The sequence below is a fragment of the Vibrio cincinnatiensis DSM 19608 genome (genome assembly GCF_900167345.1).
Lineage (GTDB): Bacteria > Pseudomonadota > Gammaproteobacteria > Enterobacterales > Vibrionaceae > Vibrio > Vibrio cincinnatiensis.
On record NZ_FUXB01000006.1, the window covers coordinates 173,014 to 230,684 of the forward strand.

Genomic DNA, 57,671 nt, shown 5'->3' on the forward strand with positions numbered 1-57,671 from the left:
TTAATTTATTCGTCACGCATTTAGAATTTGAAAAAGGAATAGAAGCCTTTACTCATAGCTGGTTACATGCTTTGCAAGAAAATGAACAATTTCTTTCCATTCTTCGTTTGGTTTTCCACCATGTCGTCTCGACAGAGCGAGCGGAAACCTTTTCTCAATTAGCGATTGAACGCCTTTATAAGCTAGCGCAAGAGAAGTTGGGCGCAGATAGCGATAAGCAAGTGGAATGGCTAATTGGTAAATCTTTAGTTGCTATGAGTCAATAACCGTAAGCAAGAGACAAAGCCAACCTGTTATGTTGGCTTTCCCCCTTCACCTTGATTTTCCTATTTCACCAATATGGTGCAGTTTCTCGCTGAGTTGAATTTTTATTGCCCCAACTTGGTGCGTCCTGGGCATGGTGCATATCCCTTCAATAGTCGGATTGACTAGTAAAATATTCAGAAACCAGTGAAGCTGTTTACTCTTGGGGGCAATGTGTAGCATAGCCATCTTTTTTTCCTACCATGGAATAAGGTTTGCATTATTAATCCTGAATAATCAAATACATGGATAGTAATTATTATGCAACTCACAATAGAAGAACAACATTGGCTTCCTTGGTTAGGTAAAACAGGTAAATTGGCCATGCGTAAAGCTTGCTTCTTGAATCGCAGCCGAATCTCAACCCTTGAACAAACGTTTGAGAACATAGCGAATACTCGTGTGAATATATTAACCACCTGGGCGAATAATCAATGGTCTTTTTTACAAGATGCCGCCTTATATCTATCGGCTAAAGGTGAGCTGGAATATCACGAGACTTTGCAACGTTTGCTGAAACGTTCGAGCGATTTTTCGGAGTTATTTGTGGTGTCTCCACAAGGTGTTGTGGTGAACTCGACTTACATACAACAAAATGGACGTTCAGTTCCTTCGCTAGAAGCGTTACAGATGGGGTTGAAGAAGCCGTTTTTACATGGCCCTTATATTGATAAATTAACGCTATCGATTGGCCCTTCTAGCTCCTCGTTTCATGATGAAGTGACACTGATGTTTTACCAGCCCTTGATTCACCATGGAGAAGTTATTGGGTGTCTTTGTGGGCGAGTTCCCAATGACGTGGTGGGGGATTTAATCCAACGAGAAGCTGGGCATATTTACAGCGAATCGGGGGACAACTATCTGTTTATGGTGGAACCGAAGTTTGATCGCTCGATTCGAGCTGGAACGGCGCTGTCTCGCTCGCGCTTTGAAGATAACCGCTTTTCCCATGGAGAGAACCTCAAGGAGGGGATTCATACCCAGTGGGGGACGGTAAAAATTCAGCGTCATACGGAATTTGAGATTATGTTTACGGATCCTGCGACGCAGCAGCTTCATCCGGGTGTGCGAGAAACCATTAAGCGAGGTTCGAATTTATTCGTTGAGTATCCGGGTTATTCTGATTATCGGCACATTCCCGTAATTGGCAAAGGGGTGACCTTTGTCATGCCCGGTTCACTTGACCGTTGGGGGATGATGTGTGAGTCAGATTTGGAAGAAGTTTATCGACACCGCTCTTTATCACTCAAATTAGATCAACAATTCACCTTAAGTATTTTTGCACCGTTATTACTGCCTTTTTTAATTAGTTATGTTTACCCCTTAGCCGAGTGGCAATTGTTATTACTGTCTATGTTAATGGGATCGATCGCGGTGGCTCTGTTTCATGGATTAACTGCGAAACCGATCGCCCAACATTTATCCAGTATGACCCAGGTCATGCAAGTACTGGCAGAAGGGGATGGAAACTTGACTCGACGCCTTAGTACTGAACATTTTAAAGCCGATGAAACGGGAGATTTAGGGCGATGGACAAACAGCTTTATTGATAGTTTAGAAGAGATAGTGAACGATTTGGTTTTTGCGAGTAAGGAAGTGCAAAATGTATCTGAATCGATGTTAAAACGTAGTCAGATACTTCTTTCTACGAGTGACACCACGGCCAATTCAATCACCGAGATGCTCTCTTTAGCACAAATCCAAAGCCAAGAAATCGTCCATGCACACGATACCGCAACCGATATGGATCAACTCATGCAACAAGCGGTAGAAGTGGCACAGCAGGAATATCAAAAAGCCGCAGAGAGTGCGCAAGACATTAAAAATATTGTTCAGTCTTCAGCGCAAACGGTCAATGAAGTAAACAGTGAAATGCAAAAAATCGGTGGCATTGTTGGGCTAATTACCGAAATTACCGCACAAACGAATTTGCTGGCGTTGAATGCTGCCATTGAGGCGGCGCGAGCGGGTGAACATGGGCGTGGTTTTTCTGTGGTCGCGGATGAAGTTCGGGTATTGGCCAATAAAACCTCTCAAGCGGCCAATAATATTGGCGAGTTAATGGAAGCATTGCATCAACAATCGGCACGAGCAGTGAGCTATATGCAAGAGGGAATCACCAATGTAGAAAATAACGCCCAAATGATGGACGATTCTAACCGTAGTGAGCATCTACAAGCCTCCGTCACTGGGTTATTTTCCTTAATTCAGGAACTGGCTCGTAATAGTGAGGAGCATAGGCAAACCGCAGATGCTGCGCAGTCAACGGTGGTTGAATTACAGGAAGCATCAGCCCAGCTATCACGGCGCACTACTTTGATGCAAAATTCATTACATCGGTTAAATCAATTGGTCGGTCGCTTTGAAATTCGTCAATCCGCTTGAAAATTTATGCATAAAATTTGGTCATAATTCAGTAATTTAAGCACTAAATGTGCGATCGAAGTCATTTTTAACAGTATTGCATTTATAAAAACCAAGCAGTTAGGCATTATGAACTTTTCTTTTCAAGGATGAGTTGCTGTATGCCTACCTGTTTGAGTTCGCGTAGAGTCACAATCGGCGTTGTTATGCCCATGCTTAGTGGCTTCTATATGGGAGAAATTAGTGCCACGTTTCGCCTATTGGCGGAACAAAAAGGCGTCAATCTTATTATTATTCGTTCTGGCGATAGTCGGGATTTTTCATTGCCGATTGCATTGCACCAGATGGATGCTTTGGTCGTAGTGCTGCATGCGGCAGCAAACACCTATGTGGAAGCCGCGACTCGGTTGGATATTCCTGTTATCTCGATGGGGGCAAGCTATTCTCCGTTGCCCGTTGAACAGTTTTCCAGTTTACAAAGTAGTGGTGTTGAGCAGTTATATCAGTGGCTGGTTTCATTAGGCCATCAACGCATTGGTTTTTGTGGCGATCTTTCGGTTACAGATATTCGTTCTCGATTCAATGCCTTTAAACAGTGTGTTGAGCGTTATCATCATCGAACCTTTGATACCTCTCAGCTATTTAGTGTAGACAATTGCCAGTTGGCAGGGGGCCGGCAAGCGGCGGAAGAGTGGTTAACACTATCGTCTAACCCTTGTACGGCGGTCATCTGTGCGACGGATCAAAATGCGCTGGGCATGATAGAACAACTTAAGTTACATCATATTGATATTCCTAATGATCTTGCTGTTGTTGGAATTGATAATATTTTCTCTGGTTGTCGAATTTCTCCGCCATTAACCACGGTGGATCAGCAGTTAGAACAGCTAACTCGTGCTGTTTTTCAACGAGCATTAGAGCGTATTGCCGGAGTGGGGCTTAGCCGAGAAGTATTGCATATTGAGCAAAGCTTAGTGGTTCGCCAGTCGTGTGGGTCTTCACCGTTAGATAAACCATTAGAACTTGACCAGCAATCTGTTCGCCACGCTTTACTGTATGAAGCGTTACATTCTCCTTCTGAGCTGTTTGATAACCTTTATTCTTTAGCCAAAGGAGGCTTTCAGTCTATTCTTGATGCACAAACTCTGTATCAGTGCCAACTGAAAAGAGCAGAGCTGCACCGCTATGAGCAGTATCGGTTGATTTCCCAACGCAGTTTAATCAGCAGTGATGAGTTGAAGCGACAAAAGCGCGATCCGCAAGATGTGCGAAACCTACCGTATTTGGAGGTAAAAGAAGCCAGTGTGATCACCCTTTTACCGGTGAACCGAGGGGAGCAAGGGAATTGGGATGTCGTTACCGTGGTTGAAAAGCAGAGTGGCGAGCGGAGTATCGCTCAATCGGCGATGTTCTATAACTATTTAGATATTTTATCGCTATTTATTGAGCGAGACGCCTTGATTGAAACCAGCCAGCAGCGGCATAAAAAATCACAGCAATTGCTGCAACAACTTAAAGTGGTTTCCAGTAGCTCGAATGATGGTATTTGGGAGTGGGATTTGCAACAGCAGCGGCTTTACTGGAATGGCCGGTTAAGTGTCATGTTGCGTTTTACTCAGTCTAATCAGTCCGGTGTGATTGATCCGCAGCTCTTTCTTAATCGTATTCATCCCGAAGATATGCTGGCATTTGAAGATATGATCCAATCGCATTTAACCACGATGAGCCCATTCAAAATGACGCTACGGTTATCACGTGATGATGGGCATTATATTTGGGTTCAGATGAATGGCTCTGCGATCCGCAATCATCATGGTCAGCCCGTACGTATTGTTGGTTCGATGATTGATATTACCGAACAGCAGGAGTCAGCCGATAAAATCCACCAAATGGCCTATTTTGATGGACTGACGGGCATCGCCAACCGGCGTAAAGTTATGGAAGTGATCGAAAAGCACATTAAGGAGCAGCCTGAGCAGCCAAGAGCGGTAATGATGATGGATCTCAACCGCTTTAAGATGATTAACGATACGTTTGGCCATCAAGTGGGGGATGCTTTACTGCGTCATGTGGCAGAAGCCTTGACCAAGTCATTGCGTTCTCAAGATCTGATCGGGCGCTTTGGTGGTGATGAGTTTGTCTTTTTCTGTGATGTTGTTAATGCACACCAAGCTTCTGAGTTGGCTTTGCGGTTATTGCGTGCAGTGGAAAAACCGATGTGTTATCAAAATATTGAATTGGTTAGCCAAGCCAGTATTGGGGTCGCGTTTTATCCAAGCCAAGGCCTTAATGCCGATGAGCTGATTAAACATGCTGATATTGCGATGTACCGCGCAAAGCAAATGGGCGGTGGTAAGGTGATGCATTATGAGGAAAAAATGCATCAACCCTTCGAAAGCCATTTACAAACCGAACATCTATTAAGCCAAGCCATTGAACAAGGTGAAATACAAGTCCACTACCAGCCGCTGTATGATAACCGCAGTAAACAGATCTGTTCTGTCGAAGCACTGGCAAGATGGTCGTCACCAACTTTAGGTGTGGTTCCGCCGAACCAATTTATTGCGGTGGCAGAGAACAGTTTTTTAATGATGAAACTGGGTGATTGCATCATTGATCGGGTATGCCAAGATGTCGTTTCATCCCCATGGTTGCGTAGTTTGCACCATATTTCAGTCAATATTAGTGCTCGTCAGTTGGTACATAGCCACTTTACTCGGCATCTTTTGGATAAAATTAATGCTTATCGATTGCCTCCTTCTCTCTTCTGCTTAGAAATCACTGAAACAGCTGCGATTTCGGATAAAGAAATGAGTTATCGAACATTAAGAGAGTTGCAAAGTGCTGGCTTTAGTTTGTCATTGGATGATTTTGGTACAGGGTTTTCTTCTTTATCTCTTTTGAAAGGGTTGCCTATTAAAGAGGTAAAAATTGATCGATCGTTCATTAATGATATTAGTGAAAAACCGTCAAATTTAGCTTTTATCAAAGGGCTGGTGAGCATGGTGCAAAGCCTTGGTTTTCGAGTGGTGGCTGAAGGGGTTGAAACCCTGTCTCAAATGGAAGTGTTAAGCGAATTGGATATCGACATTATCCAAGGCTTTTATTTTTCTAAGCCTAAAACCCTCGCAGAATTAGAAGCTGAAGTGAACAAAGAGCAAGTGTCGGAAACATAAGAGGAGACGGTGTCTCCTCTTACCGCTTCATTGGATATTAACAAGCCGGTTCGCTATGGTTATCTGCTAAGTTATGGGGGGTGGTTAAATCCCGTAACCAGAGCCGAGTACGATAGCGCCGCCAACAGAGCGTTAATTTGATGATCTCTTCTACCAGCATCATCATATACACTTGTTCAAAAGAGTAATGCATGGCAAATGCGGCAATGGCGGTGAGAGGTAAACCAAAGAGCCACATAGCGATGAAATCCATCTTCAAGCAAAACGTATTTTCGCCCCCAGCTCTCAGTATCCCATTGATGATGACCATATTGAGCATCTTCAAACTGATCGCAATGCTTAAAATTGTCATCGCGGGTTGGGATAATGGGAGAAATAACTCAGAGTCTAGGTTTAATCCCCGTAATAGCCATGGCTGAACGAGCAGTAACAGTAGAGTGGTTACCAGCCCGAGTAAGGTGAACATCTTCGTAAATAGCTGGGATGTTTCCATTGCTGTGGCAAACTCTCTGCGTCCGAGGTTTTGACCTATAATGACGGAGCATGCGACGGATAAGCCAAAAAACAACGCATAACAAAGTGATTCAAATGGCCCCAGAGTGCTATAGACCGCCAGCTCTAATGTTCCCATATGCCCAAAAATGACTTGATAAATCATCGTACCGATCGCCCATAACAGTGCGCTGGCAACCGCGGGAAGAGCTAATTGGTTATAGGTTTGTGATAAATGACAGAGTGGCTTTTTGAGCGGCAATGATGTCGTGGTGAGCCAGTGCTGTTTATAAGAGAAGAAAAACACATAGGTCAGCATTTGTAGTAAACGAGCGATAGTTGTTGCCAACGCCGCTCCAGCGACACCCATAGGGGAAAGCCCCCACTGCCCTGTGATTAAGAGGTAGTTTAAAGCGATATTGCCCACAATGGTTAAGGCGGCGATAGCCAGCGGTGTTAGGCTATCGCCGGTTGAACGCATTGTTGACTCTGTGATGATCACTAAATGCGTTAAAATGAGTACAGGTGAAGCATACAATAAATATTCACTGCCAAGGGCAATCACCACCAAGTCACTGGTTTGTATTTGTAAAATCCAAGGTGCTAACCAAACAAACGCTATGCTGATTGGGAGTAAAATTGCAACGCCCACTTTTGCTGCGTGTAGAGTAATGACTTTACAGGCTATGGTATCGGATTTCCCCCAAAATTGGGCCACAAGAATTCCACTAGCCGTGGCAAGACCCGCCATAATCATAATAGCGACAAAGTGCCATTTAGAGGCTAGACCGACCGCTGCCGTTGCTTCTTTTCCGAAACTACTGACCATTAACACATCTGCCAACGATAAAATGGCGACCAGCGCACTCTGAATGGCAACTGGCACACCAATTTTTAATGTATGGGTCAAAATGTATGAGGTACTGGGTGTTATGCGCATTATTTTCATGCTAAATGAACATCTTAAAAGGCAATGAGATTTAGGCGTACTGTAAAGGGAAAGAAGAGGATGTGAAATGTTCCCAAATGACAAAAATCTGTGCAAACCCGTCATGGAGACCACTTTGCTTAGTGAGAAAAAATGGCGTGATGAGGTTTTTCTTGCTCCGGCCTGTCAGGAACGCTTTCTTGTTCAATCGGATGTACCAGAGATGAAACCGCAGGGAATTTTTATGGCTGGTCTCGCTCATCTTGCTGATCAATATTGGGTGGAAAGGTCGATGCCAGAGGTTCATACCGTATTAATTACTTTAGAGGGAGAAGGGAAGGTCTGCACCGAAAATGGTGGCTGGATGATACCTCCGAATACGATTACGGTGTTACCTGCCCATCAGCCTTTTCGCTTTGAGTTAGCCTGTGATGCCCCCATATGGACAATGGTTTGGCTGTTGTTGTACGACAATGAACGTTGGCAGGATATTCATCACTTTGCTCGTCCGGTGATGCGTTTTGATAACTGCGAAGCCATTTGGTCATTAGCCAGCTTGATTCATCGTGATATTGGTGGCCGGGCGGCCTTTCGCCAGTTGATGATCAGTGAAGTGGTGAAAATTTTGTCTAATCTTGATAATCAACTCTCTGATACACAACTTCGAGTAATGAGTGTACTGAATATGGTCCAATCTCAATTACATCAGGATTGGACCGTATCAAGAATTGCAGCGCAGAGCTATTTAAGTGAAGAGCAGCTTAATCGGGTCGTCAAGCAGATTGTCGGGATGCCTACTCGTGATTATGTGATCACATTGAGAATGCGCAAAGCATTGGATTTACTGCAACACAAAGACTGGTCAATCAAAATGATCGCCTTACGTTTGGGTTACCAAGACCCCAATAATTTTACCCATCGTTTCCGAAAGTATTACGGAATGTCGCCTCGTGAGTATCGTCAGCGTCATCTTTGAATTAGACTTTGTTATGAAATTCGTAACGTTTCGATTTGTGGTTTTTAGAGAGAAATGAGCGTTTGGTCTCATTTAACATCTAGGACATATGTGTGTCTAGATCACAAAGGTAAGCTTCTGCTTATCGTGTTTATTGATCGGTTTCACATTAAATTTATATGACTGTTCTTAAGCATTGCTACACTTAAATCGTAACGTTAAGATTTATTTGAAATGAGATGACTTTATTCAACCGAGGTCGGATTTTAGGAATTAGAGGTTGGATACTTTTTGGGAGCTTATATGTTTGACTTAACGTTAAAACAGCAGCAAAGGTTAATTATCGTGGCATTTTTAGCGATCCCCTTAACCTTGCTGTTTACTTTTTCTTATTACCCCGCTAGCCAGCTATTTTACATGAGCGTGACTGATTGGGATGGTTATGCACCCGTAAAAAACTTTATTGGGTTAGAAAATTATACTTACCTTTGGCAAGAACCCGATCAACTTCAACCTCTTTTGGTTACCTTGTATTACTTTGCTGGAGCAGTTATTCAACTGACTCTCTCACTTTGGTTTGCGGTTCTCGTCAACTCGAAACTCGCGGGAAGAAACCTATTTAAGACATTGTTATTTATTCCTTTTGTTTTAAATGCGGTTGCGGCGTCAATGGTGTTCCAAATTTTTTATCAAGTTGATGGGGCGCTCGATAGTTTTTTAATCTTGATTGGATTAGATGAGTGGATTAAACCTTGGCTCATGGATCGCAAGGTCGTGAACTGGGCATTAGTGGCCGCTTCAATATGGCGCTATCTGGGTTTTAACCTCATTTTATTCTTTGGTGTATTGCAATCGATTCCTCAAGATCAATACGAAGCCGCTCGAATTGAAGGGGCCAGCGAATGGCAACAGTTTCGTTTTATTACCTTACCTTCAATTAAGTTAGTGATTGGCTTACAGGTTCTATTGGCTTTTGTTGGCTCGCTCTCTGTATTTGAAATTCCCATGATCATTACTAAAGGAGCTAATGGTACGAAAACTTTCGTGATGGCAACGCTAGAAACGGCCTTTAACTTTAATGATTTTGGTCTTGCATCGGCGATGGCAATCTTGCTATTGATGATTGTTGTTCTATTTATGATTTTACAAAAAGTGCTGTTTAAAGAGGGGAAATAATATGTCGGAACCATCAACCGCCATGAGTTACGAAGAGCAGCAGATATTAGAAAAGGTAGAGCGCTCTGAGCGGGCAATGAAAAAGGCTCGTTTGAAAAAGAATCTGTCGAAACCCTCTTGGGTATTTTGGAATGCGTTTAAATACCTCACGTTAGCCTTAGCCTCGCTAGCGGTACTGGTGCCTCCTTACTCGGTGCTTATGGCTTCATTTAAAACGCTGGATGAGTATTACAATACCAGTAAAGTGGGCTTTCCTGAGACGTTTGCGAATATTAGCAACTACATAAAAGTCTTTACTGATGGAGACTTAGGGCTGGCTTTTCTCAACACGGGAACAATTTTACTCATCTCTTTATTCTTTACTATCGTGTTTGGAACACAGGTAGCCTATGTGTTATCCCGTTTTGATTTCCGAGGTAAAAAACTGGTTTTATTAGCCTATGTGGTAGCAATGGTGATCCCTGCGGTTACGACCCAAGTGGCAACCTTTGAAGTGATTAAAAGCCTAGGTTTAATTAACCATAAAGCCTCTGTGGTTCTGCTGTATATTGGGGCAGATGTGGTGATGATCTATGTCTTTTTACAATTTATGAAAGGTATTCCGGTTGAACTGGATGAAGCGGCTAAAATGGAAGGTGCCTCTTATTTTCTTATCTATCGGAAAATTATTCTTCCACTGCTCAAGCCTGCGATAGCGACAATCATCATCCTCCGCACCATCTTTATTTATAACGATTTCTATTTCCCGCTGTTGTATTTACCCGAAGCCTCTCAGGTGACCGTTTCTACGGCTTTGTACAAGTTTACCTCCGTATTTGGTACGGAGTGGACCACGATTTCAGCCGGGATTGTCATTATTTTAGTCCCCTCAATCGTCATTTTCCTAGCCTTGCAAAAACAGATTTATGCAGGGGTAACGAACGGAGCCGTGAAAGGTTAAGGTGTGGCTATGAATTCTTTTTCTCCGCTTATTATGGCTTGTCATTGGCTGACTCGATTAGCGTGGCTTAATTTGGCGTGGATAGGGTTTAGTTTGTTGGGCGGGGGAGTGTTTGGCATTTTTCCTGCCACGGTTATGGTCTGCGTTATGTTACGTCGTTATCTCAATGGGGCAAGCAAAGTGACCATTAAGGATATGTGGGAGCAATACCGGCAAGAATTCATAGCCAGTAACCAGACAGGATGGCTCCTTGTATTTCCAACTTTTTCCGTGCTGTGGTATGTCCAGTGGGCAGTGGTTGATTCTGACCGAGTGGTTGCTGTGTTAGCGTTGAGTTTAGTGCCCGTAGCTTTATTGGCTTTAATCACGACTTATTGCGCTTTAATCATGATGAGCTGCTATCACACTGCGACAATACAAGCCCGCTTATACCAAGCGTTGCAATTACTGAAAGAAGAAAAAATGGTGGTATTAGGGTCATTAACGGTAATGGGGATAGGTTTACTGTTAGCCATACTCATGCCAGTGGTGAGTGTGTTCTACAGTTTATCACCCGCTTTGTTTACGGCTATTGGTTTGCTGTGGTTAAAGCGGGATGAATTAAAACAGCATTGGCATGACGTGTAATTTAAAGCCTCAATTTTTAAGAGAAGAAACTATGTTAGAACTAACCCAACTGAAAATGCAGCTCAAAAATGAAGCACATAATATTTTAGATTTCTGGCTGCAATTTCAAGATAATCAACTGGGTGGGTTTTATTGTTATGCCGATTTTGTCGGCAACATTGACCCAGAACATGATAAAGCAGTGTTATTGCATTCCAGAATTTTATGGACATTTTCAGCAGCTTATCGACTTTTAGGTGATAAACGTTACTTGAATGCAGCGCAGCATTGCTACCAATTTATCATCGACAAAGCGCTGGATAAGCAGCATGGTGGTGTTTTTTGGCTTTTAGATAAAAATGGTAACGTTACGGATTCGCAAAAGCATGTTTATAATCAAGGGTTTGCCATTTATGCACTTAGTGAGTTTTATTTAGCAACGGGGAATGAAGAAGCTCTTTCTGTAGCAATGTCGCTATTTGAGCTGATCGAGTCTCATGCCTACGATGTGGCCTTTGGTGGTTATCGTGAAGCCTTTGATCGCTCATGGAACCCGATTGAAAATCAACTGGTTTGCGATACTGCAGAAGGTGTGTTGGCAGAAAAATCCATGAATACCCACCTGCATGTTTTGGAAGCTTATACCGTGTTACACCAAGCCACGCAAGATCCTCGGGTTGAGTCACAACTGGCAGCACTTTGCCAAATTATGGCTGAAAAAGTGGTTGATGGCACACTACACTACGGCTTATTTTTCACTCGTGATTGGCACTGTGTTTCTCGGGATGTCTCTTATGGACATGATATTGAAGGGACATGGTTGATGGACGAAGCGGCAAAGCAAATGGTCAATTCTCAACTCGCAACCCGCATTATCGATCAAAGTAGTGCGATGGCGAAAGTCATCGGAGAACAAGGAGTTGATCGTGATGGAGCGGTGTTTAATGAGTTGAGAGAAGGGCATCTACTGGATTCAGACCGAATTTGGTGGGTGCAGGCAGAAGCGATGGTGGGCTTTTTTAATGCTTACCAAAAGGAGGCTCGTCCAGAGTTTTTGGCTTATACCCTTGGATGTTGGAATATTATTCAAAGCCAGTTAAAAGATAATGTAAATGGGGAATGGTATTGGAAAGTCAACCGCTTAGGAGAGCCTTATAAAAACACGGCAAAAGTCGAACCGTGGAAATGCCCTTATCATAATGGACGGGCTTGTTTAGAAATGATTAAACGTATCACTAATGTAGAGCAGACTGACCAAGTCGTTCAAGCGATGGCTTTATAATACGAGGATGACATTATGCACGCTGTAGAAGTAAAACAACTCAATAAAACTTTTGGTAAAACGGTCATCCTAAATGACATTGACTTAGAAATGGAAGCGGGTGGCTTTACGGTATTACTTGGCCCTTCTGGTTGTGGTAAGTCAACCTTACTGCGTCTTATTGCAGGTTTAGAAGATGTCACTTCAGGCCAAGTCGTAATTGGTGGTAAAGATGTTACTTTAGCTGATCCCAAAGATCGTGATATTGCGATGGTTTTCCAATCCTATGCTTTATTTCCCCATATGACAGTGGGTGAAAATATTGGTTTTGGAATGAAAATTAATAAAAAGCCAGCTGAACAGATAGCCAAACGCGTGAAAGAAGTCGCTGATATGCTACAAATTGGTCATTTACTTGATAGAACACCGGCTCAGCTTTCTGGTGGTCAGCGTCAACGTGTTGCTATTGGTCGAGCTTTGATGAGACAACCAAAAGTCTTCCTGTTTGATGAGCCGTTATCTAACTTAGATGCTAAATTACGGGGAGAAATGCGCTTAGAATTGAAAAAGCTGCATGCAACGTTAGACTCTACCATTATTTATGTTACTCACGATCAAATTGAAGCCATGACCTTGGCCACAAAAATTGTGCTGCTGAATAAAGGTATTCCACAACAAATTGGCACGCCCTATGAAATCTATAACCAGCCAGCTAATGTTTTTGTCGCAAAATTTGTCGGTTCTCCACAAATTAACTTATTGAAAGGTGTGTTATATCAAGAGGGAGATGAATGGGGAGTGCTCGTAGATAATATTTGGATCCCCGTTAAGGACTATCAATTTATCAATAAACCTGTCCATGATCGTAAAGTTTTGTTTGGTATTCGTCCTGAACATATCACTCAATCTCCGCTTAATAGCCATTTTGAGCTAACACTTCCGGTCAGCGCATTTGAAATGACGGGCTCAGAAACCCTTGCCGAGTTTGATATGCATGGTCAGCCTCTGCGATCTAAATTAGATGCCAACTTACAGATCCGTAATGGAGATGCTTTAAACTTACATATGAATCTGCAAAATATCTCTATTTTCTGTGCTGCAACAGAAGAACGAATTTAGTTTAAGATTATGTTCTACTTAAGAAAAAAACAGGTGGTAAGCACCTGTTTTTTTGATGTGGTTAAAAAAACTTGACCTTTCTCTTGAGTCTCACATGTATCAATGAGAAACTTTCTTAACGTTACGGGTTTGGATATAACAATTAAGTAGAATAATTATGTCGAAAGCGACTCTTAAAACCATTGCTGAATATACTGGACTGTCGGTGACGACCGTTTCTCGTGCTCTTAAAGATGGTGATGATGTTAAACAGCCAACCAAAGATAAAGTGAAAGCTGCGGCTGAAAAGCTGGGGTATCGCCCTAATCTCTCTGGTTTAGGCTTGCGAACCGGCATTAATTACAATATTTGTGCAATATTACCAGTGACAAAACCCGGTGATATTGTCGGGGATGTCGGGACGTTAGCTTTGATTGCTGGGTTAACGGCGGGGCTTGAAGGTACCCCGTTTCATCTTACGGTGCTACCCCTAGAGCCCGGGCAGGATCCATTAATTCCGGTTAAGTATGCGGTTGAAAATAACTTAGCTGGCGGAATCATTTTCAACTTAACTCAAACTCAAGATGAGCGGGTCACTTACCTACACGAGCAGGGCATTCCATTTGTCACTTTTGGCCAGACGGAGATGACGATAGAACACGCTTATGTAGATATCGATAATTATGATATTGGTTATCGAGCTGCTAGCTATCTTTATGACAAAGGTTGTCAGCGTATTCGTTTGCTTAGTTCTTCTCAAATTTATACCTATGCATGGCATAAATATTATGGAGTTAAGCGTGCCTCGATGGAATACGGTTTATCCTTTTCAAAGGAAACCGACATTATTTTCGATACCGATGTTGATAATTACCGCGATTATGCTTGTCGCTTAATGGCAGGAGATAATCCGCCTGATGGTATTATTTGTGGGTCGGAAATCAGCGCTTGTGGCATGATCGCCGGCATTCAGGATGCAGGGAAAAAGATAGGAAAAGATATTGAAATGATAGCGGTAGAGACTTGTGATTTGCCGAGTTTCTTTACTCCTCCTATTCCTGGTTTACGACAAGACTTTCATAGTGTGGGAAAGATGCTCTCTCGTTATATGGTCAAATATGTTGAAGGTGCCGATCCCAAAGCTTTGCGCTATGTTGAAAAAACCACACTTTATCCACGCTAATGTAATACTAAACGTAGTATTGATCGTAACCTTATCATTTTTAACGTCAGAGATTGCACTCTGGCGTTTTTGTTTTTAGCGAAAGAGACAGTTAAAACTCAATCGGTATCACATTTATCGAGCAAAATCTCAACTTATCCTTGAAATGTCCAAGTAAAAAATTAAAAATGATAACGTTACGATTTTGGGAGAGAATCATGGGGAATTTAATTAAAGCATTCAAGGCTTATGACATTCGCGGTCGGCTGCCGGATGAATTAAATGAAGATATTGCCTATCGGATTGGTCGGGCCTATGCCGACTATCTACAGCCGAAAAAAGTTGCAGTGGGCTATGATATTCGGTTGAGCAGTGAATCATTAGCAGGTGCGCTACGCCACGGTTTAATGGATGGTGGTGTTGCAGTGGTTGATCTTGGTTTAGTGGGGACAGAAGAGGTCTATTTTGCGACCAGCCATTTAAAACTGGGCGGGGGCATCATGGTCACTGCCAGCCATAACCCAAAAGAATATAACGGGATGAAGTTGGTTCGTGAGCAATCTAAGCCAATTAGTGGAGACTCTGGGCTCAACGACATTAAGGCATTAGTCGCTTCTGAACCTTATGTTCCCTCCAATGTTCAAGCTTTACCTGAGCAAAAATCGCAACGTTACGATATTTCTCGTGAGTATACACAACATTTGCTCAGCTACATCAACCGTGACTCACTGCGACCTTTACGTATTGTCGTCAATGCGGGAAATGGGGCGGCTGGGCATATGATTGATAACTTAGAAGCTCATCTACCTTTTGAGTTTATCAAAATCAATCATACTCCTGATGGCAATTTCCCCAATGGAATTCCTAATCCATTATTACCAGATAACCGTCAGTCCACGATTGATGCGGTAATCAAATATCAAGCCGATTTTGGTGTTGCTTGGGATGGGGATGTTGACCGCTGTTTCTTATTTGATGAAAACGGAGATTTTATCGAAGGTTATTATATTGTGGGGATGTTAGCTCAAGCATTTTTAGCAAAAGAACCCAATGCCAAGATCATTCATGACCCTCGTTTAACATGGAACACCATCGATCTTGTTCAACAAGCAGGGGGAATCGCTATACAGTCAAAAACTGGGCATGCCTTTATTAAAGAGCGGATGCGTCAGGAAGATGCGGTGTATGGCGGTGAAATGTCGGCTCACCACTATTTCCGTGATTTCGCTTATTGTGACTCTGGAATGTTGCCGTGGTTACTGATTGCTGAATTGATTTCAGAGCAAGGGTTGAGCCTATCTCAGTTTGTCACAAAAGCGCAAAGCCATTATCCCATTTCAGGTGAGATTAACCGTCAGGTTGATGATGCTCAAGCAGCAGTACAGCGAGTATGGGAGGCTTTTATTGATCATGCACTCGTGACGGATATTACTGATGGGATCAGTATGGAATTTGCACAATGGCGCTTTAATTTACGTTCATCAAATACCGAGCCCGTTGTTCGTCTGAACGTAGAATCTCGAGCTAACCCAGCGTTGGTTGAAGAGAAAACCGCCCAAATTTTAGCGCTACTAGAAGATTAAGAACGATCACATATTGTTCACTCGAACCGTAAAGAATGAAACGCCGCATTAGGCAAAAAACTTGGAGTAAAACATGTCTGTAAAAATTATTGGTGAAGCAATTCCGAATATGCCTTGGCAAGATCGCCCCGCTGGTGAAGAAGGCGTAATGTGGCGACACAGTTCTAACCCGATTATTGATTGGAACCCTTTCCCAGCAGCAGCACGAGTTTATAACTCTGCGGTGGTTCCTTTTGAGGGCGCTTTTATTGGGGTCTTTCGTTGTGATTACAAAAATGGGCGTCCACATCTCCATGTCGGACGTTCGCAAGACGCCCTAAACTGGGAATTTGACCATTCTCCTATTCAGTGGAAAGACAAAGAGGGGAACACATTTCAACCTACTTATGCCTATGATCCTCGAGTGGTTAAAATTGAAGGTATTTACTACATCACTTGGTGTACAGACGATCATGGTGCGACCTTAGGCGTAGGCATGACGAAAGATTTTAAAACCTTTACTCGGTTAGAAAACGCTTGTGTTCCATTTAACCGCAATGGCGTTTTATTCCCACGTAAGGTGAACGGTCAATTCTTGTTACTTAACCGACCTTCAGATTCTGGTCATACTCCTTTTGGTGATATTTTTCTTAGCCACTCAAATGATATGGAGTATTGGGGGAAACATCGCCATGTGATGGGCAAAGGGGGAGATGGTTGGTGGCAAGGCACGAAAATTGGTGCAGGTCCAATCCCTATTGAAACCTCAGAGGGCTGGCTGATGATTTATCACGGTGTATCTGGCACCTGTAATGGTTTTGTCTATAGCTTTGGTGCGGCTTTATTGGATCTCGATGAACCTTGGAAAGTGAAATATCGTACTCGTGATTACATTCTTACTCCTGAAAAACCTTATGAAACCGCTGGTTTTGTTCCGAATGTGGCGTTCCCATGTGCAGCATTAGCGGATTCCGAAACCGGGCGAATTGCTGTTTACTATGGCGCAGCAGATACCTATTCCGCCGTTGCTTATACAACGATTGATGATCTTATGACGGAGTTAAAAACGAAGTCTGAAGTGTTCTAAATTAGGATAGGCATAAGAGTGAATATAACAATTTTCGTATCGTTATTATTTGTTTTTACTTCACTCTTTATGCTTTTTTATATGAAAGAAATAGAGATTAAATGCATTATTAAGGCGAATTATGTCAATGTTTAATCAAAGAATTGCTGAATTAGAAGCGGAATTTGCAAGAAATACAGAATATAAAAATTGTCCAGTCACTCCGGGTAATGGAATATTTTTTCGTTATGAAAAACCGGTATTAACTGCTCAACATGCTCCACTGGCTTGGCGCTATGATCTCAATCCTGAAAGTAACCCATTTTTAATGGAACGTTTAGGAATTAATGCGGTATTGAACCCCGGAGCGATAGAGCTAAATGGAAAGTTTTATTTAGTTGCACGGGTTGAAGGTTATGATCGTAAATCATTTTTTGCGGTTGCCGAATCAGAAAATGGAATTGATGGGTTTACATTCTGGGATAAACCATGCGTGATTCCTGAAACCGATGAGCCAGATACCAACGTGTATGATATGCGTTTAGTGAAACATGAAGATGGGTATATTTACGGGTTATTCTGTACCGAGCGTAAAGATCCTAATGCAGCTCCGGGAGATGAGTCGGCTGCCGTTGCACAGTGCGGTATTGTTCGTACTACTGATCTAAAAACCTGGCAGCGTTTACCCGATTTAAAAACTCGTTCAGCACAACAGCGCAATGTGGTATTGCATCCAGAATTTATTGATGGGAAATATGCGCTGTATACAAGACCACAAGACAGCTTTATTGAAGCAGGAAGCGGTGGTGGTATTGGTATGGGGCTGAGTGAGACGATGGATAATGCGGTAGTGGATATTGAGTATGTGATTGATCCTAAAACCTACCACACCATTAAAGAGTCAAAAAATGGTCAAGGACCCGCTCCGATCAAAACCGATAAAGGTTGGCTACACATTGCTCATGGTGTTCGTAATACCGCAGCGGGGCTTCGCTACGTACTATACAGTTTTATGACTTCGCTTGAGGATCCGAAACAAGTGATCCACCGTCCGGGCGGTTATTTTCTTGCTCCTGAAGGTGAAGAGAGAGTCGGGGATGTGTCGAATGTGGTTTTTTCTAATGGATTAATTGCTCGTGATAACGGAGAAGTCTTTATCTATTACGCTTCATCGGATACACGTTGTCATGTATTAACCACTACGGTGGAGCAATTGGTCGATTATGTTATTAATACCCCGGAAGACCCATTAACTTCAGCTCAATGTGTGGCACAGAGAATCGCTTTAATTGAAAAAAATAATTAGAGAGATAGTGTTAAATGACTCTCTAATAAAAATGTTAAGAAAAAGAGTATCCTTGGATGCTCTTTTTTTGAATACAATAAAAGTGTGACCTAAATAAGATATTAATTAAAATTAAGAAGAGGATAGATAAGTAAACATGACTTTTTCATTGAAAAAGGATCATAGATCTCAAATATGAAGTATTTTTTTATTTTATACTGAATTTAGTGATCAAAATCGTAACGTTACCATTTGGTAGTTTGATATAGTTGTTTTGTCCTTGGTGAAGTGCCGTAGCTAAAGGGATTTTACTAATCGGGCATTTGAATTTTTTTACAGTAACGATAAGAAGAAGCATTATGGAACTTAATAAATTAACGAAAGGTATCATTCTTGGCTTAGTGGTAGCCTCTGCTCCTGCAATGGCGTTAGAGACTTCTGCTGAACTGCATGGTTACTTAAAATCTGGATTGCTACTTAACTCCGATGGTACACGATCTAACTCCATCGGTTTATTTACCAGCTATGGTAAATTCCGTTTAGGTAATGAGCAAAACACTAAAATTGAACTTTTACCAACGCTTAAATTTACCACTGACGAAGGCACATGGGCGAAGTTTCGTGCAAACTTGACCCATGAAACCAACTGTACCGCCGACTGGAACTGTGTGGATGGTGATGATCACGATATTCAGTTCCGTGAAGGTTTTGTTGAAATGGGCGGTTTTGCTTTTTCTCCAGAAACGGTTTTTTGGGCAGGTAAACGTTATAGCTCTTCCAACACCTCTAGTCATCAGTTTGACTGGGAGTATATTCAATATAACGGTACTGGTGGCGGTATTGACAAAATCGATATTGGATTTGCCAAGATGGATATTGGCGTTTATGCCTTTACTCCAAGCGGTGAAAATAAGGCGGATCCGGATGATAATTCTACCCAAGGTTATCCAGAAGATCTTTCTCTCAATGTTTGGTTGAAACAAATAGCAGGTACAGGGCTAGATTTCCAAATAGTTGGGCATACTATGGAGAAAAGCTCTTGGCGTCAGAATGGACCGACTGATGGTTTTGGGTTAACGGCAGTTTATAATTTTGATGGTTTTTATGGCTTAACCAATGGTTATTCGCGCATTACGGCACAATACGGAGAAGGGTTAGCTGCGGGTGACTCTTTGGGGAAAAATGGCTGGGGATTTGGTAACGCAAAAGATGCCAAGTCTACACGTATTGTGTTTGATGGTCTGGCTAACTTAAGCGAGTCATGGGAAGTCTCGACTTTCGCTTTCTATCAGAATGATTCAGATTACGCTCCATGGGCAGGAACCAAAACAGGAGCTGATCGTGATATCTATGCGATTGGCGTTCGCCCTCATAATCAAATCACCAAAAACTTCGCTATGCAGTATGAACTAGGTTACGAGCATATCAAAGAAGACAAAACGGGCGGTGCGGATGGGGGGCTTTATAAAATGACCATCGCACCAACTTTAATGCTAGAAACCGGCTTTTGGGCTCGTCCACAACTTCGTGCTTTTGTGACTTATGCCAAATGGGACGATGAAGCATCACAGAAGATCGATAGTGGATACACACGTAATGGTGACACAGATACGTTGAACTTTGGAGTTCAAGCTGAGGTTTGGTTCTAATCCTCATTTATTCCAATTTACTGTCCTTACTTTGGAGAGAGCATATTGCTCTCTCCCTTTCCCAACTTGTAGGGAATCTTATGAAAGTGGTTACTCAAATCATAGTTGCTTTTGTTAGCGTATTGTTCATTTTCTCAGTGACCAATGCGTTAACGCTTTATCGTGCGACTTCAGCAAAAGATAGCCTAGCGTTGGTTATCCAACATTCACAGACTTTAAATGAAATATCTCGTCAATTACAACATCGTAATCAAGCCTTAGATCTGGAACTGGCTGGATTACTCTCGTTACAAGATTTTCTTGCCTATAACGATACGGCTCTATCGTTAAATAATACGTTCCAATTGTTGAAAAAAGAGGCGGAACAGGCGATGCACTTGTCAATTATTGAACCTAAGCAATGGCAACGTTTGTTAGCGTCTATTTCCGCTACTCTTGTACAGTTACAGGAACATAAAAAAATCATTTTACAGCGAGAACAAAAAATTCTTGCTGATAGGCAGGAAATGGACAACTTAGTTGTTTCGGCCGATATTACTTTAAAACGGGTACTGGGTAATGTTGGCGCAGATGAATTTTTACAAAAAGATATCGAAGCCTATTTAGAAAAGCGTAATGCGGCCATTGCAATGGCAAATCGAATTCTCTTTCTTAACAATTTGAAAGATGCCGAAATAATTCAACAGCAACTGCATTTGTTGCAAATAAATTTAGAAGAGGAAGAAGAGTACTTATACGATGAAATTCCTGCGCTCAGTAAGGAATTGGATTATCAAAGTGCCAATAGCAAATTGAATCAGTTTCTTTTCTCAGAGCATAGTCTTGCATCACAAAAGGTAGCAGTACTGACATACTATGAGCAGTTGAATGATCTACAAATACGCTATCAAGACTCAGCTCAACAATTTGCTCAAGAAATTACCCAAGTTGCCAGCTACGTATTGGCGAATAATCAAACAGTTCAAGCAGATGTTACGTCGGTATTAGATACGATTGTGACTGTCCAGTGGATGACTTTAGCGGGTTCAGTCTGTGTTCTTCTTGTAGCTGGAGCGATATTAGCGCATCAAATTCAACGCCCGATTGGTTATTTACTCAATATTCTTCAGCAACTTGTAGATGGTAATTATGCTCAGAAGGTAAAAACGACAGGTTGGAGTAGTGAATTTACTCTGTTAGCTGAGAAGTTAGATAAAGTCATGAACGTGAATCGAAATCTTATTTGTCAAGTTAAAACGAATAATCATGATCTTAAACTTCAAAGTGAACAAAATTCTCTTGCTATTCATCAAGTATGTTCATCTGGTCAAGAGCAAACATTAGCGATGCATAGCATTTCTACAGCGACAGAAGAGTTAGAAAAAATTAGTGATGAAACTCAGCAAGCGATTGAAAAATCAACGGTCCATACACAAGATATCAAAAGTATTGTTGCCCAAACACTGAACACTGTAAGCCATAACGTATTTGGCAATGAGCAACTGGAACAGTTAATCGAACAAAGTTCTCAGACTATATCTAATGTGGCAAAACGTACCGAAGATATTAGCCAAATTATCGGCGTGATTGACGATATCGCTCATCAAACCAATTTACTTGCTTTGAATGCAGCGATTGAAGCTGCACGTGCGGGCGAACATGGCCGGGGGTTTGCTGTCGTTTCTGATGAAGTCAGTAATCTTGCTAAACAAACGACATATTCCACCCATAAGATCCAAACTTTAATTGAAAACCTACATCAAGCTAGTGATCAAGCCGTACAAAGTATGTCTTTATGCTCGGATCAGATGGACAGCAATACTCAATATTTAGCAGAAACCAAAACCGCGATAGCTAAAATCGATAGCCACATTTTTAGTCTAGTGGAAGAAACGGATACCGTTACCCGTTCAGCCTCTGAACAACATCAAGCTTGTGCTCACATAGCAAATTCTGTTGCGATGGTTGTCGCAGGCCTAGAGAGTAATATTCATGCGTTGCAACAAGTAAATCAACGCAGCCATCATTTGATGGAGTTATCACAAGTTCAACACCAAGAACTCGAAAAATTCTTAACCTAGGATTTGGTATTGTGATGATTTTTAATAATTATTTCTATATTTAGAGGAGAGTAAGATGATTGAGATAAAAGGGGCAATAAAACATTATGACTGGGGTGGTTACTATTATTTGCCTATGCTACTCGATAACCATGATGCGCGTCAGCCGTTTGCAGAGCTATGGCTGGGTGATCATTTAGCCGGGTCATCGACATTAGTGGATGGTTCGCCCCTATCAGCATGGATAGAAGCGGCACCAGAATATCGTTTAGGTAAAAAAGTAGTTGAACAGTTTGGGCAGCGTTTACCCTATTTATTTAAAGTGTTAGATGTGCGAGAGCCGCTTTCAATTCAAGTTCACCCTACACTAGAACAGGCCAAACAAGGCTTTGCCCGTGAAAATGCCCTCGCGATAGAAAGCAGCCGCCGTAACTATAAAGATAACAATCACAAGCCGGAGTTAATGTTGGCACTCTCCGATTTTTATTTATTACACGGTTTCCGTAACGTTACGGAAAGTGTTGCAGAGTTAAAGAAATATAAATCGACGGATTCATTAGCCTCTTTGTATCAAGAACTGGGGCTAAAAGCGTTTGTTTCGACAATTTTTTCATTGCCAGAAAATGAATTGAGTGGCTTAGTTTTGCCCATTATTAAGCATTACCGTTTAGCCTATCAGCAAAATGAGCTAGCAAAGTCTCAATCTTTATTTTGGTTTATGCGCGCCGCATTACGGGCAGAGCGTGAAGCACTTCCGTTTGATGCAGGGTTAATTATGATTTTTATCATGAACCTTATGTATGTACCGAAAGGGTCGGTAGTTTATCAAGATGCCGGTATCCCTCATGCGTACCTTGAAGGGCAAAACATAGAGTTGATGGCAAACTCAGATAATGTTATTCGAGCCGGATTAACCGCAAAGCATGTGGACGTCCAAGAGCTATTAGCGATCACCCGTTTTGAAACAATAACTCCAGAAGTGGTGTCAGGGGAACCGACCGATGATGGCGGTATTGAATATCGCGTTCCAGCGAAAGATTTTCAGTTACGTGAGTATCATTTACACCAAGGTCAAGCATTGACTACGCCAGATGAAGAGGGAGCGTGTGTTTGGTTTGTATTATCAGGAGAGGTGAGGTTGTCAAATCAACAACACTATTCTAGAGCTGGTAGCGCTTTTTATCAGCGACCTGAAGAGGTTAATATTATTTATGCTCAATCAGACACATGGCTTTATAGAGCCTCTGCAGTTATAGAATAAAGTCAACAACTAGACCGGATGAATCCGATCTTTTTTATGTCAAATATATATGACATTAATATATGAGAAATTATTATCATGAAATTCTTATCATTTATATCAATTAAGCATCGAATTTTATTATTAATTATTATTCCTTGTCTTGCGGTTATTATTTTTTCTACTCACCGTCTTAACCAAGCGATTCATACTAAAAGTACAATGAATGATTTAGCCATAGCAATTGAATATATACAAGTAATAGCTCCTGTCTTACCAGCATTAACAAAAGAACAAAATATAACTAAGCAGTATATTTATTCTTCTGATAGCAAGCAGGAGAATATTGCTTATACAAGCATGATGGAAACGCGTAAAGAAAGTGATCGATCAATTCGTGACTTAACCACATTTATGGATCATCAGCAAACAGCATTGAACGTAATTTTTAGCAATAATGTATTAGAGCAAGTCAGTAATAAGTTGTTTCAATTGACCTTAATTCGTAAGGTTGCAGATCAAAAATTAGTGAGTTCTGATGAATATCGAGCTGCATTTGATGGTAATACTATCTGGACTGGTGTTGATATTGCTCGATTAGAAGGGCATCTCTTAAAGTCTATTGCCAATATTGCAGTATATGCAAGTCAGGATAAGGAGTTAGCAAACTTAGCGAATGCTTATTACTTTCTCTTAGAGGCAAGTAATGCAAGTGGACAGCTTAATGAGCAAATTGATGAGGCTCTTTCACAAACGGTAGGTGGGTATCAATTTGGGCAGTTGATGCATTATCGAGCGATAGAAGAAACGTACCGAAATCTATTTTGGGAGTATGCTAATGATAATATTCGAGATGTTTTTCAGCAGCAGATGATCAGAACGAGCGTATTAGAACGAGTTGTTGCGGCTTATTGGGATGTGTTTAATTTATATTCGTCGATTGATAAACATTCACTGTCGACTCATTCAGACTGGCCTAATTCAAAGAATCGAGTGGCTAAGGCTTATACATTGATTAGTGAATATATTTTAGAACAATTACAAGATACACGTGATAGTAAACTTAACCAGGCTCAGAGTGAAGTATTACAGGTGAGTCTACTTAGTCTTTGTTTATTAGGATTTATTATCCTATTTTCATGGTTGGTACTGAAAAGTATTACTAAACCATTGGGTGATTGTGTTCAGGTTATGAATGAATTTGCCCAAAATAAAAACATGCAGTTATCTTTAGATGAAAAAGGAAACAATGAATTAAGCTTGTTAAGCCAATCTTTTAATCGCTTAGTTTCTAACTTTAATCAAACATTAGTTTCAGTTCAGAATCAGGTTTATAAAACCGATGAAATGGCTGATAGTTGTGTTGAAAGAATGAATAAAGCGAATGAGTTAACGCAGAATCAACTTCAATCTACGGATAGTATTTCAGTTGCAATCCATGAAATGAGTACCACTATTGAGGAAGTTTCAGGGATTGCACAACGAACAGCACAAGGTGTTCAAAGTGCTCATAAAGTTTCATTAGATTCAGAGGAAAACTGGCAGACAAGTCGCTCCTTACTTGAACGCCTATTGACTGAGCTTGGTGATGCGGGGCAAGTCGTATTAGAACTAAATCGGGAAGCCGAGCAAATTAGCTCTATTTTAGATGTCATTCAGAGCATTGCAGAACAAACTAACCTTCTGGCACTTAATGCCGCAATAGAAGCAGCTAGGGCTGGAGAGTCAGGTCGGGGTTTTGCGGTTGTTGCGGATGAAGTTCGTAACCTTGCTAAACGGACGCATGAGTCAACGTTACAAATCCGAAGCCAAATATCTCAGCTTATTGAGGGGGCTAATACAGCAAGCCATACGATGAATAGGCTACAAGAAGAAGGAGCTACGAGTGTTGAGTTAGTTATGGAAACGGCAGAATCTTTTACAGTGTTACGTAAGGAACTCGATAGTATATTAGAAATGGCCACTATGATTGCAACGGCATCTGAAGAGCAGGCGGCAGTTTCTGGTGATATTAGTGAACGTATAGTAGCGGTTAAAGATGACTCTTCACAGCTATTAGAGCAAGCCAAGCAGACTAGCGATACATTGGATGAACTAGCATTGCAAAGTGGTGATTTAAGAGAAGAAATAAAACAGTTTAAGCTAAAGCAATGTTAGGGCTTTTTATCTATAATGGAAACGCACAATATTATTTGCGTTCGGGTAGTAAATTTTATCAGCATCCAAGAGAAGTAAATTATTGATAAAAAATCGAATGCAATTTTATATCGATCCTCAATACCCCAATAATCAATAGGGAAAAATTTTAAGTAGAGAGAAGGGAGCAATTATTCATTAATATCCTATGGTAATTGCTCTTATCTTATGGTTAATTTAATAACTTATTGATTATAGGGAAGAGTCGTTCATGTAATTTACAATAGCCAAGGTAAGTCGGATGTAAGAAATCAGACATGATACTAGGGCTAATTGACTTATCTGGTTTAAGCAAAATATCGCCGATATCCTCAAAATAAATACAAGTTTTATTTCCAAGTGTTTTAAGCATCACATTGACTTTCTTGATCTTTTCCCGTCCGGTATGTTTTAGATATTTTCCATAGGGGAGGATGCCTAAAATTAATATTTTTGAGTTAGGCATCTTTTTATTGATCTCTAATATTAAATTTTTGATAGCAAAGAAAACGGATTCGGGAGATTCATGTAGTATCTCTAAATTATTCACACCAGCGAGGAGTACGATGAGTTGGGGAGAAAGTAAATCTGTCGATATATCTTGAATTCGCCAAAGCATATTTCCGGTATGATCACCGCCAATACCAAAGTTTGCCGAGTTGAGTGGTTGATAATTTTCTTGCCATAGATGGGTTCCTATACTTTCCCAGCCAGCGGTAATGGAATCACCAATGAAGAGAATATCAATATTCCCAGCCTTGGCAATGCGTTTATCTTCTTCATGCTGTCTATACCACTCAGCAACACTCATCCAATCATAATCCCTGTCTCTTGGACATGCGATTTGTCCGTTAGATGCTAGCAATAAGTGGTTTGAAGTAAATTTATTTTTCATCATGATAAGCGCGTTATACGAAAGTACCGTGCCAGTGTTATGGCACGGTACTAAGAAAGCGATGCTATTTCTATTCGTAGATGGGTTTTAAGAACTCAATATCGTCAATAAAGACGGAGCCATCTAGTGGGAGTTTGTCGCCGACAATGCACAAGAACATATCCGGCAGCTTTTTAGAAATATCGCCAAGATTAATTTCGACAACCTGCTTGTAGTATGTTTTGCCGTTAAGCTGTACTTTTTCTAACTGGTTAACAGCGGCACGATGTTTATCGGCATCCAGTTTTACCCAGCCATCCCCTAATGCGGCATAAGGGCGAATACCGCCTTTATCTCCCGCATTGACTGGAACATACAAGGTGTAGCGCATTTTAGTATGTTGACCAAAGTTCTCGACTCCATAATTACGCAGTTTTAGCTCTTCCCAGTCATGTTTGCCTGACCATTCTAGGTTTAGCTGTAGCATAGGGTTACCTAGATCGGTTGAGACTTGTAGTGCAGGGTTTTTCCAGCTTGCTTGCCATGTTCCTTCTTTATGCCAACCTTGTAGAGTGCCATCGCTAAAATCATAGCGAGTACCAACTTCATAACCTTTAATCGGACGGTCAATTTCGATTTTAGCTCGATCAGTTTGCCGTTCTCCTTGGCTAAAGCTGGCGATGGTGATTAATGTTTTATCCCCATAACCAATGTCGGCCGCATGCAAATCAACTTCGTAATAGCCGTCGCCATCGTCATCTGTCATATCTAGCAGTGTGTTACTGTCAGGTAGTCGTAACTGGACTTTCTCCACTTTATTACCTGAGGTTGACATCGGATAGCTGCGTACGGTAAATGTCGAGTCTGAGACTTTCATACCATCAACGGGGTAAGTGAGATAGACGGTATCTTTTTGTTCATAGGGAAGGCCACGCATCTGCTTAGAATGATTAGTTAACAGAGTTGCGGTACTTCCCCCATCATTGAGTATGCGAAAGCCATCATAGTCAGGATATAATTTATCTGGCTGATCAGGATCAAAACTGGTTAAAATCCAGAACATACTACCAGCCAGTCCTTGCTCATAAGCGGTTTGAGTCCATTTATGATAGATGAAATCTCGATTTTGTGGTTCATTACGGCCAATACCGTACTCTTCTAGTACGACGGGTTTGTTAGCTTTTTGGGCCGCTTTAGCATGATCAATAATCCACTGGGTACCCCATTGTTCAGAGTTGTGTTTGCCCCAATGCTCTGGGTAGAGGTGGAAGGTGCCATAGCTGATGTTAGGTAAGCTGATGATACGATCCCAATCAACTCCTTCATTACCATTATAGGTCCAGTCAGTCTCTCCTTTATGTTTGAAGAATCCTTCATCTCCTAAAGCGATCAACTGATTGGGAGCCAGCTCTCGAACATAATCACTCATCTCTTTTGCCCAATTATAGAGAAGCTCACCACTAGGATCGGATTGTGCGCGAGGCTCGTTGGCGAGTTCCCAGGTCATGATCGCTGGTTCATCTTTGTTGGCTATGCCGGTATAACGGTTTTTATGCTCAACTAAATGTTTTATATACGCTTTATAGGCTTGTTTGATTTTTGGCTGAGTATAGAAATCGTCATGGTGTGAGCCATTAAACCAGTCAACATATTGCTGCATCCCACCAAAGTCGCCCCAGTTATTGGTTAAGGCTATCACAACTCGAATACCACGAGCCTTGGCTTGAGCGACGGTATAGTCTAATTTTTCTAGTGCGCTGTGGATCCCGGCTGGTGGAGTAAATACGCCAGGCTCAGCTTGCATAGTATGCTCATGGCTGATGCCCTCCATAAAACCCCACACACGAATAGCATTAAGGCCCATTGCTTTGGCATCGTCTAATACGGCATCAATCATGCTATGTGAGCGATAATGCATGTAGTAGTTATTAGTTCCAGCAAAACGGAACGGTTGTCCTTCCAGTAATAAAGAGCTGCCTTGCTGAACCACAAAGCTTTGCATACCGTCCAATGGAATGGCGGTATCAGTCGTATTTCCTACTCCGCTACAAGCAGTGAGTAAGGTTATCAAGGGTAGTGAATAGTGGATGTGTTTCATCTCTTGTCCTTAAACGTCCATATACCCTTCCTACTTGAAGCTGCAGGGGTGTTGCTACGTTCGTTCACCCCAATCACATAAGCCTGTCTATGCTCATGGGGATTCACTCACTTGCCGCCTACCTGCAACTTTAAGTTGTTTGGGTATAATTATTAATGCTTAAGTATTGTCTCTAAAATCTCACCATATATTAATGGTAACGTTTCGATTTTGTGCCTTAGTTCAAGTTAATAAAGAAAATGTGAACTGGTTCCATTCTCCATTATGAACGCCATTTCTATCTTAATTATATGTTTTTATTGTATTTATTATTATTTTTCTTGTGTGGAGATAATTATCTTGGTGATGTTTGTCACGGAACTAAATAATCAAGTTGGCAAACTAAAATCGTAACGTTAATATTTTGGTGAGTATAGTAACCGCACATCTTGGATTAAGATGGCAATGGAGAGCGAGAATGAAATTACTTGTACCTACAATTACAAAAACGATGATTGCTGGCGCAATTGCCTTTGGATTACCAGGCATTGCGACAGCTGAAGTCACGGATGGTGTGAATCAAGAGTTAGTGAAAGGTTCTATTACTTTTTATACCAACCGTACTGATTTAGTCGAAGCAGGGGTTTATCGCCGTTATGAGCAAGAGTTTAAACAGCGCTATCCTAACGTTAAGGAAGTGAAAGTCGTTGGCTTTGCAGATTATCAAGGTGGATTACGACCTCGGATGAACACGGGAGATTATGGTGATTTAGTGTTAATTTTGCCATCGGTTCCTTCAGAGCAATATGGAAACTTTTATGAGCCACTGAACGATCTCTATACAGAAGATGAGGTTTATTTTTATGATGCCTGGCAAAACGACGGTAAAGTATATGGCATCTCGATGGGGAACTCTGTTGAAGGGCTGGTCTATAACAAAGATGTTTTAAAAAAAGCAGGAGTAGAAGTTCCGATCAAAACGCTCTCTGGATTCTTTTCAGCAGCTGAAAAAATTAAAGCGAATGGGCAAATCCCACTTTATATTAACTTCGGTGCACAGTGGCCATTACAACAGTGGGATAAATTCCCTCTGGTTGTTGAAGGCAGTGATGACGTGTATGAAAAAATGCTAACTCAGGATAAGCCTTTCTCTGGTGAAACAGCATATAACAAGTCATTGAGTGTATTGAAAAAGCTAATAGATAAAGGCTTAACAGAACGTGATTTGATGACGAATTCATGGGAAGACTCAAAGAATGCTATCGCTAAAGGGGATGCTGCTATGTATTACCTTGGCAACTGGGTGATTCCTCAAGTGATTGAACGTGGTGCTGAACCTGACAATATTGGTTTTATGCCGATTCCATCTGATGAAACGGGTGTTCTTAAAGCTCAGATGAACCATGACTGGGGTTATGCCGTAAGTAAATTCTCTAGTAATAAAGAAACGGCAAAAGCTTATTTAAAATTTCTGATTGAAAATTCAGACTTTGAACACATTGCCGGCTTCATTCCTACTCTGAAAACAAAAAAGCCATCGCTTGAACAGCTTAATGAATTTATGAGCTATGATCCGAAGGTGATTCAAACTCCTGTTAACTCCTCCACTTTCATTGAAGTAACCAATCGTTCAAAAATCGACTTTTATTCAGGTGGTTATATTCAAGATGTGATTACGGCAAAAGATTTTAATGAAGCTCTTGAGAGATTGGATTCTCGCTGGGATAGAGCAAAAAAACGCGTTATGAAATAATATTGGCAAGCTGCCAAGGGCCGTTCGGGGGGACGGCCTTTTTTTTAATATCGTTTAGATAATACATCCATTTTTTCTATATAGCGGTTAGAAAAATGCTCACATAGGCAATTTATATTGACTTCTAAAGGTATAGAAATGAAATTTATTAAGACACTTATCCTCCTGTTCGGAGGGATTTTGACCTCTTCTGCTTTTGCTGGTTTCTATGTTTCAGGTAACCATTTATATGATGCCAATGGTCAACGTTTTGTGATGCGAGGTATTAACCATGCTCATACTTGGTACCCACAGCAGTTGAATAATGCATTATCGGGGATTGCTGCAACGGGATCGAATACTGTCCGAGTTGTTTTAAGTAATGGGTATCGCTGGACAAAAAATAGTGCTAGCGATATTGCGGCTATTATCCAACAGGCGAAATACCACCAGCTTATTGTCGTTTTAGAGGTACATGATACAACGGGTTATGGTGAAGAGGGATCTGCGGCAACCTTGTCATCTGCGGTGGATTACTGGATTGAAATGAAGGATCAACTTATTGGTCAAGAAGATTACGTCATCATTAATATTGGTAATGAACCCTTTGGAAATGGTACTCAAGCTAGCACTTGGGTTAATGAACATCATGCTGCTATTCATCGTTTACGTCATGCTGGGCTGACGCACACTTTAATGGTTGATGCGCCCAATTGGGGGCAAGATTGGCAAGATATTATGTTGAATAACGCTCAAACGGTCTTTGATGCTGACCCTCAGAAAAATACCATTTTTAGTGTGCATATGTATGAGGTTTTTGGTAGCTACAATCGAGTAAGCCATTACCTTTCGGCTTTTATTAACCAAGGGTTAGTGCTAGTGGTAGGGGAATTTGCAGCTACCCATAAAGGGGCGAATGTAGATGAAGACTCAATTTTAGAGCGTTCAGAAAGCCTAGGTATTGGTTATTTAGGATGGTCTTGGTCGGGAAATGATGCATCAACTGCAGATCTTGATATTGTCAATAATTGGAATAGCCAGTCACTGACTCATTGGGGGGAGCGATTAATCAATGGTGATCATGGTATCAGAACAACTTCGGTTATCGCTTCAGTTTATACCTGTGGGGCTCAGTGTGGGGAGTATTCAGGCGAATATCCTATCTGTAGTTCAGCCGCTGTTGACCCTGATGGCGATGGCTGGGGGTGGGAAAATAACCAAAGTTGTATCGTACAAGGAAGTGGTTCAATAGCACCAAATGGTTACCCATACTGTTCATCTTCCACCGTTGATCCTGATGGAGATGGTTGGGGATGGGAAAATAACACCTCTTGTGTCATTAAAGGTTCCTGAAGAAACAATGACAGAGTTTTTTTGAAAAGTTATAGAAGCAGTAGAGGTGGGGTTTTCTGAGCAGTATAGTTTTCAAGCATCGCTGAAGGAGAGAACGGGCCTTGACGTTAAGGAGCATGATATCCATGTAGCTGGTTGGGTAATAGCATCTATTTAGAAAACTATAAAGCTGTCTTAGTAGCCATTGATAATTAAGCAAGCGCAGAGTTACGAGTCCCTCAAGCTGAGAGTGGTGTTGAATCGTGTTGTGTAAGGGGACGATTCATTGTGAAGGGTAGCCATTTCTAGTCTTGAAATGGCTGTTCTCTTCAGTAGAGGGTGTTCAATGCAGCTTGAACGGCGAGCATTAGTTTTTTCTTCATGAGAGAAAAACACCACTTAATGAAATGGTAGGAAAGTTCTGTTACTTCAATGGCAGCTCTACCTGAAAAAACGAGAATATGACCCATAATACCTTTGGCTTGTTCATATTTTTGTTTTGAAGATTTAGCAATTTGTGCAACGTACCGAGCAAGTAGGTCATAGACAGTAAGCGTTGGCATCAATGAAAATTGTAGATGAGAGGCCACACCTGAATCTCTAAGTAGGGTAACAATCGCTCCATATATTTTATCTTTCCAAGTCTCGTTAAAAGCAGCTTCCTTTCTACGATTGTAGTCAAGAATGACTCTTTTATTGAAGAAATGATTAGATATTTTCTCTAGAGAATTCCAATTCTCATAGTTAGCAGTATTGACGTAGCCTGGATTCCCATTTTCCGACATGGTGTGTGTAGAAAAAACAACTCCTGTACTTGCATCAAGCCGATATTCAGAACCTGAATGAACGAATGGCCATAAAGGAAACATAGGTACTGGATCTGCACCGTGAGTGCAGCGATATGATTTATCTATGTGCTTGTCAGCATAGCCTTGTAATCCAACTCTAGGTGCTCCAAATGTATATAAATATGTTCTTAGTGAGAACTCTGCTTTTAGCCAAGAGGAAAACAATGATGCAAGCGCCCCTCCTAAACTATGCCCAACGCAGTGAACTGTTTTTGGCATCTTATTCCTTTGCAACAAGTAGGATCTTATTTGAGGCTTTATTGAGTTGAACAGATTAACAAAACCAGCATGTGCAACAGCACCGTTTGGTGCGCCTTTTAGCCCGATATTTGCATCTGCTATCATATCGCCACGACTATGAGTGCCGCGCAGCGCAATTAATAAGTCATCTTTGTATTGGTTCTTGCCTTCTCCAATTAGAGCGAAACCTGTACTTGATCTTCCAATAATACCTAAGAATCCTCCAGTGTTACCTTTGTAGGCCATTTCCTCAAATGAGAATGAAAAATAGTTATTGATATAACGAGATATTACTGGCTTTTTATCTGATACAAGATCATAAGTAAGGTCGGCTATACGTGAAGCCAACTTTGGTGATAGTGAATTCATATTTATTCCTCTATATATCCTGATTCAACAGCACCATGAAGGTAGCATATTGTATGCACTTCATATCCATCATGATTTTTCTTATTAGAGTTGAATATGAAATATTTTTCTTTTGAGTTTATATCACAGCGAAGATCGGCTAGATTTTCTGACATAAAGTCAAGTATTTCATAGCCAGGTAAATATGATCTCCACAAGTATTTGTAATTAATTTCATTTTTTATTGTCAAAGATGTGCTCACCATTTTTTGATCAAACATACTAGGCTTTTTTATGCTTGAAATACTTATTGGATCAAAATGAAAAACTCCATTTTTGTTAGTGCGTGCTTTAAACTCTATTGTTTCATTAAGAGCGTTAACCTCCAAAGTTAACTCTAAGTTTTCAATAGGAAGGTTATTTTCTAAAATGTTTCCTTGAATTTTTGGAGTTAATTTGTATAAGTTTTTGTTTAATATATCCATAGCGTAGGCCTGACATGAAAAAGTTAAAGATAGTAGTAAGGTTAATTTATGTATTAGCTTAGATGAGTACTTCATTGTATTTATTTTCAATGTGTGATTTTTCTCTACGTTTATATCCCTTAACCTCACATCTGCTTATCAGCATCAAATCGACGCCGTGAGGAACGACAGGATTGTTAAAATAGTACTGGTACCCAGTAGAATTTATTTCACATTTTAAGCTTTTAAGGTTGTTCACAATGAGGGCAAAGGGCTGATCATAATCAAGTATTGAGTGCCAAAGATATGTTTTTTCTTCCTCTGTTAGTAAGTAAATACTAAAATAAGAGTAAGCTTGGTTTAATGGGGATTTTTTTAACCACTGAGAGTGAATCATAGGTTTGAAATAGAAATTCCCAGATGAATCTGTCTTAGTTTTGTTATTATATCTGTGTTCTAGAAAACCGCCTTCAAGATAAATGTCTCTATCTGCTAAAATTTTTCCGTCAAGAGTAAGGTGACCAGAGATCTCTGGGCTTAAGACATACTCATTTTTTTTAAATAAATCAAAGATGTTTAACATAGTACCTTGGCTTACTGATGAAAAAACTAAGAATAATGCTACTACCAGATTGGTGAAGTTCATTTTCATTCCGATTACAAATGATATCTAATATATTGGATATTTATTTGTAATATAAGAAAGATTTTTCATTCTGGAATAAATATCTAATTTATTGTGAAATTAACAAAATTGTTAATTTAAAAACAGAAGCAACAGGAAAACACAGCATGAAAACGAAGATCTTGAGTTGTTATCATCCATTGCGGCAGAATCCAATGTAGGGCTACCATGTTCTGCTCGGTATACCAAGATAAGACAGCCCTTCAGTACTGATATCAATGCTGTTTCGTGTTTGGGTGAACGCTGGAGGCATTCATGAAGCCTAGATATTGGATCGGTATGGTGAGCTCTATAGATATGTTTGTCGGCATAACTGATAACGGATAAAATATAACCTGAGTAAAGTAAAAAGCATACAGTGAGGGATGCTTTTTACTTAAACCAACTCAGCTCTGACGTGTTTTCAGATCACACTTTAGACTCAACTGGCTGAGGTTTGACAAGGCTCATGATAATAAAGCTCAGTAGACCAAGCAGTAATGTGGGCACTATCGGATGAATGCCCGCGAGGTTTGGCTTAAACCACATGAGGCTTAGGTAAGTGGTTAACCCCACAACCATAGAGCTTAATGCACCAATTGGTGAGGCTTTTTTCCAATACAGGCCCAAAACCAATGGCCATAAAAAGACGGCTTGTAACCCGCCTAAGGCAATCAAGTTTAGCCAGACAATCATCTCGGGGGGATTGGTGGCGGCAAAAAAGACCAGCAGTGCAAAGATAGCCGTGATCCATAACGATAAACGATTGAGTTTTCGTTCAGCATTATGCTCATTCACCAACTGTGGATTGATGTAGTTGATGTACAAGTCTTTCAGCAGGGTTGCAGAAGATTGAATTAATTGAGAATCAATGGTCGACATAATGGCCGCCATGGGGCCTGCCAAGAAGATGCCAGCAACAAATGGAGGAAGCACCGTCATCATGAGTGTTGGCATGATTTGGTCTGGGCTTGCTAATTCAGGGATGAGTGCGCGTCCCAGCGCTCCGGTGATATGAGTCCCAAACATCAGCAGAGCAATCATAATGGTGCTAATTACCATTCCCTTATGTAAAGAAGAGCTGTCTTTGTACGACATACAACGAACAGCTGCATGAGGAAGACCAATAACGCCAAAACAGACCAACACCCAAAAGCTGAGCATAAACGGTTGGCTAAGAAACTGGTCTGGGCCATAGGGGGTGACCAATGCCGGGTCGATATGATGCAATTCGGTGACTAACGCACCTAAACTTCCGCCAGCATGAATGACACCAATCAGTAAAATTGCCGTTCCGATCAGCATCATAATACCTTGTATGGTATCGGTTAATACCACTGCCCTAAAGCCGCCAATGGTGGTATAAAGCCCAACGGTACCAGCAAAAATTAGCAGCCCATGTTGGTACGATAGTCCCGTTACCGTTTGCAATAAACGCGCACCACCAACAAATTGGACAACCATGGTACCAAAGAAAGCCAAAAGTAAGGCCAGTGAAGCAAGAATAACGACTGAGCGGCTTTTAAAGCGCGCATAAAGCATGTCATTGAGTGTGACGGCATTATGTTTACGAGCTTCTATGGCGAATTTTTTCCCCAATACTCCGAGTGTTAACCATGTTGCAGGCAGTTGAATCATTGCCAATAACACCCAACCTAATCCCATTTTGTAAGCTGCACCCGGCCCACCAATAAAGCTGCTGGCGCTGGCATAGGTAGCCGCCAATGTCATGGCTAAAACAAAGCCACCCATGCTGCGACTACCCAGAAAATATTCGCTAAGAAAATTGCCGCTTACTTGATGACGGCGAGTGAAAAAAGCAATAGCAAATACCCCAATGAGGTAAATCACTAGAGGGATAATCAATAGGTTATTCATGGCTATCACGAGTAACGGGGTCAAGTGGAATATCACGGTAAAACATTTTCACCATAACCGCACACAAAACAGTAAAGAGAATAGGGCCGATAACACAAGCGAGCACAAACCAAAGTGGCAAGCCGAAGTACAGTTCCGGCATGCTCATGTCTTGTTGAGGGGCAGAAAATCCATAGGCAGAAGCATACCACCAGAGAAAGTAACCAAGTGCTAAGGCAATGGCGGCCAGCGCCTCTCGGTGAGCTTGTTGCGTGATACGAGCTTGTGGAGTCATCAATCTCTCCCAGTCTAGATATTTTTAAGGGGAGGTATGGTATACAAATGTGCAGCAGGGCACAAAATTTTACAGGAATAAATCGGCAAAAGAGAGGGGAATAAAATGAAGAGACTAAAAAACAACTAAAAATTTGGCTAGTGTAGCAAGAGAAAGGTATAAACTCAGGACGGCAACGATGGGAGCCTTTCAGTATGCTGAATAAAGAGCAAACAGACTAAAAGGCAGTAAACCATACGTGATGTTAGCTACGCACCGTACTGCTTATCAAATTCTCGCTGCTCTAAGATATCTTCAATTCTCTTGCGGGTCTGGTGCTGCGTTAAGGGTATTTTTTCACTACTCGTATTTTGCGGTGGTGGGTTTTTCACTTTTTTGGGATTCTTAGCCATAACTCATCATCAATTAAAATTAAGTGGAATCCATTAGTACACTAATGGGGTTTAAATACTAGTCAAATATCTTCTTTATTCGCAGCATCCCACACTATGTGTAGAACAGAATGTCGTATCTCTTTCTCATTAGGAGAGTTGCCACTGGATGAAGAATAGATAGGAGCGATAGAAGAGGAAATCTAACTAAAAAACGCGTGGTGAGGGAGCGTATAAAAAGAAATGGCGCGAGTTTATCGCGCCATTCATGATTCTATTTACAGAACCACAACTTGTTCTGCTTGAGGGCCTTTTTTGCCCTGCTCTACACTGAAGCTTACTTTTTGGCCTTCAGCAAGAGTTTTGAAACCATCTGAAACGATAGAGTTGAAGTGTACAAACACATCGCTTCCGCCGTTGTCTGGAGTTAGAAAGCCGAAACCTTTAGTTTCGTTGAACCATTTTACTGAACCTGTCACTTTAGCTGACATAGTTACCTCTATATTTTAATGACACTAAACGATAATTGGCTGGTAGATAAGCTATTAAACGGTAGATGAGGGTAAACTTGCACAGGCACTAAACGAAAGGGTTCGATGGTTTTCTGAGAAAAAACTTACACTTAATATCGCATTAACAGCTCTTCTTTAGAGCCGAGATTCACTATACACGGTGTGGAACAAATAGCTACACTTATTTCTAGGTGATAAGGTTTTTAGCAACAATGCTCTCATATTCAAAAAGGCTCTTAATCAAAAGGAAATCAATATGACGAATGAGTATGTACCACCTAAAGTGTGGACAATGGAGAATGATAATGGTGGCCAATGGGCCAGTATTAATCGCCCAGATTCAGGGGCTCGGTTTGATAAAGCGTTACCTAAAGGCGAACACCCCATTCAATTGTATTCGATGGGAACGCCGAATGGACAAAAAGTAACGATCATGCTGGAGGAGTTACTTGCCTTAGGCGTAACCGATGCTGAATATGATGCCTTTTTGATCAAAATAGGGGAGGGAGATCAATTTGGCTTAGGGTTTGTTGAGGTGAACCCCAATTCCAAAATTCCTGCTATGGTCGATCAATCTATGCCAGACCCGATACGTGTGTTTGAATCAGGGAATATTTTGCTCTATCTTTCTGAAAAATTTGGTCGTTTTCTTCCGAAAGCTTGGGGGGCGAGAACGGAAGTAATGAACTGGCTATTCTGGTTACAAGGCAGTGCGCCTTACCTTGGTGGTGGGTTTGGTCACTTTTATGCGTATGCGCCGGAAAAATTTGAATATCCGATTAACCGCTTTGCAATGGAAGCAAAACGTCAGTTAGATGTATTGGATAAGCAACTGGCGAAACATCGCTACATTGCTGGTGATGAATATACCATTGCCGATATCGCCATCTGGCCTTGGTATGGGAATTTGGTACTGGGCCATACTTACAATGCCGCTGAATTCTTGGATGTAAAAAGCTATTTATATGTACAACGTTGGGCAAACATGATTGCTGGGCGTGAGGCAGTGCAACGAGGCAGAATTGTGAATCGTGCATGGGGGGAGTGTTGGGAACAACTGCCAGAGCGGCATTGTGCAGCTGATATTGATAGGGTATTGGCCCAGAAACCAAGCGATGTTTAACAGAGTAATCAAGGCTCTCAAGGGTATTTGAGAGCCTTTCCTATTGGTTTAGGCAACCGGAGAGGGGGTTTCCTCAGCCTTTTTCCAAGGAAACACGAGAAGGAGAAAAATGCTTAACGCATAGAGCATCGACCAGCCTAAACAGAGAAATACCGCGCTGCATAAGAATAAGGCGATCGTTGCCAGCACTTTGGCAAACCCATTTAAAAGCTTATAGGCAGCAAACATTGCCAGTAGGTAAACCAAAATAAAAATGCCGTTGGCCAATTTCAGGAAAAACTCAAGATCAATACCTGATAGCTCTCCTAAAATACACGAGATAAGCAAAATAAAGCCCACAACCCAAGTCGCATTCGCTGGAACGCCACGAATGGATAGCCGAGCAATGGCGCTTTTCGGACGGTATTCTCGGGCTTGTGCCCATACCATGCGTGATAAACTCTGGGTGTAGAGGTTAATACTGGCAAAGCAGGCTAAGAATCCAATTAGGCTAATGACGGCAGCTAATCGGGGACCAAATAGTTGATCGCTTAACCATGGAATGGAAGCACTGTCAAACTCAGGGCTTCCGTAGGCTCCAAATTTTAAAATAACGGCTGAGCAAACCCAATAGGTGGCTCCTGCAACAAAACAGCCTACCAAAATGGCAATGGGGAAATCACGCTGTGGGTTTTTAAATTCTTCGCCCATATGAGCAAAAGCTTCTATGCCCACAAAACACCAAAACATGACACCTAAAGCCGCCCCGATTGACCAAAGAGAATCGTGAGTTAATGCTGGCATGATTAAGTCTTGTGTCGTGACCTCTCCTACCCAGAAAAAACTGGCTACGAGAGCGAAAATACTTAATGCGATTCCCGTTTGCAGGCGTCCTGATGATTTTGTGCCTGCGAGGTTAACCCCGATTAACAGTGTGATGGTCAGCGCTTGACAAAAAACGGGGTTGGCTAACGGTGCGGGTAATAATGCTTGCAAAAAACCAGCGGCAAGAGCAACGGCGGCTGGAACGCCGACAGGAATGACACTGACAAACAGCCATGCAACGGCACGCTCTAAACGAGCATTAAAGGCTTTACGAACAAAATAAGCAGTGCCTCCCGCACTGGGATAGCGTTTGCCTAACGCAGCGAAGGTAAGAGCGATCGGGCAGATAGCGATAAATAAGATAAGCCATGCCCATAGCGAATATTTACCCGCAATCCCGGCTGCGATAGCGGGGATCATAAATAACCCGGTTCCCATCAGTGTTGTAGAAAGCTGTCCGATACCAGACAATAAAGTGATATCCTTTCTCAGTTGTTGCACCTTGCTGTTCCCTTATAGTGAAATTCTCACCTTCCCCTTAAAAAGAGTGGTGTTTCTGCAAGGATACTCTCAAGCTCAGAGATATGCATCAGGCAAAGTGTCGGCTTTTACCGCCAAAATGACACTTTTTTACTATTTAACCAGCACTTTGCTAGATAAAGCGGTCTGTTGGGGTGATAAGCAGTGGTTTCATCGTTTAATTTGTGTCAAATTAGCGAATAATCAACGAGATAAGTTGGTGGCTTTTCTGATTAATGTGATAAGAAGAGCAGGGAAGAGAGTGGAAGTGATGGATAAATTTGATGAACGGATTATTGAACTGTTGAAATATAACGCTCGCATATCAATCAGTGATATTGCTCGTGAGGTTAACCTTTCTCGCTCGGCGGTTACGGCTCGGATCAGAAAACTGGAACAAGATAAAGTGATATTGGGTTATCATGCCAATCTTGCGGCTTCAGAAACCGCAGACAAAGTGTGCGCCTATTTTGCGCTTCAGTTTGACTCTTCAGCTAGCTTACCTTCATGTGAACGGTATGCGGAGCAGCTCTACCAAATACCGGGTATTAAGTGGTGCGATGCGATCAGTGGGGAAACGGATCTGATGCTGTATGTCGAAGTCGAAAGTATGGCGAGATTAAATGCGATTCGAGATGAGCTACAACGTAATCCACAGCTACGCAGTTTAAGGACACATACGGTACTGAAAGCCTTTTTTAATTCAACCAAGGCCTAACTTCACGGTGTGACGGATAATATTCTCTATTCAAGTAAAGGTTATCGATATGACGTTAACAGTATGGTTTTCGCTGTTGAGCATTTCTGTTTTAGGGGCGATGTCTCCTGGGCCGAGTTTGGCAATGGTGGCAAAACACAGCTTAGCAGGCGGACGTAAAAATGGATTAGCGACGGCTTGGGCACATGCGTTGGGAATTGGTTTTTATGCGTTTATTACCCTTATCGGCCTTGCTGTATTACTTCACCGCTCCCCTTTACTTTTTAGCTCAATTAGTTACGCCGGTGCAGCTTATTTAGCTTATTTGGGCCTGAATGCGTTACGCTCTAAAGGTGGAGTGGCGGCAAAGTTGGAATCTGGTGAGTCGGTGAGTGTCGTTCAGTCAGCTAAAGAAGGGCTACTGATTTCACTGTTAAACCCCAAAATAGCACTCTTTTTTATCGCACTTTTTAGTCAGTTTGTTTCACAAGGTAGTGAGTTAACCAGTAAAATTATCATCGTCGTGACCCCCTTTGTGATTGATGGACTTTGGTATAGTTTGATTACACTATTACTCTCAAGCCCTAAATTGTTGGATACTTTACGGGCAAGAGCGGTGATTATTGATCGTTTATCGGGGGTGGTCCTCGTCGCTTTGGCGATCAGAGTGTTCTTCACGGCATGAGACTTCTTCGAATTCCCCTTCGATAATTTCACTGTTTTCATTGTTTTGTGCTTGATGGAATGGGCGTCGTTTGAGTTGCGTTTCTAAGCGTTTGCCTGTAATCAGTGCGGCAATGGTTAAAGGAATGGCCAGCAATAAACTAAAAATCAGTGCGAAAAAACCACACATTAGTGTCAATGCGGTGACTAAAATACGATACATCATCATGACTCCGATACGTTATGGACGACCATCATAACGCACTGGAGGTGAATAAAACATGGGTTGACGTTAGTGAACGTTATTAAACTTTAATAGGTCATAAAGACTCTTTGTTGTACAACTGAGTGTTATTTTTATGTGTTTAATTGACTCTATGGTAAAGTGTTTCTTTATAAAGTTCTTATAAATCAATATGATAATTTATGGCATATATTATGCCTCTATCGCTACAGATAATGAGCGAGATGGACTCGCAAATATAACTGGAGCGACATTATGTTCTGTATTCAATGTGAACAAACCATTCAAACCCCAGTAGCGAAAGGCTGCGCCTATTCTCAAGGGATGTGCGGAAAAACCGCAGAAGTTTCTGACCTACAAGATGTACTGGTTTATTCTTTGCAAGGCGTTTCCTTTTGGGCGAATCTCGGCCGAACCTGCGGAGTGATCATTCCTGAAATTGACCAATGGGCCCCCAAAGCCTTCTTCTCAACATTGACCAATGTGAACTTTGACCCAGAGCGCATTATTGAATTAGCGAAGCTTTCTTATCAGTATAAACAGCAATTAGAGCAGCAAGTGAGAGCCGCCGCGACGTTGACCGGCTTTGTGATTCCAGAATTAACGCCCGCTGCACAGTTTGATTTACCCCAAGAGAAAGCAGAGCTACTTGCTTTTGCCCCTACTGCTGCGGTTAACCGCGGTAAAGAAAGCCTGAATGAAGATGTGATTGGCCTGCGCTTATTGTGCCTCTATGGGTTAAAAGGCGCGGCCGCTTATCTAGAGCATGCACGAGTACTGAGCCAAACGGATGAAGCGGTTTATGGTGAATACCATCAAATTATGGCGTGGCTAGGTAGTGATCCAACCGATTTAAGTGCACTGCTTGATACCTCAATGCAAATTGGTTTAATGAACTATCGCATTATGGAAATGTTGGATAAAGGAGAAACTGATACCTTTGGTCATCCTGCACCGACACCAGTGAATGTTAAGCCTGTTAAAGGTCAATGCATTTTAGTTTCCGGCCATGATTTACATGATCTCGAAAAAATTCTGCAACAGACCGAAGGTAAAGGTATCAATGTTTACACCAATGGGGAAATGTTGCCGGCCCATGGTTATCCTGAGCTCAATAAATATCCTCACCTGGTGGGTAACTATGGTAGTGCTTGGCAAAACCAACAAAAAGAATTTGCTAATTTCCCTGGCGCGATAGTGATGACTTCCAACTGCTTACTTAACCCAGATGTGGGCCAATATGCGGATCGTTTATTTACTCGTAGTATTGTTGGTTGGCCAGGGGTCGCGCACCTTGAAGGGGATGGTTTTAGCGCCGTTATTGATTGTGCATTGGCCCAAGAAGGCTTTAAACATGATGAGATTGAACATTACATTACCGTGGGATTTGGACGCAACGCTTTAATGGCCGCGGCTCCAGCCGTGGTCGAGCAAGTAAAAGAAGGAAATATTAAACATTTCTTCTTAGTTGGCGGGTGTGATGGAGATAAAGCAGAGCGTAATTACTACACCGATTTTACCGCTCAAGTACCTCAAGATAGTGTGATTTTAACACTGGCTTGCGGCAAGTTCCGTTTTAATAAAAACCAGTTTGGCGACATCAATGGCATTCCTCGTCTACTGGATGTTGGACAATGTAATGACTCTTATTCCGCGATTCAACTGGCTTTGGCATTAGCAAAAGAGTTTGAATGTGGGGTGAACGATCTTCCTTTGACCCTAGTTCTTTCTTGGTTTGAACAAAAAGCGATTGTGGTGTTGCTGACCTTACTGGCTTTAGGGGTAAAAGGCATTTATACCGGCCCTAGCGCGCCTGCATTTTTAACTCCCAACTTAATGGCCATTTTGCAAGATCAGTTTGATTTGCGCAGTATTTCTACCGTTGAAAACGATTTGAAGACTATTCTGGCTGCTTAGTGAGAGACACATTCACTATGTCTTTAGGCTCTGCTGTGACAGAGCCTATTTAATCTGAGGAGGATGACTATGTCTGCATGGGCAGATCAAGAAATATTGGATCTTGTGTGTCAAGAAAAATGGCAAGAAACCCCTGATGTTGTCAGCTTTGAGCTGGTCAGTGACTCACCGCTTTCCTTTGACTTTAAACCGGGCCAATTTGCAAATTTAGGGTTTGAAATGGATGGGAAAACACAATATCGCTCTTATTCTATCAGCTCAACGCCAAGCCAGAATAAGTTGTGTTTTACGGTGAAGAAAGTGGCTGGGGGAAAAGTATCGCAACATGTGGTTGAAAGGCTGAAAGTCGGCGATACGATTCAAGCGATGAAACCACAAGGGCAATTTAATAGTATCGATTGCGCCGTTGAGCAAAAAAAAGTGCTATTGATCAGCGCTGGTTGTGGTATCACTCCTGTGATGTCAATGGCAAAAAGCTGGCTTGAGCAAGGGGATATAGATATCACGTTTCTACACGTTGCCCGTGACAAAGCGCATACTATTTATTTTAGTGAATTAGAAAGCCTCAATGAGCAGTACTCGCAATTTCATCTTCACTTACTACTTAAAGACGCAGTGGGAACGGAATATCCGCAAGGTCGGTTAAATCAAGCATGGTTAGAGCAATTGATTCCTGATCTTCATCAGCGTACGGTTTTCCTTTGTGGTCCAGTGAGCTTTATGCAAGATGTTCAGCACTATTTACAAGCACTCCAATTTAATATGCAGAACTTTTATCAAGAAAGTTTTACCCCGAGTACCCAAGAGCAACCGATCACGTCTCAAACAAAGTCTCAGGTTATCGTTAAGGTTCCGGCTTTTGGTGTTGAGGTGGATGCACCCAGTGACAGTATATTATTAGAGGCATTAGAAACGGGGAAGCTGCCTATCATTGCAGCGTGTCGCAGTGGAATTTGTGGCTCATGTAAATGTCAGGTCAAGCAAGGTTCTGTCCGTTCAACCAGTCAAGAAACGTTGACGAATGAAGAGATAGCACAAGGTTATGTGCTCGCGTGTTCAGCCATCGTTGAGTCAGATGTTGACATCGCATTACTTTAGAAATGTGTGATGGTCTGGTATAAAAAAGCCGCCAACATCAGGGACCGGCGGCAAGTACGGGGGTGAATCCCATCAGAGCTGAGTGCTCAATTAATGTGAGAGACTCAGCTCGTTAGGGTTTATTTTTATTATGTTGTGGAGTTTAAATTTTTACTGCTTTGGGTAAGTATTGTAACGAACCCCCATCATTTGCTCCATACAATGGACCACTTGACAGCTATAACCAAATTCGTTGTCGTACCACACATAAAGCACGCAGCGGTTGCCTTGGGCAATGGTGGCGGCCCCATCAACCACACCAGCATGACGAGAGCCTACTAAATCGGTTGAAACAATTTCGGTCGAATCGGTGTAGTCAACTTGTGCTGATAATGGGGAGTGAATGGCAATACCGCGTAGGTATTCGTTTAATTCCTCTTTCGTCGTTTCTTTTTGGAGGTTGAGGTTTGCAACCACCATAGAAACATTCGGCGTTGGTACTCGAATCGAATTTCCCGTTAACTTACCAGAAAGTTCAGGAAGGGCTTTAGCTACTGCTTTTGCTGCTCCCGTTGAAGTGAGTACCATATTGAGGGAGGCAGAACGGCCACGGCGTTCACCTTTGTGGAAATTATCAATGAGATTTTGATCGTTAGTATAGGAATGAACCGTTTCAATGTGTCCAGATAGCACACCATATCGATCATTCATGGCTTTCAAAATCGGTGTAATGGCATTGGTGGTGCAACTGGCCGCAGAAATAATCGTATCACTCGGTTGAATGACCGATTCATTGACCCCAAAGACGACGTTCTTAATATCCCCTTTACCAGGGGCGGTGAGTAAGACTTTGCTCGCGCCCGGCGAAGCGAGGTGTCGACTTAGCCCTTCACTATCACGCCAAACTCCCGTGTTATCAACCACGAGGGCATCTTGAATACCAAATTGAGTGTAATCGACCTCTTGAGGAGAGTTGGCGTAAATTACTTGAATAAAATTACCATTGGCGATGATAGCACTTCGTTCATTATCTACCACAATACTGCCATTGAACTGACCATGTACCGAGTCGCGCCGCAATAAACTAGCCCGCTTTTCAAGATCACCGGCTTTGCCTCCTCGAACGACAATCGCCCCTAAGCGAAGTGGATAACCTGGCCCACTCTTTTCAATCAACAAACGTGCAAGTAAACGTCCAATACGTCCAAAACCGTACAAAACAACGGTTTTTGGTTGAGTTATCGCTTTACCATCTAACACATCATGCAGGGCGGTTTGTAAATAGTCTTGTAAGGCAGTCTGGTTGTCATGTTGCTGCCAGTACTGGTAGGCGAGTTGACCAATATCAATCCGGCAAGGGGAACATGTCATTTTAGAGAGAGACTCCAATAGTGGCATGGTTTGTTCCAGCGCTAGAGGCTCCCCAGTATAGTGCCGTGCCACACGGTGGTTTTTTATGATATCAATCGTTGTGGCATTAATGAGTGTTTTGCCAAACAGGAGTGTTTCCACTCCTTGTTGGCGATAAAGCTGACCAATGAGGGGAGACATAGATTCAGCAATGGTTTGGCTCACTTGCCAGTCTAAAAGATGTTTCTCTGGACTCATTTTCACTTGGGGGACCTTTCACGTTTTGTTGAGCAAGACGTTCATCCATACAGCATGAACATGAAGCACTGCCTTTCTGGGTTGAAGTCATTATGGTGAGGATTTCGTTGATTCATCGTGATTTTAAACGTTTCTTCATACACATGGTGATGAACCAATTTTTATCTACTTATCACTTCAAACCATTTTAGGCGGTTAATACCCACAATTTCTATTGTGTTTGGTACTGAATAAGCTTGTTATCTTTATGTGGCAGGATTGTAATGGCTAACTGGTTATTCTGCTAGGAAAATTAATGACCATATATTCCGCTTCATTTTCCCTTATAAGCGGTGAGAATTAGAGAATAAATGTAACATGATGGGGATTGACAAGTGTAATAAAAGTGACTTATTTCGTGTTAATAACGTTTCATATCAAGCGAGTGAATGAAAGTTGAATGAAAATTTTCAAGAAAAGTGTGATGTTTGTTTTCTTTTAATATTAAAAGGTAAACAAATCAATGAGAAAAGATCACTAAATTTAAAATATAGAGAACATTGTCTAAAATGAAGTCAAGAGAGAAAAAAGAGAATAAAAAATAAGAGTGATGGAACCAAAAAATTTGGGATAACAGAGATTTTTTCAGCTATGTAGATTTTTGAATGATGTAGTAGGGAAAGTGGTTAGCCACATTGAACATGTCATCCGACACTTTCAATGTGGCGATAATAAGCGGTTAAATTTGAGCAGGGTGAATTTCACTGATGGGTTTAAGTTCTTTAACGGGCAACCAATTGACTTTGACACCGGCTTGTAAAAACATATCTTGGCTGACTTTAATTTTATCTCCCCAGCGAGAGAGAAAGTCCTCAGATTGCTCTGGACAATGTACGGCAGAGATACCTGTTTGGATAATTTTGGCCGCGCAGTTTGGACATGGAAAGTGAGTGACATAAATTTCGCAGCCATCTAAATCACGCTTAGCAAATAGAATGGCATTTTCTTCGGCATGCAAGGTTTTTAAATATTTCATATCACGATCATCGGTGTTAGCACTGTCTGAAATGCCGTGTGGATAGCCATTAAAGCCAACAGACACGATACGATTCTTTTTAGTAATGACGGCCCCAACTTGCGTCGATGGGTCTTTACTCCACGAACCTACTAATTCAGCCATTTGGTAAAAGCGTTGTGCCCATTTCGAAATCATGGTTTGGTTTCCTTAACAAATACTCAATCGCAATGTGATGGTTAATTGAAGTGATCATGATCCTGATTTTCACCAAGAGAGTCTAGGGAAATTTCATGTAGTTCAACTTAGCACGAATGTATTTTTATTACTGCATGAGTAGGATAACGAGAAAAATGAGATCTCTATCAAGGTTTATGTTTGAGCATAACGATGAGACAAGGCTGTTTTAGGATGAGTATTGTGCGAGATCTCTTACACATAGTGTGCGAATTCTACGTTTACCATAAAGGTAAAATAAGCATTTTTATTTTTATCTTATTGTTTTTATTTAATTTTCTTTCAATGTTTTTTCGCCGTTCTGTAATTATATTTTTCCTATAACTTGCTGAAAAATTTGGATGTCGTAATCTCTAGTTGTCAGCAGGAAGCAGACACGGAACAGGAAAGACCCAGGGATAGGTCATCTTCAGGAAGAAGATTCGATGATTCAGGATGAAGAATCGGCACGGAAAGCGAAGGACATTAGCTGGACGCGATTAACTAGGATGGTTAACTACGGAAAATTAATGGACACCTTAATGGAATAAGGCACATCTGTCAGGAAGACGGAAGTAGGGACACCGCTAGGAAGGCGATGAAACGGATTGTGCTAAAGGATATAGCAGACTATCAAGGAATAGATGCAGGGAGCACCTATTAGTAGCCGGATTGCTGCGAGCAAGAACAGAACCCCACTAAGCGTAAGCTTGGTGGGGTTTTCTTTATTTCATTCTTTGCTGAATGGTTATTATTTTTTTATCCCTCTTTTTCACCCTCTATTGTGATTTTCTTGGCAACTCTTGATAATGAAAATCTGTTTAAAAGAAAAACAGCAGTAAATGAGGAAGTAAGATGGAAGCACAAGTGAAATGGGTGGATGGTTTAACTTTTATTGGCCAATCACCATCAGGTCATTCGATTGTTATGGATGGAAACGGAGGGGCAACAGCACCGAGTCCCATGGAAATGGTGTTAATGGCTGCGGGAGGGTGCAGCTCTGTTGACGTGATTAATGGGTTAAAGCAGGCCCAGCAAGAAGTGTACGGCTGTCATGTCACCCTATCCACCGAAAGACGCGCCAATGCTCCTCGACTTTTTACTCAAATAAACCTGCACTTTGTGGTCAGTGGAATCAATATTGAGCCAAAAGAGGTCGAGCGAGTGGTCGCAGACTCATTAGAAAAATATTGCTCAGTCTGCCTTATGCTTGGAGAAAGTGTAAAACTGACGCACAGTTGGGAAATTACGGAAGAGTAAGGCGTTAGGGTGATGGGGTGAATCAGCACAAATATACTTTTTTTGGTATTAGCGCCATTTTACTTTGGGGTGGCCTGATGGGGCTCGTTCGCACTGTTACAGAGAGCTTTGGCCCATTGGGTGGTGCGGCGCTTATTTATACCGTGGCATCCATTTTTTTGATCTGTGTAATGGGGAGGCCAAAACTACGCCACTTTTCTTTTCGATATTTGGTGATTGGTGGTTTTCTTTTTGTTAGCTATGAAATTTGCTTGGCTTTAGCGTTAGGCATGGCTAATAACCGCTATCAAGCACTCGAAATGGCTGTTATCAATTATTTGTGGCCAGCGTTCACCGTGTTATTGGCGGTGTTAACCAGTAAGAAATCAACGAGTTTTTGGGTATATCCTAGTATTCTGCTGGCATTTATTGGTGTGGCTTGGACAATCACTGGTGAGATGGGTTTTTCGATATCAGCCATCGCGGAAAATATAAAAACAAACCCCACGACCTATACTTTGGCTTTTGTTGGCGCAATCATTTGGGCCATATACTGCCATGTAACCAAAGTGATAGCGAAAGGAGAAAACGCCATTAGTGTGTTCTTTATTGCGACGGCGATTGTGCTCTGGATAAAGTATGCATTAAGCCAAGAAGCACCATTGGTATTTACACCAATTGCGACGCTTTATTTATTCCTGACAGGAATAGTGATGGGCAGTGGCTATGCATTGTGGAACTTGGCAATTCTACGTGGAAATATGCTGCTACTGGCGACCTTATCTTATTTTACTCCGGTGATATCAACGCTGCTTTCTTCCATTATTCTTGGTGTGGTATTAGGGATAAGTTTTTGGCAAGGTGTGGTGATGGTCACTATGGGGTCATTAATGTGTTGGTGGGTCACTAGAGAAAAACCGGTGGGAGCGGAAATCACCGCTGAATACTAAGCATAAAATAAAGACTAAGCATAAAATAAACCCGCCGAAGCGGGTTTATTTTATTAACGAGTCACGTTGACGGTAATTTGTAATTTCAGTGGTAGATTCGACAAACGCTTTTCAATCGTACGACGAGTATGCTCAATGTCTTCAACAAGAATGACATTACTGTTGTCTTCTGGGTAAAGATCAATATCGACCCAAAGCTCAGGTCCCACTTTGGTGACTCCGGTTAATTCAATGTCTTGTTCCGATTCTTTACCCGCAGCAATCACGCCTTGATCCACCTTTTTACAAATCTCTTTGCTTGGCGCCATGAGGAAAATCTCTCTCAAGGCAGACTTGACCATTCCGTACGGCACTTTTAAGAAATAAAATGACATCGCAAGCATCATCAATGGGTCTGCATAAACGGCATATGGAGCCAGAGGAGAAAAACTGATCGCCAAAGCAATAATAAATCCTGCGGTAACCACGACACTTAACATGGTATCCATTTGCCACTGTTTCACTTCCGCACTAATTAAACCGGATGCGTAACGCTGGCTGAGTTTTGCCATATACCACCAAGCAAAGCCACATCCCACCACATTAATGGCGCCAAATAAGGTCGCAATGGAGACATCAACTTCCCGTCCACCGGTAAGCAGCGAACTGACGGCGGAATACAAGGAATAGGAGACAACTAGCAAAATGACGATACCTTTGATCGCAATAACGGCGGGTTCAAATAACGCTCGTCCAAATGGAAATTGTTGGTCTGAGGGTTTACGGATATAGCGAGAAGCGACGAGCGACAATAATGTTAACAGTAAACTGATTAAGGAATAGACGCCGTCAAAGACGATAACCAGTGAACCTACAAGTAAACCAACAATCAGGCCACCCCCCGCAAATATAGAAGCAATAAGGGCTGAGAGCGTCAATACACGATTTTCATTTAAACTTGTTCGGGCACACATAAAAAACTTACCAATAAAAAACTACGGTTATTGTGGCTCAAACTAAGGTTAATACAACGGTTATTTATAACTTTCAGGGCTTGTGGGATGGAGATTTTGTTAAATATTCTTATATAACAATGAATTAGGTGTAATTTTTGGTGTCATTTTTATTGTCGCTGAGTGACCTTGCTTATTTAAACGTCAATTTGGGTGGTTTAAAAATCAAATAAGTAGTCACTGATCTTATCAGCGAGCCAAAGCATGGCTGGGTTTTCAGCGCCACCCGCGATGGTAAACATGCAATAATCTTCCTGTGTGAGTCCATAAGTATGGCGAATGACGGTGAGCCTTTGTTCACGGAGATGATGACGAATCAGAGGTTCAGGGAGTACGCCCCATGCACTTTCTGTCAAAATGGTTCCAAGCATATATTCAAAGCTTGAGAAACCGATATAACGACGAGAAAACGGCTCTAAGTTGGAGTTATCTTGCTCATTGAGGTAGACCATAACGGCTTGCATGGACTTTCTTAAATCTTCATCTGTGACGGGTTTTAATTTTGTCAGTGGATGGTGGGGGCTGCATACCGACATCATGCGGATTTTGCCCAAAGGGTGATAGCTGATACGAGGATCGTCCAAGCGTTCATAATCCACACCAAAGGCGAAATCGACTTGTTGAGTCGCTACTAAATTGGCTAAGTCTCCACTTGAGGCGAGCACTAAGTTGAATGAGGTGTTAGGAAATAATTTATTCAACGAATGAGCAAGATCTTGCCACAGTACATCGGGTAATGAATCATCACGAGCAATCCACATCTCTGCAGCAAACTCATCGGAAACCTGAGAACAGGTATGTTTAATGCGGGTGGCGGTAATCAATAAACTTTGGCAGTCTTTATAAATGGCTTTTCCTGCTTCAGATAGAGACACTTGATTACCGCTGCGTATAAATAACTCTACCTTCAGTTCATTTTCCAACGCTTTAACTGCCATGCTGAGCTTCGTTCGGTTGCATTCCAGTTGACGGGCAGCTTCGGAGACCGAGCCTGTATCCGCGATAGTACAAAATGCTTCTATTTGTGACAGGTTCATAACATTCTCAGTAAAAGAAAAACGGGTAGCAGAGTTAGGCCGAAGATTTTGACATTATCTTCATTAAAATCCTAATTTCTTGATGAAGATTGCACTCTAACTCTATGAAGTCTACTCTATTTTAGTTTAATCTTGTCACATTGCCCGACTACAAGAAGTAATACGGAGACCATGATGGTACACGACTGGGACAACTACGCTGCACATTGGGAAAAAGATCAAGCAAACCTCGAGTTTTCTCGCCAAGTTTTTCAGCAGTTAAAGACAATGGCACCATTGGATGGAAAACATATACTCGATTTCGGTTGTGGTACGGGGCTACTGAGTCAGCATCTCTCCCCTTTGTGTAAAGATATTGTGGCGTTGGATAAGTCTGAAGCCATGATCGAAGAACTGGACAAAAAAGAACTCGCTAATGTTGAGCCGGTGGTCGATCATTTAACCCGTGGACTTGTTGCACAGCACCCTGCTTTTCGTAAACAATTTGACTTTGTTCTTGCCGTCTCTGTTTGCGGATACCTTTCTAATTTCCAAGAAGTGGCGGATATTGCCTATACCCTATTAGACGAGGGCGGGCAGTTTATCTTATGGGATTGGTCTAAAGACAATGTCTCATTAGAATATGGACTCAGTGATACCGAGATCGTTAATGTATTAACTCGCTCCGGTTTTGCTCGCATCGATGTTGCTCATGCTTTTGATATTCAGACTCCCCAAGGTATAAAAAGCGTGTTAGTGGGGCTTGGCCAAAAGTAACGATATTTCTTTCATGATACCCAGTCGATGCCATCGTTTCGGCTGGGTATGGTGACCCACTTCTCCTCTCTTTTTATTTCTTCATTCATTGCTATGTTCGCCTCTGATTGGTCGCAGATACTGGCTATCTCATAAATGTTATCTCTCATTCATATTATTGTCATTATACTTACACATCTAAATATTTTATTGTTTTGATAAATATTTTTCTAATTTTTTTATTTATAAAAAACAAACTGTTATGTTTTATTTTTCTATTTGCATGATCAGTTAAGGGTTGAATTTCTCATTTTAGCTGTTAGTTTATAAAAGGAATTTGTTTAGAGTTCTAATTGAATATGTGGCAGACAATGATGACAGCATCACCTTGGGTTGCATACCCAGACATTATGCAAAACACTCAGGATGAGTGGACGTTTCGTACTCCTAATCGAACCGATGGAAAGCGCGTGCATGAGCTTATCGCGCAATGTTCACCGCTGGATGAGAACTCCGCTTATTGCAACTTTTTGCAATCGACGCACTTTCACAATACGTGTGTGGTTGCTGAACGTAACGAAGAAATGGTGGGTTTTGTCTCAGCCTATCGCAAGCCGGATAAGCCTAATGAGCTCTTCATTTGGCAAGTTGCCGTGAGTAAAAACGCCCGTGGTATGGGTCTGGCTTTCCATATGCTGAACGAACTGCTAACTCGTGATGATTTACGTGACATTACCGTGTTAGAAACGACCATTACTCGTGACAATCAAGGCTCTTGGAGCCTATTTAAGAAACTTGACCGAGCCCATGGCGAACGCGGTGAAGTATCAACGTTTCTTGATGAAACCCGCCATTTTCATGGTGAGCATGATACCGAATATTTATATCGCATTCCGCTACATTCACGAACTAACCAAAAAGGATAAATCCCATCGTTATGGATATCTTTAAAAAGAAAGAATCAAACGTTCAATCTTATGCCAATCATTTTCCTGTCGTATTTTCTACGGCAAAAGGAAGCTGGCTGTATACCAAAGATGGTGATGCCTATTTAGATTTTCTCGCGGGCGCAGGCTCGCTGAACTATGGCCATAACAACGCTATTTTTAAACAGGCATTGCTTGATTATATTGATAAAGACGGCATTACGCATGGCTTAGATATGCACTCAGAAGCGAAAGCTGGCTTTCTACAAGCGCTGCAAAATCTGATTTTTGCACCACGAGGATTGGACTATAAAGTTCAGTTTACTGGTCCCACTGGAACCAATGCGGTTGAAGCGGCGATGAAACTGGCTCGTAAAGTAACAGGGCGTACTAACATTGTGGCATTCACCAATGGTTTCCATGGTTGTACTTATGGCGCATTAGCCGCGACGGGTAACCAGCATCACCGTGGCGGTGCTGGCTTAGGCTTATCGGGCGTGACGCGCTTACCTTATGATGGTTATGCCGATATTGACGGTTTAGCTTTGTTTGAAACGATGTTGAGTGATCATTCTTCGGGATTAGATAAACCCGCAGCAGTGCTATTAGAAACCGTACAAGGTGAAGGTGGGCTGAATGCTGCCTCCAATCGCTGGTTACAAAAATTAGCCAAAATATGTAAGGCACATGGCATTTTAATGATTGTTGATGACATTCAAGCTGGGTGTGGCCGTACAGGAACCTTTTTTAGTTTCGAACCGGCAGGCATTCAGCCTGACATTGTGACCTTATCCAAGTCAATTGGTGGGTATGGATTACCGATGGCGGTTGTTCTATTTAAACCCGAGCTGGATGCGTGGAAACCGGGTGAGCATAACGGCACCTTCCGTGGTAATAACCATGCGTTTGTGACAGCAACCAAAGCGTTGGAAACGTATTGGGCGAATGATGAATTTGAGCAACATATCAAAGCGCGTGCTGAGCAAGTGACGAATACGATCCAGCAAGCACTTCGCCGTTTCCCAAGCTTGTTTACTCGTTTGAAAGGACGAGGCTTGATGCAAGGCATCGAATGTCAAAATGGGGAGATCTCCGGCAAGGTCGCTCGTGAGTGTTTTCGTCTCGGTATGGTGATTGAGACGGCTGGCCCTGATGATGAAGTGGTGAAATTTTTCTGCCCACTGACGATCAGTGAAGATGAGCTAGAACAAGGTCTGAGCATTTTCCAACAAGCGGTTGAAAATGTTGCCCCCAATTTTATTCAAAAAGCGTCTTAAGGAAAAATCATGATTGTTAGAACATTAGAAGAGTGTCGTCAAAGCGAACGTCGTGTTGTGGCAAAAACATGGGAAAGTGTTCGCATGTTACTCAAAGACGATAATATGGGTTTTTCATTCCATATTACGAATATTTACCAAGGAACCGAGACGCATATTCACTATAAAAACCACTTAGAATCCGTGTATTGCGTATCCGGGGAAGGGGAAATAGAAGTGGTTGGCGGAGAAACGTATCCGATCAAACCGGGCACTTTATATATTCTTGATAAGCATGATGAACATTACCTACGTGCTTATAAAGAGGCGGATATGGTGATGGCGTGTGTCTTTAACCCACCGTTGACCGGTGCTGAAGTCCATGATGAAGATGGTGTCTATCCCATCGTCGAATAACATCAATCCGTATTTAATACAAGGAGACTCCATGTCTTACACCGTAGAAAAAATCGGTGGTACTTCGATGTCTGCATTTGATGCAGTCCTCGATAATATTTTACTGAAGCCGAATCATCCTTATGGTCGAGTATTTGTGGTTTCAGCTTATTCAGGGATGACTGATGCCTTACTCGAATGTAAACGTACGGGTAAACCAGGCATTTATCAGATGATTGCTAAGCGTGATGAAGGCTGGCAAGAAACGATGTATGAGCTTGAACAGCGCATGCTGATGATCAACGAAAATTTATTTGCCGACCCAATGAGTCGAATGCGGGCCGATAAATTTATCCGTTCACGTATCTCAGAAGCGGTAAATTGCGTTAATAATATTTTGGAAACCTGTCAGTATGGGCAGTTTTCTCTACGCCATTATTTACCGCAGATTAGAGAGTTTCTCTCTTCGATTGGGGAAGCGCACAGTGCCTATAATACGGCTCTGAAATTGAAAGCGCTGGGTATTAATGCTCGATTTGTCGATCTATCAGGATGGAATGAAGAAACTCGCGGTAAGCTAGATGAAGTGATTGAGCGTGCCTTTGCCGATATTGATGTTACGACAGAATTACCGATTGTGACTGGCTATGCCTATTGTGACGAAGGACTGATGAAAACCTATGATCGTGGTTATAGTGAAATGACCTTTAGCCGGATTGCGGTATTAACCGAAGCCGATCAAGCGATTATTCACAAAGAGTATCACTTAAGTTCTGCTGACCCTCGTGTCGTTGGGCCGGAAAAAGTACGCCCGATGGGGCTAACTAACTTTGATGTTGCCGATCAACTGGCTAACTTAGGAATGGAAGCGATTCACCCCAATGCTGCCGCTGGGCTGAGAAATAAAGGGATTGAGCTTCGCGTTAAAAATACCTTTGAGCCTGAGCATGCTGGAACTCTGATTTCTAATCATTATCAGCCAGAAGCGAACAACGTTGAGATCATCGCTGGACGTAATAAAGTATTCGCACTGCACATGTTTGACCAAAGCATGGTGGGGAGTGTTGATAATGCCAGCTATGAATTGATGGAAATTATTGCTGAAGCGAAAGTGCATTTGGTCGGTAAAGAAATGAATGCAAATTCAATGACTTACTACCTAAGCGGCACGAGTGATAACCTTAACCATGTGCTTTATAAAGCGGAAAAACGTTACCCTAATGCTTCCATTTCTGGAAAAATGGTGGCGCTAATCTCTGCGATTGGTTCATCAATCAATACCAACTTTGCATTAGGTAAAGGAATGCAAGCATTGATTGAAGCCAATGTGAACCCCATGGCAGCCCATTCTTCAATGCGAAATGTTAACGTTCAGTTTGTGGTTGAAGACAGTGATTATAACAATGCGATTTGTGCGTTACACCAAGCGTTGATCGTTGCCAAAAGTGGCAGTAAACAAAGTAATAAAGTGAAAGCCGCTTAAACTTGCTTGAGTCGTCGACCCCCATTGATCTTAATCAGTGGGGGTTTTGTTTTTTCTCTTTCCACCCGTGCTGTTTGAATGAGCAATATTAGTGAATGGTTGGTGCTAACCATTGTGCTAATTTTCTCAAATCCACATGGATGATCCAACGTACGGGGTGAGCCAGCGTTATGGGCTGCTGAGGCAAAGAAAAAATAGTATCTTGGCAACGCTGTGGAAATGTCATGACTGCGGGCCATTGAGTGTTCACGGCTTTTGATGTTGATTCAACGATTTGCAAATGGATTGTGGGGTATTGATTCATTTTCACCTCTCCTGATTGAGGAGAACACGGGTTCTTCTCTATCTATCATCAAAGCTAAGCAAGGCTGGTACATCATGGATGTTTTTCATCGCTTGTGCTTATTATGATAAATGAGGGCTACGACTAGAAGTTCAAGGGAAAAGGTTGCGTAGAGTGTGAAAAAACCGCAGGCGATGCCATTTACTGAGCCATCGCCAACATTTTATTGCCTACTTACCATTACATGAGGCCGTGAGCTTTTCGGTGAGTACCGAAGAGGTAACATGGTGGTCGTGTAATTGAGTACGAAATAACATACTGTTAGCGATCCAAGCCGTTAAGGGCGCGACAATCACGAGGGATAAACTTCCCATTAATGTTCTTGCTACTTCACTGGCGACTAATTTCATATTGAAAATCTGCATTAAGCTGGTATCTCGGCTAATAAACAGCATTAATAGTGTCAGAAAACCACCTGAGTATGCCAGTAATAGGGTGGTTGTCATGGTACCAATTACTGCATTTCCAACTCTAAAGCCTGAGCGAAGGAGCTGTTTTTTATTCATTTCTGGATTGGTGAGTTTGAGCTCTTCCATCGTTGCGGCCATTTCCATCGCTACATCCATGGCCGCGCCACTGGCTCCAATGAGAACAGCCGCATAAAGCACATCAAGCATATTGAGATGCATCCCAGTTTCAAAAAGTAGGAGCTGGGCCATGGGTTGTGTCATACCATCAAGTTTGAGTACTTTCCCACACATGAGACAAAGTAACGCGGTGATCATCAAACCAATGAGTGTTCCTATAAATGCGGCTTTTCCTTTATTGGTCCAACCTGCGATGGAAAAAATGATAAGTGCACTGAGTGTAATAAGCGTTGCGGTCGTGATGAACATCGGGGGATAACCGGCGACAAGCCCTGGAATTAATAACTGCCAAATAATCAGCACGGAACCAACAAAAGAGATCAGCGCTCTCAAACCAATATGACGAGCATAAGCGAGCAGCGCAATCGCAAAAAGTGCAAATAACATCATTAAATAAGGTAGCCGATAATGAGAGAGCGCTTTGATATGGTGAACTTGCCCATTTTGATTGAACTGTATGGCGACTAAAATCGTATCCCCCGGTTGATAAAATTCATCATATTCCAGTGTTCCAGTGAGTAAATTGAAAGCAGAGTAAGGCTTATCGGGGTAGTTTTTTAACTCAATGGTCAGGGTTTGCATACCAATGCGGTTACTGCCAATGACCGTGAGTTGGCTGTCATCACAAGCAAGCACGGTGGCAACGTGTTCGGGTTGTTGACCTTTCCCGGATCCCATCGCCCCGTATACAGTAAAACAGAGTAACACGATGACGGCTAGGTAGATGCCTCGCATGAATTTCTCCTTATAAGAAAACGGAAGCGCAGTTGGCTT

The 57,671-nt window shown here is 41.9% G+C and carries 49 protein-coding genes (1 of these 49 running past the window's edge); 31 read left to right on the forward strand and 18 right to left on the reverse strand.

Features of this window, described 5'->3' with window-relative positions:
- The 3 genes from B5D54_RS07395 to B5D54_RS07410 all read left to right on the forward strand — a co-directional run.
- Positions 1-266, forward strand: the 3' portion of a protein-coding gene (locus B5D54_RS07395) for a TetR family transcriptional regulator (protein WP_078925894.1). Its footprint begins 199 nt before the window's first position; only the last 266 of its 465 coding nucleotides appear in the window; its start codon lies beyond the left edge, outside the window; the stop codon is at positions 264-266.
- 298 nt (positions 267-564) lie between these two features.
- The gene (locus tag B5D54_RS07405; RefSeq protein ID WP_078925896.1) at positions 565-2,688 is read left to right on the forward strand and encodes a methyl-accepting chemotaxis protein; all 2,124 of its coding nucleotides are present in this window, start codon (positions 565-567) and stop codon (positions 2,686-2,688) included.
- Between the two features lie 185 nt (positions 2,689-2,873).
- Positions 2,874-5,843, forward strand: coding sequence for an EAL domain-containing protein (locus B5D54_RS07410; RefSeq protein WP_078925897.1), 2,970 nt, complete (start codon positions 2,874-2,876; stop codon positions 5,841-5,843).
- A gap of 37 nt (positions 5,844-5,880) precedes the next feature.
- Here B5D54_RS07410 and B5D54_RS07415 read toward each other — a convergent pair whose 3' ends face one another.
- Entirely contained in the window at positions 5,881-7,284 is a 1,404-nt protein-coding gene (locus tag B5D54_RS07415; protein ID WP_242004551.1) for an MATE family efflux transporter, read from the reverse strand.
- A gap of 67 nt (positions 7,285-7,351) precedes the next feature.
- On the opposite strand from B5D54_RS07415, the gene B5D54_RS07420 reads away from it, so the two are divergent.
- The 14 genes from B5D54_RS07420 (at position 7,352) to B5D54_RS07485 (ending at position 25,459) form a co-directional block, all read left to right on the forward strand.
- Positions 7,352-8,239: a helix-turn-helix transcriptional regulator gene (locus B5D54_RS07420; protein WP_078925899.1), complete on the forward strand. Its 888-nt coding sequence runs from the start codon at positions 7,352-7,354 to the stop codon at positions 8,237-8,239.
- 282 nt (positions 8,240-8,521) lie between these two features.
- Positions 8,522-9,394, forward strand: coding sequence for a carbohydrate ABC transporter permease (locus B5D54_RS07425; RefSeq protein ID WP_078925900.1), 873 nt, complete (start codon positions 8,522-8,524; stop codon positions 9,392-9,394).
- Position 9,395: 1 nt separating this feature from the next.
- Positions 9,396-10,334, forward strand: coding sequence for a carbohydrate ABC transporter permease (locus tag B5D54_RS07430; protein WP_078925901.1), 939 nt, complete (start codon positions 9,396-9,398; stop codon positions 10,332-10,334).
- 9 nt (positions 10,335-10,343) lie between these two features.
- Complete coding sequence (locus tag B5D54_RS07435) at positions 10,344-10,961, forward strand: DUF624 domain-containing protein (RefSeq protein WP_078925902.1); 618 nt, start codon at positions 10,344-10,346, stop codon at positions 10,959-10,961.
- A gap of 31 nt (positions 10,962-10,992) precedes the next feature.
- Positions 10,993-12,222 (forward strand): AGE family epimerase/isomerase, encoded by a 1,230-nt coding sequence (locus B5D54_RS07440; RefSeq protein WP_078925903.1) that lies wholly within the window; start codon positions 10,993-10,995, stop codon positions 12,220-12,222.
- A gap of 15 nt (positions 12,223-12,237) precedes the next feature.
- Positions 12,238-13,320 (forward strand): ABC transporter ATP-binding protein, encoded by a 1,083-nt coding sequence (locus B5D54_RS07445; RefSeq protein ID WP_078925904.1) that lies wholly within the window; start codon positions 12,238-12,240, stop codon positions 13,318-13,320.
- Positions 13,321-13,477: 157 nt separating this feature from the next.
- Positions 13,478-14,482 (forward strand): LacI family DNA-binding transcriptional regulator, encoded by a 1,005-nt coding sequence (locus B5D54_RS07450; RefSeq protein WP_078925905.1) that lies wholly within the window; start codon positions 13,478-13,480, stop codon positions 14,480-14,482.
- Positions 14,483-14,679: 197 nt separating this feature from the next.
- On the forward strand, positions 14,680-16,044 hold the full coding sequence (locus B5D54_RS07455; protein WP_078925906.1) for a phosphohexomutase domain-containing protein: 1,365 nt from the start codon (positions 14,680-14,682) through the stop codon (positions 16,042-16,044).
- Positions 16,045-16,117: 73 nt separating this feature from the next.
- A complete protein-coding gene (locus B5D54_RS07460; RefSeq protein ID WP_078925907.1) occupies positions 16,118-17,110 on the forward strand; it encodes a glycoside hydrolase family 130 protein in 993 nt (330 codons plus the stop codon).
- Between the two features lie 121 nt (positions 17,111-17,231).
- Positions 17,232-18,395, forward strand: coding sequence for a glycoside hydrolase family 130 protein (locus B5D54_RS07465; RefSeq protein WP_078925908.1), 1,164 nt, complete (start codon positions 17,232-17,234; stop codon positions 18,393-18,395).
- Positions 18,396-18,733: 338 nt separating this feature from the next.
- Positions 18,734-20,023: a carbohydrate porin gene (locus B5D54_RS07470; protein WP_115173882.1), complete on the forward strand. Its 1,290-nt coding sequence runs from the start codon at positions 18,734-18,736 to the stop codon at positions 20,021-20,023.
- A gap of 80 nt (positions 20,024-20,103) precedes the next feature.
- A complete protein-coding gene (locus tag B5D54_RS07475; protein ID WP_078925910.1) occupies positions 20,104-22,083 on the forward strand; it encodes a methyl-accepting chemotaxis protein in 1,980 nt (659 codons plus the stop codon).
- Between the two features lie 55 nt (positions 22,084-22,138).
- Positions 22,139-23,323, forward strand: a complete 1,185-nt coding sequence (manA, locus tag B5D54_RS07480; protein WP_078925911.1) for a mannose-6-phosphate isomerase, class I — start codon at positions 22,139-22,141, stop codon at positions 23,321-23,323.
- Positions 23,324-23,401: 78 nt separating this feature from the next.
- Positions 23,402-25,459, forward strand: a complete 2,058-nt coding sequence (locus tag B5D54_RS07485) for a methyl-accepting chemotaxis protein (RefSeq protein ID WP_078925912.1) — start codon at positions 23,402-23,404, stop codon at positions 25,457-25,459.
- A gap of 211 nt (positions 25,460-25,670) precedes the next feature.
- Here the strand turns inward: B5D54_RS07485 and B5D54_RS07490 are convergent, their stop codons facing one another.
- Positions 25,671-26,375 (reverse strand): GDSL-type esterase/lipase family protein, encoded by a 705-nt coding sequence (locus B5D54_RS07490; protein ID WP_078925913.1) that lies wholly within the window; start codon positions 26,373-26,375, stop codon positions 25,671-25,673.
- Between the two features lie 67 nt (positions 26,376-26,442).
- Complete coding sequence (locus B5D54_RS07495) at positions 26,443-28,449, reverse strand: cellulase family glycosylhydrolase (RefSeq protein ID WP_078925914.1); 2,007 nt, start codon at positions 28,447-28,449, stop codon at positions 26,443-26,445.
- A gap of 457 nt (positions 28,450-28,906) precedes the next feature.
- On the opposite strand from B5D54_RS07495, the gene B5D54_RS07500 reads away from it, so the two are divergent.
- Together B5D54_RS07500 and B5D54_RS07505 are read left to right on the forward strand one after the other, a co-directional pair.
- Positions 28,907-30,181 (forward strand): ABC transporter substrate-binding protein, encoded by a 1,275-nt coding sequence (locus B5D54_RS07500; RefSeq protein WP_078925915.1) that lies wholly within the window; start codon positions 28,907-28,909, stop codon positions 30,179-30,181.
- 138 nt (positions 30,182-30,319) lie between these two features.
- Positions 30,320-31,513, forward strand: a complete 1,194-nt coding sequence (locus tag B5D54_RS07505; protein ID WP_078925916.1) for a cellulase family glycosylhydrolase — start codon at positions 30,320-30,322, stop codon at positions 31,511-31,513.
- Positions 31,514-31,821: 308 nt separating this feature from the next.
- Here B5D54_RS07505 and B5D54_RS07510 read toward each other — a convergent pair whose 3' ends face one another.
- From B5D54_RS07510 to cspE, 7 genes are all read right to left on the reverse strand, one after another.
- Positions 31,822-32,949, reverse strand: a complete 1,128-nt coding sequence (locus B5D54_RS07510; RefSeq protein WP_078925917.1) for a lipase family protein — start codon at positions 32,947-32,949, stop codon at positions 31,822-31,824.
- Between the two features lie 2 nt (positions 32,950-32,951).
- Positions 32,952-33,413 carry a DUF6795 domain-containing protein gene (locus B5D54_RS07515; RefSeq protein WP_139364774.1) on the reverse strand — a complete coding sequence of 154 codons (462 nt, stop codon included), beginning with the start codon at positions 33,411-33,413 and terminating at the stop codon, positions 32,952-32,954.
- 58 nt (positions 33,414-33,471) lie between these two features.
- Entirely contained in the window at positions 33,472-34,038 is a 567-nt protein-coding gene (locus B5D54_RS07520; RefSeq protein ID WP_078925919.1) for a DUF6795 domain-containing protein, read from the reverse strand.
- Between the two features lie 447 nt (positions 34,039-34,485).
- Positions 34,486-35,934: a sodium/pantothenate symporter gene (gene panF, locus B5D54_RS07525; RefSeq protein ID WP_078925920.1), complete on the reverse strand. Its 1,449-nt coding sequence runs from the start codon at positions 35,932-35,934 to the stop codon at positions 34,486-34,488.
- Positions 35,927-36,208, reverse strand: a complete 282-nt coding sequence (locus tag B5D54_RS07530) for a YhdT family protein (protein ID WP_078925921.1) — start codon at positions 36,206-36,208, stop codon at positions 35,927-35,929. Before B5D54_RS07530 ends, panF begins: the two co-directional genes overlap by 8 nt.
- A gap of 248 nt (positions 36,209-36,456) precedes the next feature.
- The gene (locus B5D54_RS17220) at positions 36,457-36,600 is read right to left on the reverse strand and encodes a hypothetical protein (protein ID WP_167514860.1); all 144 of its coding nucleotides are present in this window, start codon (positions 36,598-36,600) and stop codon (positions 36,457-36,459) included.
- Between the two features lie 257 nt (positions 36,601-36,857).
- Positions 36,858-37,070: a transcription antiterminator/RNA stability regulator CspE gene (cspE, locus tag B5D54_RS07535; RefSeq protein WP_078925922.1), complete on the reverse strand. Its 213-nt coding sequence runs from the start codon at positions 37,068-37,070 to the stop codon at positions 36,858-36,860.
- Between the two features lie 277 nt (positions 37,071-37,347).
- Here cspE and yghU point away from each other — a divergent pair, with 277 nt between their 5' ends.
- Positions 37,348-38,214, forward strand: coding sequence for a glutathione-dependent disulfide-bond oxidoreductase (gene yghU, locus B5D54_RS07540; RefSeq protein ID WP_078925923.1), 867 nt, complete (start codon positions 37,348-37,350; stop codon positions 38,212-38,214).
- Between the two features lie 48 nt (positions 38,215-38,262).
- Here the strand turns inward: yghU and yjeH are convergent, their stop codons facing one another.
- The gene (yjeH, locus tag B5D54_RS07545; protein ID WP_078925924.1) at positions 38,263-39,519 is read right to left on the reverse strand and encodes an L-methionine/branched-chain amino acid transporter; all 1,257 of its coding nucleotides are present in this window, start codon (positions 39,517-39,519) and stop codon (positions 38,263-38,265) included.
- A 289-nt stretch (positions 39,520-39,808) separates the two neighbouring features.
- On the opposite strand from yjeH, the gene B5D54_RS07550 reads away from it, so the two are divergent.
- Positions 39,809-40,255 carry an Lrp/AsnC family transcriptional regulator gene (locus B5D54_RS07550; RefSeq protein WP_078925963.1) on the forward strand — a complete coding sequence of 149 codons (447 nt, stop codon included), beginning with the start codon at positions 39,809-39,811 and terminating at the stop codon, positions 40,253-40,255.
- Positions 40,256-40,304: 49 nt separating this feature from the next.
- A complete protein-coding gene (locus B5D54_RS07555; RefSeq protein WP_078925925.1) occupies positions 40,305-40,919 on the forward strand; it encodes a LysE family translocator in 615 nt (204 codons plus the stop codon).
- Here the strand turns inward: B5D54_RS07555 and B5D54_RS07560 are convergent.
- Entirely contained in the window at positions 40,866-41,120 is a 255-nt protein-coding gene (locus B5D54_RS07560; RefSeq protein WP_078925964.1) for an FxsA family protein, read from the reverse strand. The two genes, B5D54_RS07555 and B5D54_RS07560, sit on opposite strands and share 54 nt — an antisense overlap.
- Positions 41,121-41,396: 276 nt before the next feature.
- On the opposite strand from B5D54_RS07560, the gene hcp reads away from it, so the two are divergent.
- Both hcp and B5D54_RS07570 read left to right on the forward strand, forming a co-directional pair.
- Entirely contained in the window at positions 41,397-43,058 is a 1,662-nt protein-coding gene (gene hcp, locus B5D54_RS07565; protein WP_078925926.1) for a hydroxylamine reductase, read from the forward strand.
- A 69-nt stretch (positions 43,059-43,127) separates the two neighbouring features.
- Entirely contained in the window at positions 43,128-44,156 is a 1,029-nt protein-coding gene (locus tag B5D54_RS07570; RefSeq protein ID WP_078925927.1) for an FAD-binding oxidoreductase, read from the forward strand.
- Positions 44,157-44,306: 150 nt separating this feature from the next.
- On the opposite strand, the gene B5D54_RS07575 is transcribed toward B5D54_RS07570, so the two are convergent.
- Both B5D54_RS07575 and B5D54_RS07580 read right to left on the reverse strand, forming a co-directional pair.
- Positions 44,307-45,743, reverse strand: a complete 1,437-nt coding sequence (locus tag B5D54_RS07575; RefSeq protein ID WP_078925965.1) for a glyceraldehyde-3-phosphate dehydrogenase — start codon at positions 45,741-45,743, stop codon at positions 44,307-44,309.
- 718 nt (positions 45,744-46,461) lie between these two features.
- A complete protein-coding gene (locus tag B5D54_RS07580; protein WP_078925928.1) occupies positions 46,462-46,935 on the reverse strand; it encodes a dCMP deaminase family protein in 474 nt (157 codons plus the stop codon).
- Positions 46,936-47,808: 873 nt separating this feature from the next.
- Here B5D54_RS07580 and B5D54_RS07585 point away from each other — a divergent pair.
- Positions 47,809-48,213: an OsmC family protein gene (locus B5D54_RS07585; RefSeq protein ID WP_078925929.1), complete on the forward strand. Its 405-nt coding sequence runs from the start codon at positions 47,809-47,811 to the stop codon at positions 48,211-48,213.
- Positions 48,214-48,230: 17 nt separating this feature from the next.
- Positions 48,231-49,142: an aromatic amino acid DMT transporter YddG gene (yddG, locus tag B5D54_RS07590; protein ID WP_078925930.1), complete on the forward strand. Its 912-nt coding sequence runs from the start codon at positions 48,231-48,233 to the stop codon at positions 49,140-49,142.
- 53 nt (positions 49,143-49,195) lie between these two features.
- Here yddG and B5D54_RS07595 read toward each other — a convergent pair whose 3' ends face one another.
- Both B5D54_RS07595 and B5D54_RS07600 read right to left on the reverse strand, forming a co-directional pair.
- The gene (locus B5D54_RS07595; protein ID WP_078925931.1) at positions 49,196-50,095 is read right to left on the reverse strand and encodes a cation diffusion facilitator family transporter; all 900 of its coding nucleotides are present in this window, start codon (positions 50,093-50,095) and stop codon (positions 49,196-49,198) included.
- A gap of 197 nt (positions 50,096-50,292) precedes the next feature.
- The gene (locus B5D54_RS07600; RefSeq protein WP_078925932.1) at positions 50,293-51,171 is read right to left on the reverse strand and encodes a LysR family transcriptional regulator; all 879 of its coding nucleotides are present in this window, start codon (positions 51,169-51,171) and stop codon (positions 50,293-50,295) included.
- 174 nt (positions 51,172-51,345) lie between these two features.
- Between B5D54_RS07600 and B5D54_RS07605 the strand changes: the two genes are divergently transcribed.
- From B5D54_RS07605 to B5D54_RS07625, 5 genes are all read left to right on the forward strand, one after another.
- Positions 51,346-51,927 carry a class I SAM-dependent DNA methyltransferase gene (locus tag B5D54_RS07605; protein ID WP_078925933.1) on the forward strand — a complete coding sequence of 194 codons (582 nt, stop codon included), beginning with the start codon at positions 51,346-51,348 and terminating at the stop codon, positions 51,925-51,927.
- Positions 51,928-52,265: 338 nt separating this feature from the next.
- Entirely contained in the window at positions 52,266-52,832 is a 567-nt protein-coding gene (gene ectA / locus B5D54_RS07610; RefSeq protein WP_078925934.1) for a diaminobutyrate acetyltransferase, read from the forward strand.
- Positions 52,833-52,843: 11 nt separating this feature from the next.
- Positions 52,844-54,109: a diaminobutyrate--2-oxoglutarate transaminase gene (gene ectB, locus B5D54_RS07615; RefSeq protein WP_078925935.1), complete on the forward strand. Its 1,266-nt coding sequence runs from the start codon at positions 52,844-52,846 to the stop codon at positions 54,107-54,109.
- Positions 54,110-54,118: 9 nt separating this feature from the next.
- Positions 54,119-54,505 carry an ectoine synthase gene (locus B5D54_RS07620; protein ID WP_078925936.1) on the forward strand — a complete coding sequence of 129 codons (387 nt, stop codon included), beginning with the start codon at positions 54,119-54,121 and terminating at the stop codon, positions 54,503-54,505.
- Between the two features lie 31 nt (positions 54,506-54,536).
- Entirely contained in the window at positions 54,537-55,967 is a 1,431-nt protein-coding gene (locus tag B5D54_RS07625) for an aspartate kinase (RefSeq protein WP_078925937.1), read from the forward strand.
- 88 nt (positions 55,968-56,055) lie between these two features.
- On the opposite strand, the gene B5D54_RS07630 is transcribed toward B5D54_RS07625, so the two are convergent.
- On the reverse strand, positions 56,056-56,271 hold the full coding sequence (locus tag B5D54_RS07630) for a hypothetical protein (protein ID WP_078925938.1): 216 nt from the start codon (positions 56,269-56,271) through the stop codon (positions 56,056-56,058).
- Between the two features lie 209 nt (positions 56,272-56,480).
- The gene (locus B5D54_RS07635) at positions 56,481-57,632 is read right to left on the reverse strand and encodes a YibE/F family protein (protein ID WP_078925939.1); all 1,152 of its coding nucleotides are present in this window, start codon (positions 57,630-57,632) and stop codon (positions 56,481-56,483) included.
- Positions 57,633-57,671 lie beyond the last annotated feature (39 nt).

What these genes read in the sequence shown, in the direction of transcription:
- B5D54_RS07405 (WP_078925896.1), top strand. Translation starts at nt 565, where the DNA reads ATGCAACTCACAATAGAAGAACAACATTGGCTTCCTTGGTTAGGTAAA.
- B5D54_RS07410 (WP_078925897.1), top strand. Translation starts at nt 2,874, where the DNA reads ATGCCCATGCTTAGTGGCTTCTATATGGGAGAAATTAGTGCCACGTTT.
- B5D54_RS07415 (WP_242004551.1), bottom strand. Translation starts at nt 7,284, where the DNA reads ATGAAAATAATGCGCATAACACCCAGTACCTCATACATTTTGACCCAT.
- B5D54_RS07420 (WP_078925899.1), top strand. Translation starts at nt 7,352, where the DNA reads ATGTTCCCAAATGACAAAAATCTGTGCAAACCCGTCATGGAGACCACT.
- B5D54_RS07425 (WP_078925900.1), top strand. Translation starts at nt 8,522, where the DNA reads ATGTTTGACTTAACGTTAAAACAGCAGCAAAGGTTAATTATCGTGGCA.
- B5D54_RS07430 (WP_078925901.1), top strand. Translation starts at nt 9,396, where the DNA reads ATGTCGGAACCATCAACCGCCATGAGTTACGAAGAGCAGCAGATATTA.
- B5D54_RS07435 (WP_078925902.1), top strand. Translation starts at nt 10,344, where the DNA reads ATGAATTCTTTTTCTCCGCTTATTATGGCTTGTCATTGGCTGACTCGA.
- B5D54_RS07440 (WP_078925903.1), top strand. Translation starts at nt 10,993, where the DNA reads ATGTTAGAACTAACCCAACTGAAAATGCAGCTCAAAAATGAAGCACAT.
- B5D54_RS07445 (WP_078925904.1), top strand. Translation starts at nt 12,238, where the DNA reads ATGCACGCTGTAGAAGTAAAACAACTCAATAAAACTTTTGGTAAAACG.
- B5D54_RS07450 (WP_078925905.1), top strand. Translation starts at nt 13,478, where the DNA reads ATGTCGAAAGCGACTCTTAAAACCATTGCTGAATATACTGGACTGTCG.
- B5D54_RS07455 (WP_078925906.1), top strand. Translation starts at nt 14,680, where the DNA reads ATGGGGAATTTAATTAAAGCATTCAAGGCTTATGACATTCGCGGTCGG.
- B5D54_RS07460 (WP_078925907.1), top strand. Translation starts at nt 16,118, where the DNA reads ATGTCTGTAAAAATTATTGGTGAAGCAATTCCGAATATGCCTTGGCAA.
- B5D54_RS07465 (WP_078925908.1), top strand. Translation starts at nt 17,232, where the DNA reads ATGTCAATGTTTAATCAAAGAATTGCTGAATTAGAAGCGGAATTTGCA.
- B5D54_RS07470 (WP_115173882.1), top strand. Translation starts at nt 18,734, where the DNA reads ATGGAACTTAATAAATTAACGAAAGGTATCATTCTTGGCTTAGTGGTA.
- B5D54_RS07475 (WP_078925910.1), top strand. Translation starts at nt 20,104, where the DNA reads ATGAAAGTGGTTACTCAAATCATAGTTGCTTTTGTTAGCGTATTGTTC.
- manA (WP_078925911.1), top strand. Translation starts at nt 22,139, where the DNA reads ATGATTGAGATAAAAGGGGCAATAAAACATTATGACTGGGGTGGTTAC.
- B5D54_RS07485 (WP_078925912.1), top strand. Translation starts at nt 23,402, where the DNA reads ATGAAATTCTTATCATTTATATCAATTAAGCATCGAATTTTATTATTA.
- B5D54_RS07490 (WP_078925913.1), bottom strand. Translation starts at nt 26,375, where the DNA reads ATGATGAAAAATAAATTTACTTCAAACCACTTATTGCTAGCATCTAAC.
- B5D54_RS07495 (WP_078925914.1), bottom strand. Translation starts at nt 28,449, where the DNA reads ATGAAACACATCCACTATTCACTACCCTTGATAACCTTACTCACTGCT.
- B5D54_RS07500 (WP_078925915.1), top strand. Translation starts at nt 28,907, where the DNA reads ATGAAATTACTTGTACCTACAATTACAAAAACGATGATTGCTGGCGCA.
- B5D54_RS07505 (WP_078925916.1), top strand. Translation starts at nt 30,320, where the DNA reads ATGAAATTTATTAAGACACTTATCCTCCTGTTCGGAGGGATTTTGACC.
- B5D54_RS07510 (WP_078925917.1), bottom strand. Translation starts at nt 32,949, where the DNA reads ATGAATTCACTATCACCAAAGTTGGCTTCACGTATAGCCGACCTTACT.
- B5D54_RS07515 (WP_139364774.1), bottom strand. Translation starts at nt 33,413, where the DNA reads ATGGATATATTAAACAAAAACTTATACAAATTAACTCCAAAAATTCAA.
- B5D54_RS07520 (WP_078925919.1), bottom strand. Translation starts at nt 34,038, where the DNA reads ATGAACTTCACCAATCTGGTAGTAGCATTATTCTTAGTTTTTTCATCA.
- panF (WP_078925920.1), bottom strand. Translation starts at nt 35,934, where the DNA reads ATGAATAACCTATTGATTATCCCTCTAGTGATTTACCTCATTGGGGTA.
- B5D54_RS07530 (WP_078925921.1), bottom strand. Translation starts at nt 36,208, where the DNA reads ATGACTCCACAAGCTCGTATCACGCAACAAGCTCACCGAGAGGCGCTG.
- B5D54_RS17220 (WP_167514860.1), bottom strand. Translation starts at nt 36,600, where the DNA reads ATGGCTAAGAATCCCAAAAAAGTGAAAAACCCACCACCGCAAAATACG.
- cspE (WP_078925922.1), bottom strand. Translation starts at nt 37,070, where the DNA reads ATGTCAGCTAAAGTGACAGGTTCAGTAAAATGGTTCAACGAAACTAAA.
- yghU (WP_078925923.1), top strand. Translation starts at nt 37,348, where the DNA reads ATGACGAATGAGTATGTACCACCTAAAGTGTGGACAATGGAGAATGAT.
- B5D54_RS07550 (WP_078925963.1), top strand. Translation starts at nt 39,809, where the DNA reads ATGGATAAATTTGATGAACGGATTATTGAACTGTTGAAATATAACGCT.
- B5D54_RS07555 (WP_078925925.1), top strand. Translation starts at nt 40,305, where the DNA reads ATGACGTTAACAGTATGGTTTTCGCTGTTGAGCATTTCTGTTTTAGGG.
- B5D54_RS07560 (WP_078925964.1), bottom strand. Translation starts at nt 41,120, where the DNA reads ATGTATCGTATTTTAGTCACCGCATTGACACTAATGTGTGGTTTTTTC.
- hcp (WP_078925926.1), top strand. Translation starts at nt 41,397, where the DNA reads ATGTTCTGTATTCAATGTGAACAAACCATTCAAACCCCAGTAGCGAAA.
- B5D54_RS07570 (WP_078925927.1), top strand. Translation starts at nt 43,128, where the DNA reads ATGTCTGCATGGGCAGATCAAGAAATATTGGATCTTGTGTGTCAAGAA.
- B5D54_RS07575 (WP_078925965.1), bottom strand. Translation starts at nt 45,743, where the DNA reads ATGAGTCCAGAGAAACATCTTTTAGACTGGCAAGTGAGCCAAACCATT.
- B5D54_RS07580 (WP_078925928.1), bottom strand. Translation starts at nt 46,935, where the DNA reads ATGATTTCGAAATGGGCACAACGCTTTTACCAAATGGCTGAATTAGTA.
- B5D54_RS07585 (WP_078925929.1), top strand. Translation starts at nt 47,809, where the DNA reads ATGGAAGCACAAGTGAAATGGGTGGATGGTTTAACTTTTATTGGCCAA.
- B5D54_RS07595 (WP_078925931.1), bottom strand. Translation starts at nt 50,095, where the DNA reads ATGTGTGCCCGAACAAGTTTAAATGAAAATCGTGTATTGACGCTCTCA.
- B5D54_RS07600 (WP_078925932.1), bottom strand. Translation starts at nt 51,171, where the DNA reads ATGAACCTGTCACAAATAGAAGCATTTTGTACTATCGCGGATACAGGC.
- B5D54_RS07605 (WP_078925933.1), top strand. Translation starts at nt 51,346, where the DNA reads ATGGTACACGACTGGGACAACTACGCTGCACATTGGGAAAAAGATCAA.
- ectA (WP_078925934.1), top strand. Translation starts at nt 52,266, where the DNA reads ATGTGGCAGACAATGATGACAGCATCACCTTGGGTTGCATACCCAGAC.
- ectB (WP_078925935.1), top strand. Translation starts at nt 52,844, where the DNA reads ATGGATATCTTTAAAAAGAAAGAATCAAACGTTCAATCTTATGCCAAT.
- B5D54_RS07620 (WP_078925936.1), top strand. Translation starts at nt 54,119, where the DNA reads ATGATTGTTAGAACATTAGAAGAGTGTCGTCAAAGCGAACGTCGTGTT.
- B5D54_RS07625 (WP_078925937.1), top strand. Translation starts at nt 54,537, where the DNA reads ATGTCTTACACCGTAGAAAAAATCGGTGGTACTTCGATGTCTGCATTT.
- B5D54_RS07630 (WP_078925938.1), bottom strand. Translation starts at nt 56,271, where the DNA reads ATGAATCAATACCCCACAATCCATTTGCAAATCGTTGAATCAACATCA.
- B5D54_RS07635 (WP_078925939.1), bottom strand. Translation starts at nt 57,632, where the DNA reads ATGCGAGGCATCTACCTAGCCGTCATCGTGTTACTCTGTTTTACTGTA.